Source organism: Streptomyces sp. BoleA5 (assembly GCF_000373665.1).
Classification (GTDB): domain Bacteria; phylum Actinomycetota; class Actinomycetes; order Streptomycetales; family Streptomycetaceae; genus Actinacidiphila.
Window position 1 is genome coordinate 1 of the sequence record NZ_KB892119.1, and the last position, 57,671, is coordinate 57,671.

At 71.3% G+C, this 57,671-nt stretch carries 45 protein-coding genes (1 of these 45 running past the window's edge); 33 read left to right on the forward strand and 12 right to left on the reverse strand.

The window, feature by feature from the left end; genetic code table 11:
* From B085_RS0128320 to B085_RS44055, 4 genes are all read left to right on the forward strand, one after another.
* A partial coding sequence (locus tag B085_RS0128320; protein ID WP_018561986.1) for a CoA transferase occupies positions 1-632 on the forward strand: 632 nt, incomplete at its 5' end.
* Positions 633-634: 2 nt separating this feature from the next.
* Entirely contained in the window at positions 635-790 is a 156-nt protein-coding gene (locus B085_RS49615; RefSeq protein ID WP_018561987.1) for a hypothetical protein, read from the forward strand.
* 134 nt (positions 791-924) lie between these two features.
* The gene (locus tag B085_RS0128330) at positions 925-1,476 is read left to right on the forward strand and encodes a beta-class carbonic anhydrase (protein ID WP_018561988.1); all 552 of its coding nucleotides are present in this window, start codon (positions 925-927) and stop codon (positions 1,474-1,476) included.
* Between the two features lie 220 nt (positions 1,477-1,696).
* A complete protein-coding gene (locus B085_RS44055; RefSeq protein WP_018561989.1) occupies positions 1,697-2,497 on the forward strand; it encodes an acyl-CoA dehydrogenase family protein in 801 nt (266 codons plus the stop codon).
* On the opposite strand, the gene B085_RS0128340 is transcribed toward B085_RS44055, so the two are convergent.
* The gene (locus tag B085_RS0128340; RefSeq protein ID WP_018561990.1) at positions 2,455-3,144 is read right to left on the reverse strand and encodes a GntR family transcriptional regulator; all 690 of its coding nucleotides are present in this window, start codon (positions 3,142-3,144) and stop codon (positions 2,455-2,457) included. The genes B085_RS44055 and B085_RS0128340 overlap by 43 nt on opposite strands.
* Positions 3,145-3,461: 317 nt before the next feature.
* On the opposite strand from B085_RS0128340, the gene B085_RS0128345 reads away from it, so the two are divergent.
* The 10 genes from B085_RS0128345 (at position 3,462) to B085_RS0128390 (ending at position 15,472) form a co-directional block, all read left to right on the forward strand.
* On the forward strand, positions 3,462-3,917 hold the full coding sequence (locus B085_RS0128345) for an NAD(P)H-dependent oxidoreductase subunit E (protein ID WP_234018676.1): 456 nt from the start codon (positions 3,462-3,464) through the stop codon (positions 3,915-3,917).
* Entirely contained in the window at positions 3,914-5,530 is a 1,617-nt protein-coding gene (locus tag B085_RS0128350; protein WP_018561992.1) for a formate dehydrogenase beta subunit, read from the forward strand. The genes B085_RS0128345 and B085_RS0128350 overlap by 4 nt, the downstream gene beginning before the upstream one ends.
* Positions 5,527-8,355 (forward strand): formate dehydrogenase subunit alpha, encoded by a 2,829-nt coding sequence (gene fdhF / locus B085_RS0128355; protein ID WP_018561993.1) that lies wholly within the window; start codon positions 5,527-5,529, stop codon positions 8,353-8,355. Before B085_RS0128350 ends, fdhF begins: the two co-directional genes overlap by 4 nt.
* Position 8,356: 1 nt before the next feature.
* Positions 8,357-8,569: a formate dehydrogenase subunit delta gene (locus B085_RS0128360; protein WP_018561994.1), complete on the forward strand. Its 213-nt coding sequence runs from the start codon at positions 8,357-8,359 to the stop codon at positions 8,567-8,569.
* Between the two features lie 357 nt (positions 8,570-8,926).
* Positions 8,927-9,130, forward strand: coding sequence for a cold-shock protein (locus B085_RS0128365; RefSeq protein ID WP_007502648.1), 204 nt, complete (start codon positions 8,927-8,929; stop codon positions 9,128-9,130).
* Between the two features lie 87 nt (positions 9,131-9,217).
* Positions 9,218-10,882 (forward strand): DEAD/DEAH box helicase, encoded by a 1,665-nt coding sequence (locus B085_RS44060; protein ID WP_051102192.1) that lies wholly within the window; start codon positions 9,218-9,220, stop codon positions 10,880-10,882.
* Between the two features lie 75 nt (positions 10,883-10,957).
* Positions 10,958-11,599 (forward strand): PadR family transcriptional regulator, encoded by a 642-nt coding sequence (locus tag B085_RS0128375; protein WP_018561996.1) that lies wholly within the window; start codon positions 10,958-10,960, stop codon positions 11,597-11,599.
* An 82-nt stretch (positions 11,600-11,681) separates the two neighbouring features.
* On the forward strand, positions 11,682-12,638 hold the full coding sequence (locus tag B085_RS0128380; protein ID WP_018561997.1) for a daunorubicin resistance protein DrrA family ABC transporter ATP-binding protein: 957 nt from the start codon (positions 11,682-11,684) through the stop codon (positions 12,636-12,638).
* A gap of 71 nt (positions 12,639-12,709) precedes the next feature.
* Positions 12,710-13,438, forward strand: coding sequence for an ABC transporter permease (locus B085_RS0128385; protein WP_037732654.1), 729 nt, complete (start codon positions 12,710-12,712; stop codon positions 13,436-13,438).
* A gap of 615 nt (positions 13,439-14,053) precedes the next feature.
* A complete protein-coding gene (locus B085_RS0128390) occupies positions 14,054-15,472 on the forward strand; it encodes an OFA family MFS transporter (RefSeq protein ID WP_026251533.1) in 1,419 nt (472 codons plus the stop codon).
* A 272-nt stretch (positions 15,473-15,744) separates the two neighbouring features.
* Here the strand turns inward: B085_RS0128390 and B085_RS0128395 are convergent, their stop codons facing one another.
* The 3 genes from B085_RS0128395 to B085_RS0128405 all read right to left on the reverse strand — a co-directional run bounded on the left by B085_RS0128395 (position 15,745) and on the right by B085_RS0128405 (position 19,679).
* Positions 15,745-16,440: a GntR family transcriptional regulator gene (locus B085_RS0128395; protein WP_018562000.1), complete on the reverse strand. Its 696-nt coding sequence runs from the start codon at positions 16,438-16,440 to the stop codon at positions 15,745-15,747.
* Positions 16,441-16,652: 212 nt separating this feature from the next.
* Positions 16,653-18,125: a Re/Si-specific NAD(P)(+) transhydrogenase subunit beta gene (gene pntB, locus B085_RS0128400; RefSeq protein ID WP_018562001.1), complete on the reverse strand. Its 1,473-nt coding sequence runs from the start codon at positions 18,123-18,125 to the stop codon at positions 16,653-16,655.
* A gap of 6 nt (positions 18,126-18,131) precedes the next feature.
* The gene (locus B085_RS0128405) at positions 18,132-19,679 is read right to left on the reverse strand and encodes a Re/Si-specific NAD(P)(+) transhydrogenase subunit alpha (protein ID WP_018562002.1); all 1,548 of its coding nucleotides are present in this window, start codon (positions 19,677-19,679) and stop codon (positions 18,132-18,134) included.
* Positions 19,680-20,006: 327 nt separating this feature from the next.
* Between B085_RS0128405 and B085_RS0128410 the strand changes: the two genes are divergently transcribed.
* Both B085_RS0128410 and B085_RS0128415 read left to right on the forward strand, forming a co-directional pair.
* The gene (locus B085_RS0128410) at positions 20,007-20,981 is read left to right on the forward strand and encodes a 2-dehydropantoate 2-reductase (protein ID WP_018562003.1); all 975 of its coding nucleotides are present in this window, start codon (positions 20,007-20,009) and stop codon (positions 20,979-20,981) included.
* A gap of 365 nt (positions 20,982-21,346) precedes the next feature.
* Positions 21,347-22,279 (forward strand): LysR family transcriptional regulator, encoded by a 933-nt coding sequence (locus B085_RS0128415; RefSeq protein ID WP_018562004.1) that lies wholly within the window; start codon positions 21,347-21,349, stop codon positions 22,277-22,279.
* Here B085_RS0128415 and B085_RS0128420 read toward each other — a convergent pair.
* Entirely contained in the window at positions 22,272-23,912 is a 1,641-nt protein-coding gene (locus B085_RS0128420) for a FadD7 family fatty acid--CoA ligase (protein ID WP_018562005.1), read from the reverse strand. The two genes, B085_RS0128415 and B085_RS0128420, sit on opposite strands and share 8 nt — an antisense overlap.
* A 258-nt stretch (positions 23,913-24,170) precedes the next feature.
* Between B085_RS0128420 and oxc the strand changes: the two genes are divergently transcribed.
* Positions 24,171-25,922: an oxalyl-CoA decarboxylase gene (gene oxc / locus B085_RS0128425; protein WP_018562006.1), complete on the forward strand. Its 1,752-nt coding sequence runs from the start codon at positions 24,171-24,173 to the stop codon at positions 25,920-25,922.
* 90 nt (positions 25,923-26,012) lie between these two features.
* Positions 26,013-27,269 (forward strand): formyl-CoA transferase, encoded by a 1,257-nt coding sequence (gene frc, locus B085_RS0128430; protein ID WP_018562007.1) that lies wholly within the window; start codon positions 26,013-26,015, stop codon positions 27,267-27,269.
* Between the two features lie 172 nt (positions 27,270-27,441).
* Here frc and B085_RS0128435 read toward each other — a convergent pair whose 3' ends face one another.
* The gene (locus B085_RS0128435) at positions 27,442-27,888 is read right to left on the reverse strand and encodes a PAS domain S-box protein (protein ID WP_018562008.1); all 447 of its coding nucleotides are present in this window, start codon (positions 27,886-27,888) and stop codon (positions 27,442-27,444) included.
* A gap of 772 nt (positions 27,889-28,660) precedes the next feature.
* Here B085_RS0128435 and B085_RS0128440 point away from each other — a divergent pair.
* The gene (locus B085_RS0128440) at positions 28,661-30,904 is read left to right on the forward strand and encodes a M4 family metallopeptidase (RefSeq protein WP_018562009.1); all 2,244 of its coding nucleotides are present in this window, start codon (positions 28,661-28,663) and stop codon (positions 30,902-30,904) included.
* A 136-nt stretch (positions 30,905-31,040) separates the two neighbouring features.
* Positions 31,041-33,476 carry a helicase-associated domain-containing protein gene (locus B085_RS45930; protein ID WP_018562010.1) on the forward strand — a complete coding sequence of 812 codons (2,436 nt, stop codon included), beginning with the start codon at positions 31,041-31,043 and terminating at the stop codon, positions 33,474-33,476.
* Between the two features lie 33 nt (positions 33,477-33,509).
* On the opposite strand, the gene B085_RS0128450 is transcribed toward B085_RS45930, so the two are convergent.
* Positions 33,510-33,947, reverse strand: a complete 438-nt coding sequence (locus B085_RS0128450; RefSeq protein ID WP_018562011.1) for a DUF2809 domain-containing protein — start codon at positions 33,945-33,947, stop codon at positions 33,510-33,512.
* Positions 33,948-34,863: 916 nt separating this feature from the next.
* On the reverse strand, positions 34,864-36,249 hold the full coding sequence (locus B085_RS0128460; protein WP_018562013.1) for a dihydrolipoyl dehydrogenase family protein: 1,386 nt from the start codon (positions 36,247-36,249) through the stop codon (positions 34,864-34,866).
* 66 nt (positions 36,250-36,315) lie between these two features.
* On the opposite strand from B085_RS0128460, the gene B085_RS0128465 reads away from it, so the two are divergent.
* The 6 genes from B085_RS0128465 to B085_RS0128490 all read left to right on the forward strand — a co-directional run bounded on the left by B085_RS0128465 (position 36,316) and on the right by B085_RS0128490 (position 42,319).
* A complete protein-coding gene (locus tag B085_RS0128465) occupies positions 36,316-37,239 on the forward strand; it encodes an AraC family transcriptional regulator (RefSeq protein WP_018562014.1) in 924 nt (307 codons plus the stop codon).
* A gap of 171 nt (positions 37,240-37,410) precedes the next feature.
* A complete protein-coding gene (gene pnuC, locus B085_RS0128470; protein WP_018562015.1) occupies positions 37,411-38,070 on the forward strand; it encodes a nicotinamide riboside transporter PnuC in 660 nt (219 codons plus the stop codon).
* Complete coding sequence (locus tag B085_RS0128475) at positions 38,067-39,170, forward strand: AAA family ATPase (protein WP_018562016.1); 1,104 nt, start codon at positions 38,067-38,069, stop codon at positions 39,168-39,170. The genes pnuC and B085_RS0128475 overlap by 4 nt, the downstream gene beginning before the upstream one ends.
* Before the next feature lie 630 nt (positions 39,171-39,800).
* Positions 39,801-40,709 carry a helix-turn-helix domain-containing protein gene (locus B085_RS0128480; protein WP_158689845.1) on the forward strand — a complete coding sequence of 303 codons (909 nt, stop codon included), beginning with the start codon at positions 39,801-39,803 and terminating at the stop codon, positions 40,707-40,709.
* Positions 40,710-40,921: 212 nt separating this feature from the next.
* Positions 40,922-41,347: a hypothetical protein gene (locus B085_RS0128485; protein ID WP_018562018.1), complete on the forward strand. Its 426-nt coding sequence runs from the start codon at positions 40,922-40,924 to the stop codon at positions 41,345-41,347.
* Positions 41,348-41,419: 72 nt separating this feature from the next.
* Positions 41,420-42,319 carry a hypothetical protein gene (locus B085_RS0128490; RefSeq protein WP_018562019.1) on the forward strand — a complete coding sequence of 300 codons (900 nt, stop codon included), beginning with the start codon at positions 41,420-41,422 and terminating at the stop codon, positions 42,317-42,319.
* A 241-nt stretch (positions 42,320-42,560) separates the two neighbouring features.
* Here the strand turns inward: B085_RS0128490 and B085_RS0128495 are convergent, their stop codons facing one another.
* Positions 42,561-42,740 carry a hypothetical protein gene (locus B085_RS0128495; protein ID WP_018562020.1) on the reverse strand — a complete coding sequence of 60 codons (180 nt, stop codon included), beginning with the start codon at positions 42,738-42,740 and terminating at the stop codon, positions 42,561-42,563.
* Positions 42,741-43,334: 594 nt separating this feature from the next.
* Here B085_RS0128495 and B085_RS0128500 point away from each other — a divergent pair.
* The 5 genes from B085_RS0128500 to B085_RS0128520 all read left to right on the forward strand — a co-directional run bounded on the left by B085_RS0128500 (position 43,335) and on the right by B085_RS0128520 (position 50,669).
* Positions 43,335-43,838 carry a hypothetical protein gene (locus B085_RS0128500; protein WP_051102193.1) on the forward strand — a complete coding sequence of 168 codons (504 nt, stop codon included), beginning with the start codon at positions 43,335-43,337 and terminating at the stop codon, positions 43,836-43,838.
* The gene (locus B085_RS0128505; RefSeq protein ID WP_018562022.1) at positions 43,808-45,226 is read left to right on the forward strand and encodes a hypothetical protein; all 1,419 of its coding nucleotides are present in this window, start codon (positions 43,808-43,810) and stop codon (positions 45,224-45,226) included. Before B085_RS0128500 ends, B085_RS0128505 begins: the two co-directional genes overlap by 31 nt.
* A complete protein-coding gene (locus B085_RS0128510) occupies positions 45,223-46,686 on the forward strand; it encodes a VWA domain-containing protein (protein ID WP_018562023.1) in 1,464 nt (487 codons plus the stop codon). Before B085_RS0128505 ends, B085_RS0128510 begins: the two co-directional genes overlap by 4 nt.
* Positions 46,687-46,767: 81 nt before the next feature.
* Positions 46,768-47,886 carry an ATP-binding protein gene (locus B085_RS0128515; protein WP_018562024.1) on the forward strand — a complete coding sequence of 373 codons (1,119 nt, stop codon included), beginning with the start codon at positions 46,768-46,770 and terminating at the stop codon, positions 47,884-47,886.
* Positions 47,883-50,669 (forward strand): DUF5682 family protein, encoded by a 2,787-nt coding sequence (locus B085_RS0128520; protein WP_018562025.1) that lies wholly within the window; start codon positions 47,883-47,885, stop codon positions 50,667-50,669. The genes B085_RS0128515 and B085_RS0128520 overlap by 4 nt, the downstream gene beginning before the upstream one ends.
* A gap of 961 nt (positions 50,670-51,630) precedes the next feature.
* Here B085_RS0128520 and B085_RS45935 read toward each other — a convergent pair.
* Positions 51,631-53,295, reverse strand: a complete 1,665-nt coding sequence (locus B085_RS45935; RefSeq protein ID WP_234018678.1) for an FG-GAP repeat domain-containing protein — start codon at positions 53,293-53,295, stop codon at positions 51,631-51,633.
* 706 nt (positions 53,296-54,001) lie between these two features.
* On the opposite strand from B085_RS45935, the gene B085_RS51070 reads away from it, so the two are divergent.
* A complete protein-coding gene (locus B085_RS51070) occupies positions 54,002-54,886 on the forward strand; it encodes a barstar family protein (RefSeq protein ID WP_026251536.1) in 885 nt (294 codons plus the stop codon).
* A gap of 126 nt (positions 54,887-55,012) precedes the next feature.
* On the opposite strand, the gene B085_RS49620 is transcribed toward B085_RS51070, so the two are convergent.
* Together B085_RS49620 and B085_RS50170 are read right to left on the reverse strand one after the other, a co-directional pair.
* Positions 55,013-55,153 carry a hypothetical protein gene (locus B085_RS49620; RefSeq protein WP_158689847.1) on the reverse strand — a complete coding sequence of 47 codons (141 nt, stop codon included), beginning with the start codon at positions 55,151-55,153 and terminating at the stop codon, positions 55,013-55,015.
* Positions 55,150-55,725: a hypothetical protein gene (locus B085_RS50170; protein WP_199789243.1), complete on the reverse strand. Its 576-nt coding sequence runs from the start codon at positions 55,723-55,725 to the stop codon at positions 55,150-55,152. Before B085_RS50170 ends, B085_RS49620 begins: the two co-directional genes overlap by 4 nt.
* 720 nt (positions 55,726-56,445) lie before the next feature.
* On the opposite strand from B085_RS50170, the gene B085_RS44075 reads away from it, so the two are divergent.
* Positions 56,446-57,671 carry the start of an RHS repeat-associated core domain-containing protein gene (locus B085_RS44075; RefSeq protein ID WP_272925145.1) on the forward strand. Its footprint extends 6,007 nt past the window's final position, so only the first 1,226 of its 7,233 coding nucleotides appear in the window; its start codon is at positions 56,446-56,448; the stop codon falls past the right edge of the window.

The following is a 57,671-nucleotide window of genomic DNA, read 5'->3' on the forward strand; positions in this document are numbered from 1 at the left end:
ACGCCGTCCTCAACCTGTGCCGCGTCAAACTCCGCGACCAGCAACGCCTGACCCACGGACCACTGGCCGAATACCCCAACGAGACCTTCACCGACGAAGTCCCCCGCTCCGGCAACGCCTCCGGCGGCGGCCAACCCGGCTGGGCGGTCAAATGCGCCCCCGGCGGCCCCAACGACTACGTCTACGTCATCGTGCAACCCGTCGGCTGGCAACCCCTGGCCCAACTCATCGGCCACCCCGAACTCGCCGACGACCCCGAATGGGCCACCCCCGAAGCCAGGCTGCCCAAACTCGCCAAAATGTTCCAGCTCATCGAGGAATGGACCACCACCCTGCCCAAATGGCAGGTCCTCGAAGAACTCAACCGCCACAACATCCCATGCGGACCCATCCTGTCCACCAAAGAGATCATCAACGACGAAAGCCTCAAGGCCAACGAGATCGTCGTCGAGGTCGACCACCCCGAACGCGGCACCTACACCACCGTCGGAAACCCCCTCAAACTCTCCGACTCACCCACCACCATCCACCGCTCACCCCTCCTCGGCGAACACAACCACGACATCTACACCACCGAACTCGGCATCCACGAGGACGAGTTGCCGGGGCTCAAGGCACAAGGAGTGATCTGACCATGACCGCGGACCACGCGCGCCGTCCCGCCGCCGGCGACACCACCCGGCGGTGCGAGCCGCCGCCGTACCGGCGGCGCCCGGAGCACGGCACGCCGGCGCGGCGGACCCCGCCGCCGTACCGGGGGCGCTGCGCGCTGCGGTCCGGCCTGCGTTGATTCACGGAGTCTATCGACCGCCGGGAGGAAGCCGGAGCCGCGCGGGAGCCGCCGTGGTCCACCCCGAACCGGCCGCTCACGTGCATGATCGCAGCACGTGGGGGGCCGCACCAGAAAAGGAGCGCACCGGAGTCATGTCGACGTCAACGTACGGTTCCGCACAGCCCGGCGGCAGCGCCCCGGGCGGGGAGACGGTCACCGACCGCCTCGTGGAGTCCAACCGCAAGTACGCCGCGGGGTTCGCCGACCCCGGCATGGGCGCCCGGCCCGTGCTCCAGGTCGCCGTGGTGGCCTGCATGGACGCCCGGATCGACCTGCACGCCGCCCTCGGCCTGCAGCTGGGCGACTGCCACACCATCCGCAACGCCGGCGGCGTGGTCACCGACGACACCATCCGGTCGCTGACCATCAGCCAGCGGGCCCTGAAGACCCGCAGCGTGATACTGATCCACCACACCGGCTGCGGCCTGCAGATCCTCACCGAGGACTTCCGGCACGAGCTGGAGATGGAGGTCGGCCAGCGCCCCGCGTGGGCGGTGGAGGCGTTCCAGGACGTCGACCAGGACGTCCGGCAGTCGATGCAGCGGGTGCGCACGTCCCCGTTCCTGCCCCACACCGACGACGTCCGGGGCTTTGTCTTCGACGTCACCACGGGGCTGCTGCGGGAGATCGACCCGCGTCCCTGAGCCCCTGGGGCACGACGCCCCGTCCAGACCTGCGCGCGGACCGGCGGACGGCAACCTGCCGGGAGACGCGGGACGGCTGCTCCCGGCGGCTGGTCCGCGCGCACGCCGGCGGGGCGGCCGGCCCGCACGCACACCCGCGTGCCCGGCCGCCCCGTCCGTCGGCGTCCCCACATCCGCTGCCTGACGGCAGATCAGCAACCGTTCCCGAGGGGGTCACCTCGTGTCGTACCGCAACGCCTTCTCCCGTGTCCTGAGCGATGTCATCGCGCCCCGTGCCGAGCGGACCGGCAGGGAGGGGAGCTTCCCGCGCGGCGCGGTGACCGCCCTGGGCGAGGCGGGTCTGCTCGGGCTGACCGTCTCCGCCGACCTGGGCGGCGGTGGACGGGGTCCGGCCGAGGCCGCCGAGGTCGTCGCGCGGATCGCCGGCAGCTGCCCGGTGACCGCCGCCGTGCTCCAGTCCCACTACGCGGCGGTCGCCGTGATCGAGGCGTGCGGAAGTGCCTGGGTGCGCGGTGAGATAGCCGCCGGACGCCACCTGAGCAGCCTCGCCCTGGCGGACGGTGCGTACGGCGCCGCGGGTGCGACCGCCACCCGCTCCGGTGAGGTGGTCGCCCTGAGCGCCCGCAAGCGCGAGGTGGTCGCGGCGGGGGAGGCCGACAGCTACGTCTGGTCGTCCTCGCCCCTCGCCGCCGCGGACGGACTGACCCTGTGGCTGGTGCCCGCGCACGCGCCCGACCTGTTCGTCCCGGCCCGGCCGGACGGGGCGGGGCCGCACGGCAGCGCCACCTCGACGGTGGTCGCCGACCCGGTCCTCGTCCCCGCCGACGCGATGCTCGGGGAGGACGGCGCGGGGCACGAGGTGGTGCGGCGCACGGTGCTGCCGTGGCTGCTCGCACTGCGGGACGCCGTGGGAGCCGCGGCCGTCCACCCGTCGGTGGCGGCCGCGGAATCGGCCCCCTCGGCGCGGGCCGGGGCGGCTCAGCTCAGTGCCGTCGCCCCCGCAGCGACCGCCTTGCGATAGTCGCCGGTGCGTTCGGTGTGCTTGCGCATGATCTCGCCGGCGCGTTCCGCGTCGCCCTTGGCGATGGCCTTGATGAGCTGGGCGTGCTCGTTCCAGGCGTCCTTGCCGCGGGGCTTGGCGATGGGGGTGTAGTACCACCGCACCTTCCGGCTCACCTGCGAGATCAGCTCGGCCAGCACGGCGTTGGCGGCGATGGACGTGATGAGGGAGTGCAGCGCCGTGTTGGCCGTGACCAGGCGCTCCACGTCGCCCGCGGCGAGCGCCTCGATCCCCGCCTGCTGCAGCTCCCAGAGGTGTTCGACGTCCTCGGGCTTGGCGTTCCCGGCGGCGAGCCGGGCCGAGTAGGTCTCCAGCACCGAGCGGACGCCGAGCAGTTGGGCGGCCTCCTCCTCGGTGGGGGAGTGGACGAAGGCGCCCTGGGCGGGGCGCAGGTCGACCCAGCCGTCGGTCTGCAGGCGCTGCAGGGCTTCTCGTACCGGCTGGCGGGAGACCCCGAGGTGTTCGGCGAGTTCGGCCTCGACCAGGTGCTGGCCGGGTGTCAGGGACCCGCTGATGATGAGTTCGATGAGGGCGTCGTACACGGCCTGGCGCAGTGGTGCGGGGCGGGCGACCCGGTGGGTCGCCGCGGCCGTCAGGGCCTCGCGCATGGTTCCCCCGTTCTGCCACCGAGCCTGTGGGCCGACGGCTCTGGACTGGTGGCCGCCGTGAGGGTCGCCGGCGGCGGGACGAGTCAGTATACAGGTTTTGGTATGCAACATGCCTTCTGTCGCGGCAAGGCACTCCGTGGTGCCGGGACTTGGGAAAGTCCAGGCTGCAGGATTCTGTATGCAGAAGTTTGTATGCGGTATCGTCGCGGTGTACTGCCGGCACCGTCGGGAAGGCGAAGCGGCTCTGTGACGATCCCGCGCCGGCACTCCCTGACCTGGCGAAGGCGGAGTGGTCAATGACGATCGGCGGGAGTGACATGACGGTCGAAGACACGGTCCGGACGGTGGTGGCCGATCACCGGGATCAGCGCGGCGCGCTGCTGCCGGTACTGCACGCCCTGCAGGCCGAGCTGGGGTGCGTACCCAAAGAGGCGATACCGGTGCTCGCCGACGAGTTCAACCTCTCCAGGGCCGACGTCCACGGAGTGGTGACCTTCTACCACGACTTCCGCCGCGAGCCGGCGGGACGGACCACGGTGCGCATCTGCCGCGCCGAGGCGTGCCAGGCCCTCGGGTCCGACGCGCTGGTGGGCTACGCGCGGGAGGCGGGACTGGCGCCGGGGGAGACGACCCCCGACGGCTCGGTCACCGTCGAGCAGGTCTTCTGCCTCGGCAACTGCGCCCTGGGGCCCGCGGTCGAGGTCGGCGGCCGGTTGTACGGACGAGTGGACATGGCCCGGTTGGGCTCCATCCTCAAGGGGACGGTGGCATGACGAAGGACTCTTCCGACTCCGCGGTGACGGTCTACGTCCCGCGCGACTCGGCGGCCAGATCGGTCGGCGCGGACGAGGTTGCGGACGCGCTGCGGCGCGCCGCGGCGGAACGGGAGGCGCCCGTCGAGGTGGTGCGCAACGGCTCCCGCGGCATGCTGTGGCTGGAGCCGCTGGTCGAGGTGGTCACCCCGGCCGGCCGCGTCGGGTACGGGCCGGTGGCCCCCTCGGACGTCGAGGGACTGCTGGCCGCGGGCATGCTCGAGGGCGCCGACCACCCGCTGCGCCTCGGCGTCGTCGACGAACTGCCCTGGCTGGCCCGCCAGACCCGGGTCACCTTCTCCCGGATCGGGATCACCGACCCTCTCTCGCCGGAGGACTACCTGCGCCACGGCGGCCTGGCCGGACTGCGCACGGCCCTCGGCATGGCCCCCGCCGACGTCGTCACCGAGGTGACCGACTCCGGTCTGCGCGGACGCGGCGGCGCCGGCTTCCCGGCGGGCATCAAGTGGAAGACCGTCCTGGACTGCGCCGACGAACTCAAGTTCGTCTGCTGCAACGCCGACGAGGGCGACAGCGGCACCTTCGCCGACCGCATGGTCATGGAGGGCGACCCCTTCATGCTCATCGAGGGCATGACGATCGCCGCGCACTCCGTCGGCGCGCGCGAGGGCTACATCTACATCCGCTCCGAATACCCCGACGCGGTGGCCACGATGCGCGCCGCGATCGGCATCGCCCGCGAGCAGGGGTGGCTCGGCAAGGGCATCCTCGGCTCCCCCCTCGACTTCGAACTGCACGTCCGCGTCGGCGCCGGAGCGTACATCTGCGGCGAGGAGACCTCCATGCTGGAGAGCCTGGAGGGCAAGCGCGGCACCGTCCGCGCCAAGCCGCCGATCCCCGCGATCGAGGGCCTGTTCGGCAAGCCGACGGTCGTCAACAACGTCCTCACGCTCGCCACGGTGCCGGTCATCCTCGCCGAGGGCGCGAAGGCGTACCAGGAACTCGGCGTGGAACGCTCGCGCGGCACCCAGGTGTTCCAGCTCGGCGGCAACATCGCCCGCGGCGGGATCGTGGAGACCGCCTTCGGCGTCACGCTGCGCGAACTGGTCGAGGACTACGGCGGCGGCACCTTCTCCGGGCGCCCGGTCCGCACGGTGCAGGTCGGCGGGCCGCTCGGCGCCTACCTGCCGACGTCGATGTTCGACCTGCCGATGGATTACGAGGCGTTCGCCGAGGCGGGCGCCATGCTCGGCCACGGCGGCGTCGTCGTGTTCGACGAGTCCGTCGACATGGCCGCCCAGGCCCGGTTCGCGATGGAGTTCTGCGCCGAGGAGTCCTGCGGCAAGTGCACGCCCTGCCGGGTGGGCTCGGTCCGCGGCGTCGAGGTGATCGACAAGATCGTGGCCGGTCAGCAGCGGGACGAGAACCTGGCCCTGCTCGAGGATTTGTGCGAGCTGATGACCGACGGCTCCCTGTGCGCGATGGGCGGCCTCACGCCGATGCCCGTGCGCAGCGCCATCGCGCACTTCCCCGACGACTTCCTCGCCCGCGACCCCGGCCGGGCGATCCCACGCACGCACGCCCATGGAGGCAGGACGGAGGGCACGGCATGACACTCCTGAAGGAACCCGACTTCGGCACACCGGAGCGACCCGGACCGGCGACGGTCTCGGTGGAAGTGGACGGGATGCCGGTGACGGTGCCCGAGGGCACATCGGTGATGCGCGCCGCCGCGCTCGCCGGCATCGACATCCCCAAGCTCTGCGCCACCGACAGCCTGGAGCCGTTCGGCTCCTGCCGGCTGTGCGTCGTGGAGATCGACGGCCGGCGGGGCACCCCCGCGTCGTGCACCACGCCGGTGGCGGCCGGGATGAGCGTGCGGACCCAGACCCCCAAGGTGGAGAAGCTCCGCCAGGGCGTCATGGAGCTGTACATATCCGACCACCCGCTGGACTGCCTCACCTGCCCCGCCAACGGCGACTGCGAGCTGCAGGACATGGCCGGGGTGGTCGGGCTGCGGCAGGTCCGCTACGGCTACGAGGGCGAGAACCACCTCGACGCCGAGAAGGACACCTCCAACCCGTACTTCGACTTCGACGCCTCCAAGTGCATCGCCTGCTCCCGCTGCGTACGGGCCTGCGGCGAGGTGCAGGGCACCTTCGCCCTGACCATCGAGGGCCGCGGTTTTGACTCCAAGGTGTCGGCCGGCGCCGGCGAGACCTTCATGGAGTCCGAGTGCGTCTCCTGCGGTGCCTGCGTGCAGGCCTGCCCGACCTCCACGCTCCAGGAGAAGTCGGTGGTCGAGCTCGGTATGCCGACCCGCTCGGTGATCACGACCTGCGCGTACTGCGGGGTCGGCTGCTCGTTCAAGGCGGAGCTGCGCGGCGACGAGCTGGTGCGGATGGTGCCCCACAAGGACGGCGGCGCCAACGAGGGGCACTCCTGCGTCAAGGGCCGCTTCGCCTTCGGCTACGCCAGCCACCCCGACCGGATGCTCAAGCCCATGGTGCGGGAGAAGATCACCGACCCGTGGCGCGAGGTCGAGTGGGACGAGGCGATCGGCACGGTCGCCCGCCGGATGCTCGAACTCCAGGAGCGGTACGGATCGGGTGCGATCGGCGCCATCACCTCCTCGCGGTGTACCAACGAAGAGGTGTACGTCGTCCAGAAGATGGTGCGCGCCGCCTTCGGCAACAACAACGTCGACACCTGCGCCCGGGTCTGCCACTCCCCGACGGGGTACGGGCTCAAGCAGACCTTCGGCGAGTCGGCCGGCACCCAGGACTTCCGGTCCGTCGCCGAGGCCGACGTCATCATGGTGATCGGCGCCAACCCCACTGACGGGCACCCGGTGTTCGCCTCGCGGATGAAGCGCCGGCTGCGCGAGGGCGCCAAGCTCATCGTCGTCGACCCGCGCCGCATCGACCTGGTGCGCTCCCCGCACGTCCAGGCCGAGCACCACCTCCAGCTGCGGCCCAGCACCAACGTGGCCGTGGTGAACGCCATGGCGCACGTGGTGGTCACCGAGGGTCTGGTCGACCGGGCCTTCGTGGACGAGCGGTGCGAGGACTTCGAGGGGTGGGAGGAGTTCATCGCCCGCCCGGAGAACAGCCCGGAGGCCACGGAGGAGCTCACCGGCGTGCCGGCCGAGGAGCTGCGCGCGGCGGCACGGCTGTACGCGCAGGCGCCCAACGGGGCGATCTACTACGGGCTGGGCGTCACCGAGCACAGCCAGGGCTCCACCATGGTGATGGGCATGGCCAACCTCGCGATGGCCTGCGGCAACATCGGCCGCGACGGCGTCGGCGTCAACCCGCTGCGCGGCCAGAACAACGTGCAGGGCTCCTGCGACATGGGCTCGTTCCCGCACGAGCTGCCCGGCTACCGGCACGTCTCGGACGACGCGGTGCGCACCGTCTTCGAGAACCTCTGGGGCGGCACGATCCTCGCCGAGCCCGGGCTGCGCATCCCGAACATGTTCGACGCGGCCATCGACGGGACCTTCCGCGGCCTGTTCGTGCACGGCGAGGACATCGCCCAGTCCGACCCCAACCTCAAGCACGTCACCGCGGCGCTGGAGGCCATGGAACTGGTCGTCGTGCAGGACCTGTTCCTCAACGAGACGGCGAAGTTCGCGCACGTCTTCCTGCCCGGCGCGTCCTTCCTGGAGAAGGACGGTACCTTCACCAACGCCGAGCGCCGCATCAACCGGGTGCGCGCGGTGATGAAGCCGAAGACGGGCAAGCACGAGTGGCAGATCGTCTCCGAGATCGCCACCGCCATGGGCCACCCCATGGCGTACGACCACCCGAGCCAGATCATGGACGAGATCGCCCAGGTCACGCCGACCTTCACGGGTGTCTCCTTCCAGCTGCTGGACAAGCTGGGCAGCGTCCAGTGGCCGTGCAACGAGCAGGCCCCCGAGGGCACGCCCATCATGCACGTGGACGAGTTCGTGCGGGGCAAGGGCAGGTTCGTGGTCACCACCTTCGTGCCGACCGCCGAGCGCAGCACCAGGCGCTTCCCGCTGATCCTGACCACCGGCCGGATCCTCAGCCAGTACAACGTCGGGGCGCAGACCCGCCGCACCGGCAACGTCGCCTGGCACCCGGAGGACGTGCTGGAGCTCCATCCCCACGACGCCGAGGTCCGGGGCATCGTGGACGGCGACATGGTGACCCTGGCGAGCCGGGTGGGGGAGACGAGGCTGAAGGCGGAGATCTCCGACCGGATGCCGCCCGGGGTCGTCTACACCACCTTCCACCACCCGGTGACCGGGGCCAACGTGGTGACCACCGAGAACTCCGACTGGGCGACGAACTGCCCGGAGTACAAGGTGACCGCGGTCCAGGTGGGGCTCGCCCGCCCGCCTCGCGACGACGGCGCGGAACAGGACCGGGGCCGGGAGCGGGACGAGCTGCTGACGGTGGTGGACTGAGATGGCCGGCGCCGTGCCGGCGGAGCGCCGGATGGCCAACGACATCGCGGCCAACCTCGTCCACCTGCCGGGCGACAGCGCGGCCGAGGCCGTCGCGGGGCACATCGGCAGGTTCTGGGACCCGCGGATGCGCACCCGGCTGTTCGAATTCGTCGACGCCGGGGCGGACGGTCTGGACCCCCTGGTGGTCGAGGCGGTGAAGCTGCTGCGCTGACGACGCGGAGGCCCCGGGTCGGGGCCCGGAATGCCGCGGGAGCACGGAAACGCGCTCCCGCGGCGACGACGGGGCGTGCCGGGCCTCGGGCGGGTACACGGACGGGTGAGCCCTGCCCGGTGAACCCGGGGTGACCGGCTGCGCCGGCCCCTGCCCGGCTCCCGTCCCGGGCCCGCGCGGTCCCCTGCCCCGCGCAGGCCTCATCCGTCGTGCCGACCCGATCTGTGTTAAGGTGAAGTAGTTGCAGTTGTGGTACCCATAGGAATTATGTGCGCCTGACGGATTCTTCTCCCGCAGGCGCATTATTTGTTCTCCGGCATCTCCGGGTGGGCCCTCTGCCTAAAGAAGGAGAATGTCATGGCACAGGGAACCGTCAAGTGGTTCAACTCTGAAAAGGGCTTCGGCTTCATCGAGCAGGACGGCGGCGGCCCCGACGTCTTCGCCCACTACTCGAACATCGCCACCCAGGGCTTTCGCGAGCTCCAGGAGGGCCAGCGGGTGAGCTTCGACGTCACGCAGGGCCAGAAGGGCCCGCAGGCGGAGAACATCGTCCCCGCCTGATCGCCGGACGCGTACCCGCTCACCGGGGTCCGCACCGTCATGGTGCGGACCCCGGTTTGCGCTGTTCTCAGGAAGGCACATCACCGCATGTCCCGCAGGCCCCAGAAATCGAATCGGCGCGTGTCGTCGTCCGCACCCTCCGCACCGTCGCCGAGAGAATTCCGGTTGCCGGAAAGCACGACACCCGCACTCCCCGCGGTCGAGGACTTCGCCGCTCTCGACATGCCCGCGGGACTGCTGAAGACCCTCACCGCGCAGGGCGTGACCACCCCCTTCCCCATCCAGGCCGCCACGCTGCCCAACTCGATCGCGGGCCGTGACCTGCTGGGGCGGGGCCGCACGGGCTCCGGCAAGACCCTCGCCTTCGGCCTGGCGCTGCTGGCCCGCACGGCCGGACTGCGCGCGGAGCCCAAGGCGCCCCTCGCCCTCGTGCTGGTGCCCACCCGTGAACTTGCCCAGCAGGTGACGGACGCGCTGACCCCGTACGCGACGGCGGTGAACCTGCGGATGGCCACCGTGGTCGGCGGGCTGTCCATGACCAAGCAGGCCGCCACGCTGCGGCGCGGCGTCGAGGTGCTGGTGGCCACCCCCGGCAGGCTCAACGACCTGGTCGAACACGGCGACTGCGTGCTCGGCAGCGTCGGCATCACGGTGCTGGACGAGGCCGACCAGATGACCGACATGGGCTTCCTGCCGCAGATCACCAGGCTGATCGAGCGCGTGCGGCCCGACGGACAGCGGATGCTCTTCTCGGCGACCCTGGACGGCAACATCGACCGCTTGGTGCAGCGGTTCCTGACCGACCCCGTGGTGCACTCCGTGGACCCGTCCGCGGGTGCGGTGACCACCATGGAGCACCATGTGTTCCACGTCCTGGACGAGACCGACAAGAAGGCCGTCACCACGCGCATCGCGGCACGTGACGGCCGGGTCATCCTCTTCCTCGACACCAAGCGGTCCGCCGACCGGCTCGCCAAGCGGCTGCTGGCCGTCGGCGTCCCCGCGGCGGCACTGCACGGCGGCCGTTCCCAGCCGCAGCGCAACCGCACGCTGGAGCAGTTCAAGAACGGCCAGGTGACGGCGCTGGTCGCCACGAACGTGGCGGCCCGCGGCATACACGTCGACGACCTCGACCTCGTCGTGAACGTCGACCCGCCCACCGACCACAAGGACTACCTCCACCGCGGCGGCCGCACGGCCCGCGCCGGCGGCTCCGGCCGGGTGGTCACGCTGGTCCTGCCCGACCAGAAGCGGGACATGACCCGGCTGATGTCGGACGCGGGGATCCGTCCCCGGACCGCCCGCATCACCTCGAGCGCGGAGGAGCTGACCACCCTCACGGGTGCCCGTGAGCCGTCCGGCGTCGCCATCACCATCGAGGTGCCCCAGCCGGCGTCCGCGCCGAGGGCGTCCCGCGAGAAGAACGGCGGCGAGAACGGTGGGCGGCCCGCTCGCCGGCGCCGCGGCGGCGGCGGAACCGGGGCGGCGACGGGTGCGGCTCCCGGGACGGGTGGCCGGAGCTCGGACCGCCGGGCCGCGGCCGGAACGGCGGCGTCCGGTGGCGGCCGCCGCGCGGGTTCGCGCGGGACGGCGGGCGCCGCGGGGGCCGCGGGCGGCCGGGGAACCGACCGGCGCGGTGCGTCCGGCGCGGCCGGCGGCACCGGATCCGGTACGGGGACCCGCGGCGCGGGACGACGGGCACCGGCCGGCGGCGAGGGCCGCCGGGGCGCCCGCGGCAACCCCGCGGGCTGACCGGACCAGGGACGGACGGGAGACGGGTGCGGGGCGCGTACGGCGCCCCGCACCCGTCCGCCTAACCTGGACGGCATGTCAGCGATCCGTCTCCTCGTCCTGGGCGCGGTCCGCCAGCACGGGCGGGCCCACGGCTACCAGGTGCGCAACGACCTGGAGTACTGGGGCGCGCACGAGTGGTCCAACGCCAAGCCCGGATCCGTCTACCACGCCCTGAAGCAGATGGCGAAGCAGGGACTGCTGCACGCCCACGAGATCGCCCCCTCGACGGCCGGCGGACCGCCCCGCACCGAGTACGAGATCACGGACGAGGGGACCGGGGAGTTCCTGCGCCTGCTGCACGAGGCGCTGGTCGCGTACGACCAGAAGACGGACATCCAGTCCGCGGCCATCGGCTTCATCGTCGATCTGCGCCGGGACGAGGCGCTGGGTCTGCTGCGGCAGCGGATTCGCGGGATCGAGGAGTGGCGGGCGGCCGTCACCGAGCACTACATCCCCGAGGACGGCCCCGCTCGGCTCGGGCACATCGGCGAGATCATGAACCTCTGGGTGCACACCGCCGACTCGGACGCGGCGTGGACTCGCGGGCTCATCGAGCGGATCGAGGGCGGCGCGTACACCTTCGCCGGGGAGGGCGAGCCGTTCGTGGGCGTGCTGGCGCAGGGCGAGGAGAACCCGTACGCGACGGGGGAGCCGCATCCCGGGGACGAGCATTAATCAAATTTGACGAGTGCGCTGCGAGGCCACTACTTTGCGCCAGTAATCAAGTTTGACTACTTGATCAGTGGAGGAGTGGCCTGTGACCGGCACAGCGATCACCGTCGAAGGGGCACACAAGAAGTTCCGCGGCAGACCGGCGCTGGACGGGCTGGACCTGGAGGTCGCGCGCGGCACCGTGCACGGGGTGCTCGGCCCGAACGGCGCGGGCAAGACGACCCTCGTCCGGATTCTGTCCACCCTGCTCCGGCCGGACCGCGGCCGTGTCGAGGTGGCCGGGCACGACGTGGTGACCCAGGCCCCGGCGGTACGGTTCCGGATCGGCCTGCTCGGGCAGCACGCGGCGCTCGACGAGCAGCTCGGCGGCCGCCAGAACCTGGAGATGTTCGGCCGCCTCCACCATCTCGGCGCCCGCCGGGCGCGCGAGCGCGCCGACGAGCTCCTGCTGCGCTTCGGCCTCGCGGACACCGGGCGCAAGGCGGTCGGGCAGTACAGCGGCGGCATGCGGCGCCGGCTCGACCTTGCCGCGTCCCTCGTCACCGATCCCGAGGTGCTGTTCCTCGACGAGCCGACGACCGGCCTCGACCCCCGCGGCCGGGCCGAGGTGTGGGCCTCCGTCCGCTCCCTGGCCGACGGCGGTACGACGGTCCTGCTCACCACGCAGTACCTGGAGGAGGCCGACCAGCTCGCCGACCGTATCTCGGTCGTCGACCACGGCCGGGTGATCGCCGACGGCACGGCGGACGAACTCAAGGCCCGCACGGGCGGCGACCGCATCGACGTGGTGCTGCGCGACGCCGGCCAACTGGCCGCGGCCGGGGCCCTGCTGCCCGCGTCCGGGGGCGAGGTCTCGGTGGACGCCGACCGGCGGCTGGTCAGCGCGCCGGTCGCCGACCGCATGGCGGCGCTCACGGGGGTGGTCCGCGCCCTGGAGTCGGCCGGCATCGAGGCGGAGGACATCGCCCTGCGCCGCCCGACCCTCGACGAGGTGTTCCTGCACCTGACCGCGGACGACCACCGCACGAAGGAGACCGCGTGAGCGCCGCGTACACCACCGGCGGTCCGGCCCGGCGCGCGCGGGGATCGTACGTCCTCGCCGACTGCTGGACCATGACCCGGCGCGAACTGGCCCACTGGGCCCGGCAGCCGGTCCAGGTGCTGGTCGGCCTCGTCTTCCCGGTGATGCTGCTGCTGATGTTCGGCTACCTCGTCGGCGGCGGTCGTGAGGTGAGGGGCGACTACCTCGGCTATCTCGTGCCCGGCATGCTCGCCCTCACCATGGCCTTCGGCCTGGAGGGCACGATGCTCGCCGTCACCCGGGACCTCGACAAGGGCGTGATCGACCGCTTCCGCTCGATGCCGATGGCCAACGGCGCCGTCCTGGTGGGACGTTCGGCCGCCGACATGCTCCAGTCGGCCGCCGGCCTGGCCGTCCTGCTCGGTGTGGGCCACGCGCTCGGCTGGCGCACCCACGGCGGGGCCGCCGCCTTCCTCGGCGCCGTGGGCCTCCTGCTGCTGTTCCGCTTCGCGATGCTGTGGATCGGCATCCAGCTGGCCCTGGTGGCGGGGAAGCCGGAACTGGTGCAGGCCGTGCAGATCCTGGTCTGGCCGGTCGGCTTCCTCTCCAACGCCTTCGCCGCCCCCGAGGCCATGCCCGGCTGGCTGGGCACGGCCGTCCAGTGGAACCCGATGTCACAGACGGCGACGGCGGTACGCGACCTGTTCGGCGGCCCCGGTGGCGAACCCGGTCACGCCTGGGCGGCCGTGGCCTGGCCGTTGGCCCTGCTGGCGGTCTTCCTGCCGCTGGCGGTGCGGAGGTTCGGGCGCCTGAGCGCGTAGCGGTTCCGGTCCCGGGGCGGCAGGCCCGGCCCGGGACCGCCGCCCCGGCACCGGACTTTGCCTGCTCGTGGCCTTCCTTGCCGGCCCTTTACCCGCGCCTCGCGCGTCCGGCCGCACGGAGGTATCGGGTGCCGCAGGCAACCATTCGGCGGGCAGCCGGACTTACCTCACCGACCAGCGACAACGCGCCCTGGAGCGGCTGGAGTCGGCCGTCCGGGCGGGTGCGGAGCGGGCGCCACCGGTTGGTAATGCACTGGTCAATCTTCCCGACATCCCCTGGACACCCCGAATTGACGGTCCATACCGTATGCAATCTCCAGTATGGAGAATCGCGCTGACCAGCTGAATGTTCGTCTCGACACCCCCTGAGCACGGCCGCTTCGGCGTGCCCGGGGTCGTACCACGACGTACCACGCCGTACCACCGTGTCACCCGACTGCGCGCTGTCACGATCCGGGTCTGCCGCCCCGGACCGACCTCAGCTGCCCGGACGGCGTACCACCGGGCCCGGCCATGCCGGGCCGAGCCGCAGGGATGGTCCGCTCCACCCCTCCGCATGAAGAGAAGGGCCCAGGGGGCGCACGCCAGGTTCTTTTCAGGCAAGGGAAGGCACCGATGTCAGCAACACAGCACGTGGTTCCCGGGCAGTACCGGGAGGTCAGCGACGCGAACGGTCGCGTCTACCGGGTCGGGGAGACCGACCGCTCCCTCCTGGGGAGGCCCCGGGCCTGGATGGTCTGGCTCCCCTGGATCGCGATGATGGGCGTCAGCGTCTACGAGTACGGCTACAGCTCCGCCGAGGCGGTGCTCGAGCACGCCCACGGATGGACCCTGACCGAGACGTTCTGGATCGCCAGCATCTGGGCGGTCTTCCAGGCGGGCGTCGCGTTCCCCGCGGGACGGCTGCGGGAGACCGGGGTCCTGCCGGCCAGGACGGCCATGCTCGCCGGAGCGGTCTTCTCCGGACTGGGTTTCCTGGCGCTCTCGCACCTGAGCAACCCCTACGTGGTGATCGCCGGTTACTCGGTGCTGGGCGGTACGGGCGCCGGCCTGGTGTACGCGACCTGCATCAACATGGTCGGCAAGTGGTACCCCGACAACAAGGGCGCCCGCACCGGGTTCGTGAACGGCGGCTTCGCCTACGGAACCCTGCCGCTGATCTTCGTCTTCAACTACTGGTTCCACCCGTCCAACTACAAGATGGTCCTCGACCTGATCGCGCTGGGCATGGTGCTGGTCGTCGCCTTCTGCGGCATGTTCTTCCGCGACCCGCCGAAGAGCTGGTGGCCGCACGACGTCGACCCGCTGAACCGGGGCGTCAGCGAGGACGCGCGCCGGGTGGCCAAGCGACTGGCCAAGAACCCGCCCGCCAAGGGCCAGTTCACCCCGATGGAGGCGATCAGGACCGGGCAGCTGCCGCTGATGTGGTTCGCCCTGGTCTGCATCGGCGGCGTGTCGCTCTTCGGCATCAACTTCCAGGTCCCGTTCGCCAAGAGCCTGGGCTTCGGCCCGCTGGTCGCGGCCTCCTCGGCGGGTGTGCTCGCCGTGGTCAACGGCGTCGGCCGGGCCGTCGTGGGCTGGCTGTCGGACTACCTGGGCCGGCGTCAGACTCTGGGCCTGGTACTGGTGGTGGCGGGACTGGCGCAGTTCGGCGTGCTGTGGTCGGGCCAGGCGCACAACGAACCCCTGTTCCTGTTCTTCGCGTTCCTCAACGGTTTCGGCGGCGGGGCGTTCTACCCGCTGTTCGCCGCGCTCACCCCGGACTACTTCGGTGAGAACAACAACGCGCAGAACTACGGGCTCGTCTACAGCGCCAAGCTGGTCGGCGGTGTCGGCGGCGGCGGTGTGGCCGCCGGAGTGGTCGCCGCCTGGGGCTACGCCGGGGCGTACTACCTGGCCGGCGGCATCGCCTTCCTCTCCGCGCTGATCACGGTGTTCCTGCGGCAGCCCGGCGCCCCGCGCCGGAGCGGCGACGGGAGTCCGGTGGCCGAGGTGGGCAGCCGTACCCCCTCTCCCGCCGAGGCCACCACCTGACGGCTGCGGTACCGGGGCTCCGCGAGGAGCCCCCCAGATCGTGCGCGGGCGAAGTCGCCCGGCCCGGGGCGGCGGCAGTCCCGGGCCAGGTGCCCGCGTCACGGAGGCGGGGCCGGCCGGTGGGGCGCGCCCCCTGGTCCGTCCGGCCCCGCCCGTCCCTCCTTCGCCGTTTCCTCCCGTTGATCCAGTTGATCCCGTTCCTCCCTCCCCCGAAGACGGTCCGGGTGCCCGCCCCAGGCACCCGGGCCGTCGCCCGTTCCCGGCGGCGGGCCTCAGGCCCGCCCGGCGTCGACGGCGGCGGCGATCTGCCGGCAGTAGAAGTCGGTGGTGTTGCGGGTGTGGCGGCGCATCAGTTCCTCGGAGCGCTCCGCGTCGCCCAGTGCGATGGCCTCGATGATCGTGGCGTGCTCGTTCCACGCGTCCCGGCCGCGGGGCCGGGCGATGGGCATGTAGTACCAGCGCACCCGCCGGTCGACCTGGAGGATCAGCTCGGCGAGGACCTGGTTGCGGGACAGTTCGGTGATGAAGCCGTGCAGCGCGGCGTTGGCCTCGACGATGCCGCGGGCGTCGTCCGCCGCGAGGGCGGTGATGCCCGCGTCCTGCAGGTGCCAGAGCCGGGCCACGTCCGCGTCCGTGGCGTGCAGCGCGGCGCCGTGCGCGGAGTGGGTCTCCAGCACGGCGCGCACGCTGAGCAGTTGGGTGGCCTCCTCCTGGGTGGGGGAGTGGACGAAGGCGCCCTGGGCGGGGCGCAGGTCGACCCATCCGTCGGTCTGCAGACGCTGCAGGGCCTCCCGCACCGGCTGGCGGCTGACGCCCAGGTGGTCGGCGAGTTCGGCCTCGACCAGGTGCTGACCCGGTCTGAGGGTGCCGTTGATGATCAGTTCGATCAGGGCCTCGTAGACGGCCTGGCGCAATGGTGCCGGCCGGGTGACCCGGACGGCGGCGGCCGCGGTACGTGTCTCGCGCATGAGCCCCCCTGTCGGCTGAGTTCTTTGCACAGTGCCAAGAATACAGATTTCGGTATGCAATGCAGTCGCGGGGTTGGACACGGCTTTGCGGGACATCGGCCGTCCGCGTGCGGATGCGGGCGGATGCGGGCGGGCGCCGGCGCCGGTCGCACAGCGGACGGGGCGGGGGAAGCAGTGCTTCCCCCGCCCCACCGCCGCGGGCGGAACCACCGTCAGGCAGGCGCCGGTTGCTGGTCGGTGCGCAGGCCGCGCGACGCCGCCGAACCGGGTTCCGGCGTGCTCAGCGAGCGCAGGATGGCCTCCACGCTCTCCTTGGCGTCGCCGAAGAGCATGCGGCTGTTCTCGCGGAAGAACAGCGGGTTCTGCACCCCCGCGTACCCCGAGGACATGGACCTCTTGAAGACGACGACGTTCTCCGCCTCCCACACCCGCAGCACCGGCATGCCGGCGATCGGACTGGCCGGGTCCTCCTCCGCCGCCGGGTTGACGGTGTCGTTGGCGCCGATGACCAGCACCACCGTGGTGTCGCCGAAGTCGTCGTTGATCTCGTCCATCTCGAGCACGACGTCGTACGGCACCCTGGCCTCGGCCAGCAGCACGTTCATGTGCCCGGGCAGCCGGCCGGCCACCGGGTGGACGCCGAAGCGCACCCGCACCCCGCGCCGGCGCAGTGCCTGGGTCAGCTCCGCCACCGGGTGCTGCGCCTGCGCCACCGCCATGCCGTAGCCGGGGGTGATGATCACCGACGTGGCGTTCTCCAGCAGTTCGGCCGTCTCGTCCGCGGAGGTCTCGCGGTGCTCGCCCTGCTCGACGTCGCCGCTCGACGGCGCCGGGGCGCCGAAGCCGCCGGCGATCACCGACAGGAAGGAACGGTTCATCGCCCGGCACATGATGTACGACAGGTAGGCGCCGGAGGAGCCGACCAGCGCGCCGGTGACGATGAGCAGGTTGTTGTTGAGCAGGAAGCCCGCCGCGGCCGCGGCCCAGCCCGAGTAGCTGTTGAGCATCGAGACGACGACCGGCATGTCGCCGCCGCCGATCGAGACGACCAGGTGCCAGCCGAGCGCGAGCGCCAGGACGGTGACGGCGATCATCAGGCCGAGGTCCGGGCTCACCGTGAACCACACCGTCAGGGCGACGAAGGCGACCAGCGCCCCCACGTTGAGGGAGTTCTTCCCCGGCAGCGTCAGCGGACGTGACTTGATCCGCGCCGACAGCTTCAGGAAGGCGACGATGGAGCCGGTGAAGGTGACCGCGCCGATGAAGATGCCGATGAACACTTCGGCGTGGTGGATGCCGAGAAGGTCGGCGGCGACCCGGGTCTGCGCGTCGCCGTGCGCCTCCACCTCGTAGTAGCTGTTCCAGCCGACCAGCACCGCCGCCAGGCCCACGAGGCTGTGCAGCACGGCGATGAGCTCGGGCATCTGGGTCATCTCCACCCGGCGCGCCCGCCACAGGCCGACGGCGCCGCCGACGGCCGTGGCGACGACGATCAGTACGACCGCGCTGCCGGGGATGTCCTGCGCCGCGGCGACGACGGTGGCGACCAGCGCCAGCGCCATGCCGCCGATGCCGTACGCCACTCCGGCGCGGGAGGTGCGGTGTTGCGAGAGTCCGGCCAGGCTGAAGATGAACAGCAGCGCGGCGACGATGTCGGCGGCCTGTGCGGCCGTGGTTGCGTTCATCGATCCTCAGCCCTTCGAGAACATGCCGAGCATGCGGCGGGTGACGGCGAATCCGCCGAAGATGTTCACGGTGGTCAGCATGATCGCCACGACCGACATCACGGTGACGGCCGGTCCGGCGTGGCCTATCTGCAGCAGCGCTCCGACCACCACGATCCCCGAGATGGCGTTGGTGACCGACATCAGGGGGGTGTGCAGGGCGTGGTGGACCTTTCCGATCACGTAGTAACCGATGACGACGGCCAGCGCGAACACGGTGAAGTTGCCCACGAGCTGGGCCGGGGAGAAGGCGATCAACAAGAACATCGCGAGCATGCCCGCGGCGATCAGTCCGTAGCGCGCGGCCGGGGTCAGGCGGGGCTCCTTCGGCGCGGGCGCGGTCGCCGCCGGCGCGGGGGTCTGCCCGGCGGCCGGTGCCGCCGTCACCTGGACGGGCGGTGGCGGCCAGGTCTTCTCGCCCTCCCGCACCACCGTGACGGCCCGCTGCACGACGTCGTCGAAGTCGAGCGTCAGCCGCCCGTCCTTGCCGGGCGTCAGCAGCTTGAGGAGGTTGACGAGGTTCGTCCCGTACAACTGGGAGGCCTGCGCGGGCAGCCGGCCCGCCAGGTCGGTGTAGCCGATGATCGTCACGTCGTTGTCGGTGACGATGGCCTTCCCGCCGACCGTGCCCTCGACGTTGCCGCCCTGCGCGGCGGCCATGTCGACGATGACGCTGCCGGGCTTCATCGACGCCACGTCGGCCGCCGTGATCAGCCGGGGGGCCGGGCGGCCGGGGATCAGCGCGGTGGTGATGATGATGTCGACGTCCGCGGCCTGCTCGCTGTAGATCTCGGCGGCACGCCGGTCGTACTCCTCGGAGGTCGCCTTGGCGTAGCCGTCGGCGCTCGCCTCCTGGACCACCTCGACGGCGAGGAACTCCCCGCCCAGGGAGCGGACCTGGTCGGCGACCTCGGCCCGCGGGTCGGTGGCGCGTACCACCGCGCCGAGGCTGCCGGCCGCGCCGATCGCGGCGAGGCCCGCCACGCCCGCGCCGGCCACCAGGACCTTCGCCGGCGGCACCTTGCCCGCCGCGGTGACCTGCCCGGTGAAGAAGCGCCCGAAGACATGGGCCGCCTCGATGACCGCCCGGTACCCGGCGATGTTCGCCATCGAGCTGAGCACGTCCATCGACTGGGCCCGGGAGATGCGCGGGACGGCGTCCAGCGCCAGCACGGTGATGGGCCGTGCGGCCAGTTCCTCGACGAGTTCGGGGCTGTGGGCCGGGGCGATCAGCCCGATCAGGGTCGCTCCTTCGCGCAGCTTCCCGATCTCCTCGTGCGAGGGTGCGTTGACCTTGAGGACCACGTCCGCCTGCCAGGCGTCGCCGATCCGCGCGCCCGCTTCGGCGTAGGCCTCGTCGGGGAAGCCGGAGGCGGCTCCCGCCTCCGGCTCCACGACGACCTCGTAGCCGAGGCCGAGGAGCCGGCGGACGCTGTCCGGTGTGGCCGCCACCCGTGTCTCCCCGGCGGTGGACTCGGTGACGACACCGATCTGCTGAGGGGGTGAATCCGACATCGCTCTCCTTTTCCGTCGCTTCCGACCGATGTCCCGGCTCGTCTGCCGAGCCGTTGTCGGCACTGCGTGTTCCCCGGCCTCGTGGTGCGGCCGTGCGGGCCCGGGACCGCGTGTGCGGCGAAGCGTTCCCCTGCTTCGTGCTCGGTCAACCTGTCGGGAGCGGGTGTGACCCGGTTCATGACCCAGCGGGGCGCCGGAGACCTCTGACGCGGCGCCGGCCGGGATCATGTCCCGTTCCGGGCCGCGACTTTCCGTGATGGGGACTGTACATCCCCAGAGGGTACTGCATACAGTATTCATTCCCCCTTCGAATGGAGAGGAGTCGCCGTGAAAATCGCAGTCCTCGGAGCCGGTGCGATCGGCGCTTACGTGGGCGCGGCACTGCACCGTGGTGGCGCCGACGTGCACCTGATCGCCCGGGGTGAGCATCTTCAGGCGATACGGGCCGACGGAGTCCGGGTGAACAGCCCGCGCGGTGACTTCGTGGCCAAGCCGCACGCCACCGACGATCCGGAGGAGATCGGCCCCGTCGACTACGTCTTCCTGGGCCTGAAGGCACACTCCTACGCGACCTCCGGTCCGCTGATCTCCCCGCTGCTCGGTGAGAAGACCGCAGTGGTGGCCGGTCAGAACGGCATCCCCTGGTGGTACTTCCACAAGCTGACCGGCCCCTACGAGGGGCGGCGGATCGAGGCCGTCGACCCCGGCGGTGCCACCAGCGAGGTGCTGGCGCCCGAACGCGCCATCGGCTGCGTCGTCTACCCCGCGACGGTCATCGAGGCCCCCGGTGTCATCCGGCACCTGGAGGGCACCCGGTTCTCCATCGGAGAGCCGGGCGGCGGCGTGTCCGACCGGTGCACGGAACTGAGCGAGGCCATGATCGCCGGCGGTCTCAAGTGCCCGGTGGAGCCGAACCTGCGCGACGACATCTGGATCAAGCTGATGGGCAACGTCGCGTTCAACCCGATCAGCGCCCTCACCAGGGCGACCATGGTCGACATCTGCAAGCACCCGCACACCAGACGGCTGGTCACCCTGCTCATGGAGGAGACCCTCGACATCGCGGCCAGGGTCGGCAGCACCCCCGACATCTCGATCGAGAAGCGGCTTCGGGGCGCCGAGGGGGTGGGACACCACAAGACCTCGATGCTCCAGGACCTCGAGGCCGGCAAGCAACTGGAACTCGACGCCATCGTGACGGCCGTCGTGGAGATGGCCGACATCTCCGGCGCCGAAGCCCCCAACCTGCGGGCGGTCCACGCCGCCACCGACCTGCTGGCCCGCGGCGTCACCGCCGCATAGAAGAAAGGCCCCACCGCGCGGAGACCGGTTCCCGCCAGGCCCGGCCCGCGCTCACCCATCCCGACAGACCCGCGGCTCGCCGGCCCACCGCCGGACGGCCGCAGCACCACCTCCGGGGTCCGGTCCCGTCGCGGCGGCGACGTGACCGGGCTCCGGGCAGGGCCCGCGCCGCCTTCGCGGGCACGAACGAGGGCCGCGATCCGGCTCGGTAGGCTTTGCCCGGTCACACCGCAACCAGCTCGTCCGCCGTCGGCCGTCCGGGGACGTTCGCCACCCCGGGAGCGCCGAACCGCCGGCACCGACGGCGTTGCGACTCCAGCAGGACGTGCCGGCGGGGCCGCGGCCCAGGCAGAGAGGAGTCGTTCATGCTGTTCCGTCAGCTGGAGTACTTCGTGGCGGTGGCCAGGGAGCGGCACTTCGCCCGGGCGGCGGAGTCCTGCTACGTCTCGCAGCCCGCGCTCTCGGCGGCGATAGCCAAGCTCGAGCGGGAGCTGAACGTCACGCTGATCAACCGCGGCCACAACTACCAGGGCCTGACCCCCGAGGGCGAACGGCTGGTGGTCTGGGCCAAGCGGATCCTCGCCGAGCAGGAGGCCTTCAAGGCCGAGGTGGCCGCCGTCCAGTCGGGCATCACCGGCACCCTGCGGCTGGGCACCGAACCCACCGCGTCCACCACCCTCGTCCTGCCCGTCGCCGCGTTCTGCGCGGCGCACCCGCTGGCCAAGGTCCAGGTCCGCTCCCGGCTGTCGACCACCGAACTCCACCGCCAACTGCTCGCCTTCGAACTGGACGCCGCGATCGCGCACTTCGCCCCGCACGACCGCGAGAGCCTGCAGATGATGCCGCTGTACGAGGAGCGGTACATGCTCCTCGCCTCCAGCGACCAGCTGCTGCCGCAGACCGACACCATGAAGTGGGCGGACGCGGCCACGATGCCGCTCGCGCTGCTGACCCCCGACATGAGGATCCGGCAGGTCATCGACGACGCGTTCGCCGAGAGCGGGGTCGTGGTGACCCCGCAGGTCGAGACGGACTCGGTGGCCGCCCTGTACGCCAGCGTGGGCGCCGGCGCGTGCGCGAGCATCGTCCCGCACACCTGGCTGCGGGCGATGCCGCCGCTCGGCAGGATGCGGGCCGTCCGCCTGGTCGAACCCGACGCCAGGGCGCGGGTGTCGGTCGCCATCCACGCGGCGACCCCGGGTTCGGTCGCCGCGCGGGCCTTCATGAACGCCGCCGCCGGGCTGTCGCTGGACGAGTTCTTCGACCAGCCGCTGCCGGCGGAGCACCGCGTCAGGTGAGCCCCGGCCACACGGGGTCCCGTGCGTACAGCAGGTCCACCGCGGCCCGGTCCAGCCCGCCCTTCGCCGTGTGCGGGAGCGAGGTGACGATCCGGATCCGCTCGGGGACCTCGAAGGGGGCCAGGCGCCCGCGGCAGTACCGCCGCACCTCCTCGGCCCCGGGCGCCTCCGACCCGGGCCCCTCGGCCGGGGAGAGGACCACGGCGGCGCCGACCCGCTGCCCGTACGTCGCGTCGGGCACGGCGAACACCGCGGCCTCGGCCACCCCGGGACACCCGGCGAGGACGTCCTCGACGTGCTCGGGCGAGACCTTCTCGCCGCCGCGGATGATGATGTTCTTCAGGCGCCCGGTGAGGAACAGGTGGCCGTCCTCGTCGAGCGCGCCCAGGTCGCCGGTGCGGAACCAGCCGTCGACGAAGCCGTACGCGGTCTCGCCCGGGTTGCCGAGGTAGCCGCGGGCCACCGTCGGCCCGTGCACCCACACCTCGCCCTCGCCGCCGGGCGGGCAGGGCTTCCCGTCCGGGTCCAGCACCCGCAGCTCGACACCGGCCGGCCGGCCGACCGAACCGTGCTTGAGCGGCCCGTGCTGCGGCAGCGGCTCGCTCGTCGCCTGGTGCGCGGACTCCGTCATGCCGTACGCCGACAGCAGCGGCGCGCCGAGGGTGCGCTCCAGCGCCCGCTGGGTGGCCGTGTTCAGGGGCGCGCTGGAGCTGCGCAGGAACCTCAGCGCCGGCACCTGCGAGCCCGTGTCCGTGAGGTCCGTCGCCGCCCGCTCCAGGAGGATCTCGTGGATGGTCGGCACCGCGGTGAACCACGTGGCGCCCGCCGCGCGCATGTCGTCCCAGAAGGTGTGCGCCGAGAAGCGCCCGCGCGCGGGCAGCAGTACGCAGCCCCCGCTCGCCAGCGTCGACAGCAGGGCGGCGAACAGCCCGTGCCCGTGGAAGAACGGCATCGCCGCGACCGTGGCGTCCTCCGGACCGAGCTCGTACACGGCGCACACGCCGCGGACGGAGGCGGCCACCGCGCCGTGCGTCAGCGGGACCATCTTCGCCCGGTCGGTCGTCCCCGCGGTGAACAGCACCAGGGCGTCCTGCGCGGCGAGTTCGCCGGCCGCGCCCCCCGCGGCGGCCGGCGCGCCCGCGCCCGTGTCCAGCGCGGCCGTCACCGTCCCGGCGGGGGAGAGGTCCACCCGCAGCGTCCAGGCCGGGACACCGGGCCCCACGGCCGCCGGCGGGGCGCCGCCCGCGGTCGGGCCCAGCAGGACGGCCCGTACCCCCAGCGCCTCCAGCCCGGCCGTCATCCGCGGCTCGGGCAGCGCGGGGTCGACGGGCGCCACCACCAGCCCGGCGCGCGCCCCGCCCAGCAACGCCGCCACGAACTCGACGGTGTTGGCGCTGACGAGCCCGACCGCGTCCCCGGGGCGCAGCTCCGCGGCGGTCAGACGCGCGGCCACCGCGTCGGCCAGCTCGTCCAGGGCGCGGTAGGAGACCCGCGCGCGGTCGGCGCCCGTGATCAGCGCCGGTGCCTGGGGACGTCCCCGGGCGGGCCGGTCCAGGAGATCGGTGAGGCCCGTCAGCGCGGGCGGCCGGTATCGGCCGGGGTCGCGCACGGATGCTGCGGCCGGAACGGCCATGGCCGCACCTCCTCGCGCCGGGAATCTCTGATGAACCGTCCTCAGCGAGACTGCGCGGGGCGCCGAGCAACCGTCCAATACGCACTGGCGAACGGTCGATAGCGGGGGTCTATCAACCCACCTCAACGCCCCTGTGGCGTGCGTCGATAAACGCCGTCTATCGGCTGGTCGCCGATAGGTCTTGGACGCGGGCGAGCGGGCTGCGGATGGTGAGAGCAGCAGCCGCACGCATGACCTGCCCAAGGAGGACCTCGGACCATGACCGCCCCCTCACCACTGGAGACCGCGGCGAACGCCGACGCACCGGCCGAGCTCACCGACGGGTACCACCTGGTCGTCGACGCGCTCAAGATGAACGACGTCGACACCATCTACGGGGTGGTCGGCATCCCGATCACGGATCTGGCACGGCTCGCCCAGGCGCAGGGCATCCGCTACGTCGGCTTCCGCCACGAGAGCAACGCCGGACACGCGGCGGCCGCGGCCGGCTACCTCACCAAGAAGCCGGGCATCTGCCTGACCGTATCGGCCCCCGGCTTCCTCAACGGCCTGGTGGCGCTCGCGAACGCCACCACCAACTGCTTCCCGATGGTGCAGATCTCCGGCTCCAGCGAGCGCCACCTCGTCGACCTCAAGCAGGGCGACTACGAGGAGATGGACCAGCTCGCCGCCGCGCAGCCGTTCTGCAAGGCCGCGTACCGCATCAGCCGGGTCGAGGACATCGGCCGCGGTATCGCCCGCGCCCTGCGCACCGCAGTCTCCGGGCGCCCCGGCGGTGTCTATCTCGACATCCCCGCCGCGGTGCTCGGCTCCATCATGGACGCGCAGGACGGCGCGAAGACGCTGAGCCGTCTCGTCGACCCCGCCCCGCGCCAGCTGCCCGCCCCCGAGTCCGTGGACCGGGCGATCGAGCTGCTGGCCGGCGCGCGGCGGCCGCTGATCGTCCTCGGCAAGGGCGCGGCGTACGCGCAGGCGGACTCGCAGATCCGCGAGTTCGTCGAGTCCACCGGCATCCCGTACGTGCCGATGTCGATGGCGAAGGGCCTGCTGCCCGACAACCACCCGCAGTCCGCGGCCACCGCCCGCTCGCTGGCGCTGAAGAAGGCCGACGTCGTGATGCTGGTCGGCGCGCGCCTGAACTGGCTGCTGGCCCACGGCGAGGCACCGCAGTGGAACCCCGACGCGAAGTTCGTCCAGGTCGACATCGAGGCGAAGGAGATGGACAGCAACCAGCCCATCGCCGCCCCGCTCGTCGGTGACATCGAGTCGGTCGTAGAAGCCCTCATCGAGCGGACCAAGCCGGGCCAGATCGCGGCCCCCGCCGCCTGGCGTGAGGAGCTGGGCGCCCGCTCGGCGCAGAACGTCGCCAAGATGGCCGAGCGCCTGAAGGCCGACCCGCACCCGATGCAGTTCATGGGCGCGCTCAAGGCCGTGCGCGACGTCATCCGCGAGCGTCCCGAGGTCTACCTCGTCAACGAGGGCGCCAACGCCCTGGACATCGCGCGCAACGTCATCGACATGCACGTGCCGCGGCACCGCCTCGACAGCGGCACCTGGGGCGTCATGGGCATCGGCATGGGCTACGCGATCGCCGCCGCCGTCGAGAGCGGGCAGCCGGTCGTGGCCGTGGAGGGCGACAGCGCCTTCGGCTTCAGCGGGATGGAGATCGAGACGATCTGCCGCTACAACCTGCCCGTCGTCACGGTCATCATGAACAACGGCGGTGTCTACCGCGGCGACGACGTCAACCCCTACGACGACGCCCCGTCGCCGACGACGCTGATGTCCGCGGCCCGCCACGACGTGATGTTCGAGGCGTTCGGCGGCAAGGGCTACCGCGCGACCACCCCCGCGGAGGTCACCGCCGCCCTCACCGAGGCCCTCGCCTCGGGCGGCCCCGCCCTCATCGACTGCGTGATCGACCCCTCGGCGGGCACCGAGAGCGGCCACATCTCCCACCTCAACCCCAAGGGCATCACCGTCGGCAACATCGTGCCGGCCAAGAAGTGACGTCCGCGTACGGCGATCTCCCGAACCCCGAGGCACCGTTCCCCAGCACTGCCCACCCGCGCACCGCGAACAGACAAGAAGGAAGCAGCCATGAGTGAAAAGCCGCTCGCCGGGATCAAGGTGATCGACTTCACCGGGGTCCAGGCCGGCCCCGCGTGCACCCAGATGCTCGCCTGGTTCGGCGCCGACGTCATCAAGGTCGAGCGTCCCCAGGGCGGCGACGTGACCCGCAACCAGCTCCGCGACGACCCCGACCTCGACGCGCTGTACTTCACGATGCTCAACAGCAACAAGCGCTCGCTGGCGATCAACACCAAGACCCCCGAGGGCAAGGAGGTCATGGAGAAGCTGATCCGCGAGGCGGACATCCTGGTCGAGAACTTCGCGCCGGGCGCCATGGACCGCATGGGCCTGGGCTGGGAGCACATCCACGAGCTCAACCCGCGCCTGATCTTCGGCTCGGTCAAGGGCTTCAACGACGACTCGTCCTGGAACGACCTCAAGGTGTACGAGAACGTCGCCCAGGCCGCCGGCGGCGCCGCGTCCACCACCGGCTTCTGGGACGGCCCGCCGACCATCAGCGGCTCCGCCCTCGGCGACAGCAACACCGGCATGCACCTGATGATCGGCCTGCTCACGGCGATCATCCACCGCAACGCGACCGGTGTGGGCCAGAAGGTGTCGGTGTCCATGCAGGACGCCGTCCTCAACCTGACCCGCGTCAAGCTCCGCGACCAGCAGCGCCTGGAGAAGGTCGGCTACCTGGAGGAGTACCCGCAGTACCCGAACGGCGAGTTCGGCGACGCGGTGCCCCGCGGCGGCAACGCCGGCGGCGGCGGCCAGCCGGGCTGGATCCTGAAGTGCAAGGGCTGGGAGACCGACCCCAACGCCTACATCTACTTCACGGTCCAGGAGCAGAACTGGAAGCGGACGGCCGAGGCCATCGGCCACCCGGAGTGGGTCGACGACCCGGAGTACACCACCGCCAGGGCACGGCAGCCGCACATCTTCGAGATCTTCGGCGAGATCGAGAAGTGGCTGGCCGACAAGACCAAGTACGAGGCCGTCGACATCCTGCGCAAGTGGGAGGTGCCCTGCGCGCCCGTGCTCAGCATGAAGGAGCTGGCGGAGGACCCCGACATGCGCAAGAGCGGGACCATCGTCGAGGTCGAGCAGAAGGGCCGCGGCACCTACCTGACGGTCGGCAGCCCGATCAAGTTCTCCAACTTCAAGCCGGAGATCAAGGGCGCCCCGCTGCTCGGCGAGCACGGCAGCGAGGTCCTGGCGGACCTGGGTTACGACGCCAACGAGATCGCGGCCCTGCGCGACAAGCAGATCATCGTCTGACCAAGCCGTCGGCCCGGACAGTCCCACGGGTGCCCCGCGCGGTCCGTGCGCGCGGGGCGCCCGTGCCTCCGTACGAGCGGGCCCCGCGCCCGCGTACGGCGAAGCCCCCCGTGTCGTCCCGGCACGGGGGGCTTCCGCGTCGTCGCTCTTCGGCGTTCCTCGTGGTGGGGGGTCAGGCCGTCGTCGACTGCTCCGCCTTGGCGGCCGCCACCTTCTGGTACAGCTCCTTCTCGCGGGCCCGCCGCGCGGTGACGTCCCGGATCACCGCCCCGACGTAACCCGGCCGTCCCTCGGCGTCGTTCAGCAGCACCACGCTGAACTCGATCGACAGCTTCCGGCCGCCGGCGCCTACGGCGGGGACGTTGAGGAGGTCGTCGTCCCCGTACTTGGTGGTGCCGCTGGCCATGGACTTCTCGAAGCCGTCCCAGTGACGCTGTTGGTGCCGCTCGGGGATGATCACATCCAGGCTGCGGCCCATGACCTCGGCGGCCGGGAAACCGAAGATCCGCTCCGAACCGTGGTTCCAGTAGCGGATGAGTCCCTCGCGGTCGATGACGACCACACCGTCGGGTGCCTGCGCCGTCATGGCCAGCACTACCTCGGGGTCCAGGTCTTCCATGTCTCCTCCGGCCGTCGGTCGGTTGTATACAGGCGGACAGCATACAGTCGTCATGTCGGAGACGGCAGGGCCCCGGATGACGTGCCGTCCTTGCTGAAGCCGGCCGGAAGTTCCGATTCCGGCGGTGAGATTGGCCGGAACGCATCGGGCCGTCTCGTGCTGCGATGGCGCTCACTTCCCATGTGGGCGCGCCGGGCAAGCCGGTGGGGGCGGCGTCTTCGCGGGGGCCCCGCCCCCGCCGTCATTCGGCGCCGACCCGCCTGGCGCCGGTTCGAGGTGGCGGGAGCGGCTGCCGTGCCGAGGCCGCCGTCGCCCCGGCCGGTGCGCGGCTGACCAGCGAAGGTGCGCGCCCCGCGCGCCTGTGGCGCCTATGACGTACGCGCCCCGTGGCGCGCGCCGGGCGATGTCCGGAGCGTCTGGCCGGAGAGCGCCGGCCCCCGCGACGCGCCGCCTCCGAGGCCTATCTGACGGCATGTCATTGCTGCATCGGGCAGCCCCTGACCAGGCAGGCCCTCGATGTGTGACACCCCCGAACACGCCTCACCGGATTCCGGACAATGATCTCCGCGCTCCGTGACAGCGGATTCCGGCCACTGCAACCATCTGGGCTGTGTTCGGGCCACTTCAGGGGGCGAGGGCGGTTCCGACGCGGCCACCCCCTCACCCATGCCCGCATCGCCCCCTCTCATGAGGAGTCGCAGGAGTGTCCAGCGCTTTCCGCTCCACCCGAGCCGCGTCGTCCGCGGCCCGTCCGTCAGGGCGCAGACGCGCCGTGGCGACCACCACCGTCACCATGGCCACGCTCGTCGCGTCCGTCCTGGCGCTCCCCACCGCGGGCGCGCAGGAGAGCCCGCAGGGGACCGCAACGGCCGGCGCGTCCGGCGCGCGAAGCGTCGCGCTCAGCCCCGCGCAGCGCGGGCAGTTGCTCAGGGCCGCGGCCGGCACGAGCGCCGGTACGGCCGAGTCGCTGAAGCTGGGCGACCAGGAGAAGCTGATACCGAGGGACGTCGTCAAGGACGCCGACGGCACCGTGCACACGCGGTACGAACGCACCTTCGCCGGTCTCCCCGTCCTCGGCGGCGACCTCGTGGTGCACGAGCGGGCCGGCACCCGGACGGTCACCAAGGCGTCCGCCGCGCGGCTCACGGTCCCGACGACCGAACCCGCGCTCGCGGCGGCGAAAGCACGGAAGTCGGCCCTGGACATCGCCGGCCGGGAGGAGACCCGCAAGGCCGCGGTAGACGGCGCTCCGCGCCTGGTGGTCTGGATGGCGTCCGGCAAGCCGACGCTGGCCTGGGAGTCCGTCGTCACCGGCGTCCAGAAGGACGGCACCCCCAGCCGCCTCCAAGTGGTCACCGACGCGAAGACCGGCAAGCAGCTCTCGAGCGTGGAGCAGATCCACGCGGGTACGGGCACCGGCCAGCACAACGGCAGCGTGCGCATCGGCACGACGCGCAACGGCGACGTCTTCGAGCTGGTCGACGGCGAGCGCGGCGGCAACGCGGCGTACGACTACGACACCCGCGAGGTCATGACGGACGCCGACGACGTCTGGGGCGACGGCACACCGGCCGACCGCCAGACGGCCGCCGTGGACGCGGCCTACGGCGCCCAGCAGACCTGGGACTTCTTCCGGTCCCGCTACGGCCGCTCCGGCATCGCGGGCGACGGCGTCGGAGCGCGCTCGTACGTCCACGTCGGCGACCGGTACGTCAACGCGTACTGGGACGACGAGTGCTTCTGCATGAACTACGGCGACGGCGAGGACAACGCCCGTCCGCTGACGGCCCTGGACGTCGCCGGCCACGAGATGACGCACGGCATCACCTCGGCCACCGCGGGCCTGATCTACAGCGGCGAGTCCGGCGGCCTCAACGAGGCCACCAGCGACATCATGGGCACCGCGGTGGAGTTCTTCACCGACAGCCCCAAGGACGTCCCGGACTACCTCATCGCCGAGAAGGTCGACGTCTACGGCACCGGCGTACCGCTGCGCTACATGGACCAGCCGTCCAAGGACGACGTGGGCTACGGCGCCTCCCAGGACTACTGGACCACCGGCACCAAGTACCTGGACCCGCACCAGAGCTCGGGACCGGCGAACCACTTCTTCTACCTGCTCTCCGAGGGCAGCGGCAAGAAGACGATCAACGGCGTCCGCTACGACAGCCCGACCTTCGACGGCAAGGCCGTCTCCGGCATCGGCCGCGAGTCGGCCACGGACATCTGGTACCGCGCGCTGACCGTCTACATGACCAGCACGACGGACTTCGCTGGCGCGCGCACCGCCACGCTCCAGGCCGCGGCCGACCTCTACGGCATGGGCAGCGGGAAGTACGAGGCGGTCGGCAACGCCTGGGCCGCCGTCAAGGTCGGCTACCGCTTCGTCGACCACATCGCGGTCGACAGCACCGACCCGCGGCGGACGGCGACCGGCCAGCAGGTGACCTGGCAGATCAAGGCGCAGAGCTCCCGCCCGGGCGCCCTCACCTACTCCGCCAAGGGCCTCCCGCGCGGCATGTCGATCAACGCCGCGACCGGCCTGGTCTCCGGGACCCCGGTCAAGGGCGGCGAGTTCCGGCCCGCGATCACCGTCAAGGACGCGGCGGGCAACTGCCGTACCGTCCACTACCAGTGGACCGTACTGGCCTCCGGCGGCGACGTCTTCGTCAACCCGAACCGGTACGACATCCCCAACTGGGCGGTGATCGAGAGCCCGCTCACGGTCAGCGGCCGCAAGGGCGACGCCCCCGCCGACCTCAAGGTGACGGTCGACCTCTACGCCGTCCACGTCGGCTTCTATGTCATCGACCTGGTCAGCGAGGACGGCCGGGTGATCCCGGTGAAGGGCTGGTCGCAGGGCCCCGTCGCGATCCCGGAACTGCACCAGACGTTCACCGTCGACGCCTCCGCGATCCCGGCCAACGGCACCTGGAAGCTGCGGGTCAGGGACAACACCCCCGGCAACTTCATCGTGCTCCCCGGCTACCTCGACACCTGGCGCCTGGGCTTCTGAGCCCGTCCCCGCGGGGCGCGGCCCCACGGCACGGCGGCAGGCTGTGCCGTGGGGCGGCGCCGGTTCGTTCACCCGCCGGGCCTGAGATTGTCCCGGGCCTCACCGGGGTCGACTCGCCTTGTTCTAGGCTCGCAGGGTGAATGCGCGCACCGCCCTGGAGAAATGGCTCGCCGGACTCACCGCCGAGCGCCTGACCGTCCTGCTGGAGGAGCGCGGACTGCCGCGTGCCGCCGGCTACACGCCGCTCACCACGTTCCGGCAACTCTCGGAGTACCTCCTCACCGACGACTCGGTGGACCGGGCCGTCGCCGCGGGGACGGGAGGCGACGCGCAGCTGCTGGCGTGCGTGGCGGCCCGGGCGCTGGAGACGCACGGGCCGGTGCCCGCGGCTGAGCAGCAGGCGTACGCCTGGCGCCCCGCGCCGCCGCCGGTGGACCCCTACACCCGGCTGGTGCCCGAGGCGGAGGTGCTGGACTGGCTCGAACAGGGCGGCACGCCAAAAGAGTCGACCGTTCGGGCACTGGAACGGCTGCGGGACCGGGCGCTGCTGCTCCCCGCTCCGCGCGGCCAGTTGGCGCTGCCGTCGATCCTGCACGCGTCGGCGGCCCGCATGGACGGCTACGGCAGGCCGGCCGACCTGCTGTTCACACAGGCCTACAACGCGCCGGAGATCAAACGGATCGCCGCCGCCCTCGGTATCGAGCACCGCACCCGCGCGGACGCGCAGACGGCGATCCGTGCCGTGCTCCAGGACCCCGGCCGGGTACGGGAACTGGTGGCCACCGCCCCGGCGGCGTCCCACGAGCTGCTCGCCCACATGCTGCAGGGACCGCCGCTGCTGCGTACGCACTGCTTCGTCTCCCGGTCCGGCGGCTACGCCGGGCCGGACAGCAAGTACACGTTCCGCGAGGGCGGGAGCGGGGACGAGGGCACCGACTGGCTCGCGGAACACGGCATGGTGGTGCCGGTCGGTACGGATCTGGTGGAACTGCCGTACGAGGTGGGCCACGCGCTGCGCGGGGAGCAGCCCGCGCCCGCGCCGAGCCTGGACCCGGAACCCCTGACGTGCGTGGCGCCGCTGCCCCGCGACTGGGCGGGCCGGGGCGCGGTGGCGGCAGGGGCCGCCGCATGGCGCGCGGAACTGGTGCTGCGCGAACTGGCCGCGCACCCCGTGGCGGTGCGCAAGGCGGGCGGCATCGCGGTCCGCGACACCAGGAGGCTCGCCAAGGCGGCGGGGACGAGCGAGGAACACACCCGGTTGTGGCTCGACCTGGCGGTGAACGCAGGCCTCGCCGCCCCCCTGGCCGACGAGGCTGAGCCCGCCGCTCGCGGCCGGGGACGCAGGCGACCTGCCGCGCCGCCGCGGCCGGCGCGGCTGCTGCCCAGCGAGCGCTACGACGTGTGGGCCGCGGCCACCCCCGCCGGGAAGCTGCTGCCGCTGGTCGCCGCCTGGGCCGTCGTCCCCGAGGTGTTCACGTACTGGCCGGAGGAGGACGAGACCCCGGTCGCGCTGATCAGCCCCCAGGACCCGTACGCGGTGCCGCTGCGGCACGGCGTGCTGCAGGCGCTGGCCACGGTGCCGGACGGGTACGGGCTGACCGCCGGGGACGACGGCCACGGCGAACTCCTCGAAGGGGCCGTCTGGTTCCGGCCGGTGCTGATGACGCCCTACGACGACGAGGACCTGGAAGGGCGGCTCGAAGCCACGCTGGCCGAGGCGGAGCTGCTCGGCCTGGTGGCCCACGGCGCGCTCACCGAAGCCGGCCGGGCGGTCGCCGGCCTCCTGGACGCCGGGGCCGCACGCCACTATCCGGCCGTGCCCGGCGCGGACGCCGACCCGGCGGCAGGCGGCGCCGACCGGCTGGGGGAGGGCCTGGCCGAACGCCCGGCCCTGGCGAAGGCGGTGGCCGCGCTGCGCGAGGCCCTGCGCTCGACGCTGCCCGCACCCAGCACCACGGCCCGGTTCCAGGCCGACTCGACGGCGACGGTTACCGGCACCCCCGCCCCGGAGTTGGCGGCACTGCTGTCCGCGGTCGGCGACATCGAGTCCGAGGGGCACGCCGTGGTCTGGCGCATCACGCCCGCCTCGCTGCGCCGGGCCTTCGACGCGGGGTGGGACGCCGACGAGATCCTCGATCGCCTGACCGCCGTGGCGCACCAGGGAACCGAGCTGCCGCAGCCGTTGGCGTACACGGTCAAGGACGTCGCCCGAAGCCACGGGCGGCTGCGCGTGGTGCGTTCGGCGTGCTGCATCCGCTCCGAGGACACGGCACTGATCGAGGAGGTCGCCCGGGCGCGCGGTCTGGCCAAACTGGGCCTGCGGAAGATCGCGCCGACGGTGCTGATCTCCACGGCGGCGCCGGACGAGACGCTCGCCGCCCTGCGCGCGGCCGGCTACGCCCCGGCCCTGGAGGCGGAGACCGGTACCACCGTGCTGGAACGCGTACCGGAGGAGCGGTCGCGGCCGATGGTGCCCACGCTCGATCAGGCACATCCGCAGTACGGCGAGCCGGTGCGCGGCATCCCCTCCTCGGCACGGGAGTTGGCGGCCCGGCTTGTGGAGGGGCGCTGAGCGGTCGGCCCCTGGCCCGGTGCGCGGAGCGTGTCAGCCGCGCACGGAAGCCCGTCGTCCGGGGAAGGAGCGCATCGCGGCGTGAAGGAGCCCGCCCACGGCGGCGCCGACGGCGTACCAGAGCAGGTCCGGCGCGTTGAAGGTGGAACCGAGCACGAGGCGGGCGATGCCGCTGCGCTGCGAGAGCTCGGCCGGGATGTCGCTGAGCTGCAGGAACTCGACGGCGCAACTGAACACCAGGGCGCTCACGGCGGCCGTCAGGGGCGTGACCCGCGGGGCCAGCAGGACGACGAGCGCGAGGACCAGCACGGTGTACAGCGCGTCGCCGCCGTACTTGGCCACGCTCCCCTCCGCCACCGCCCGCAGCGCCAGCCCCGCGCCGACGGTCAGAACCGAGGCCATGGCCGCGACCGGACGGGTGGCGGGTACCGGGTCGGCGGTGCGTTCACGGGTTCGGGAGAGGAGGAGCACGTGGGCATTGTGCCGGACGCGCGCTGTGCGCCGTGCGCAGCGGGCGTGCCGCTGCGCAGGCTCGTGCTCCGGGTGCTCACCGGTCCTTCGGCGAGAGGAAGGAACGGACGAGCCGGCGGATCAGCTCCGCCGCGATCAGGGCCGGCAGCGTCGGTACCGCGATGTGGACGTCGATCCGGATACGCGGGGCGAGCACGCATCCCAGGATCAGCGCGACCAGGACGGCGACGATCGCTGTGGGCAGACGGACACCGTGACTTCTCGGACGGGATTCTTCGGTGGGTGAGTGTCGTGTGTGCGTGTCAGGCGGCACGCCGAGGGACCTCCCATGCTCGTCGCCACTCGCTCGGCCCCGGGAAACTCACCGTGGGTTGCAGCCCGACGGCGAGGGGCCTCCATGTGCAGAGTGGAGGCCCCGGCGGGCGCGGTCCACCCGGAATACGGAATCGGTCCGGAGGGCGAGGGGAGCGTGTACGAAATCCGGACAACCATGGCACGCGGATTTCCGTGAGGCCGCCTCGTACCGCCTGGTCACAGGCCCGGACAGCTGAAGAATGAATGTGTTGCGGCCATTCTTGGGGCGGCATCGCATCGCAAAGGTATTGCCTTTACGATGCCGAACTGCTGCCATAGTCCTCGAGACCACGACGAAATCCGGTTCGCCGGATCTTATCCCGTGCAGCGCCCGGGTCGGGTGCCCCTGGGGTATGGGTGGTCTCTTTGGCTGACCCCGGCCGTTGCCACTCGCACCAGGGGACAGGGCCGGGTTCTGTTGCAGCGGAGTCGGCCCGATCGTGCCGACGCCGCGCACGCGTCGCGTCGCGTGCGCGCGCCGGTCTTGGTTGTTTCCGGGGACCTTGCCGCCGCTTGCTCGCGACTCCGTGCCCGGGCGGGTGTCCGCCGCGGGTCGGGACGGTCAGGGGAGAACCTTGTCGAAGACCTCGTTGAGGGCCTCGGTCGAGCTCGGGTGGGTGTAGATCGCGTCGCGGAGCTGCGTGGCCGTGATGTGGTGCCGCATCGCCAGCGCGACGGTGTTGATGATCTCCTGCGCGTCGATGCTGAGCAGGGCGGCCCCGAGGATCAGATCGGTGTCCGGGTCCACGATGAACTTCATGACGCCGCGGGTCTCCTCGACCGTGTAGGCGCGGGGCATGGCCACGATGTCCGCGACCTTCTCCCGTGAGACCTTGACGTCCAGCCCCTGCGCGCGTGCCTGGCTCTCGGTGAGTCCCACCGTGGCGAGCGGCGGCGTGATGAACAGGGTGTGGGGTACCGCCCTGCGATCGCCCGTGGTGCGCTTGCCCTCACCCAGGAGCTGGTCCAGCACGATGCGCGCGTCGTCCAGCGAGATGTAGGTGAACTGCTCGCCGCCGTTGACGTCGCCGAGTGCGTAGATGTGCGGCTGGCTGCTGCGCAGGTACTCGTCGACCACGATCGCGCCCTTCGGCGCGGTGCGGACGCCGGCGGCATCGAGCCGCAGGCCGTCCGTGACGGGACGGCGTCCGGTGGCGGGCAGCAGCGCGGAGGCCTCGACGGTGTGGGTCCGCCCGTCCTTCTCGTAGACGACGGTCGAGACGGCGCCGCCGTCACGCACCTCGGTGACGTTCGCGCCGGTGACGACGCGGATGCCGTCGCCGGTGAGGATCTCCTCGACGGCCCCGGCGATGTCCTCGTCCTCCCGCGGCAGGAGCCGGTCGGCCGCTTCGAGGACCGTCACGTCGCTGCCGAAGCGCCGGTAGATCCCCGCGAACTCCAGGCCGAGGTATCCGCCTCCCAGGACCACGAGACGCTCGGGCAGGTTCCGCGTGCGGGTGAGCTCCGTGCTGGACACCAGGTGGGAACTGGCCGCGAGGCCGGGAACCGGCGGGATCACCGGCTCCGACCCGGTGTTGACCAGGATCGTGGGGGCGGTGACGGTGATGACGTCCGGTCCCTCGCCGACGGCGACGGTGTGCGGATCGACGAACCGGGCCGTGCCGGTGATGACCGTCGCGGTGTCCCTGCCGTTGAGGGCCTCGAAGTTGCCGGCGCGGAAGGCGCTGGTCAGCGCGCGGACGCCGGCGACCGAGCGGGCGAAGAACTCCTGCGCGTCGTCCGCCAGGCGTTTGGCGCCGGCGTAGTGGACGAGCATCTTCGTCGGAACGCAGCCGACGTTCGGGCAGGTCCCGCCGTACATGTTCTCGGACCGCTCGACCAGGACCACGCGTCGGCCGGCCTCGGCGAGCGCGTGAGCGGCGGTCTTGCCTCCCTTGCCGAAGCCGATGACCAGGACGTCCGCGGTGAGTGCTGTGGTGATCTCCATGCGTCGAGTCTGCGGCGGGGCCACCGGTGCCTCGAGCGTCTCACCGTCCTGCCCGAAAGTCTCACCGTGGACTCAGTCAGCCGACTGCTGCGTCTGGCCCGGCTCAGGGCCGACCTCGACAAGCGCTGCCTGCTCGGGGCCGGCACCAGGATGGAGGTGCCGGCTCACGGCGAGCTGGAGGCGCCCTTCCACGTGCTGCTGGAAGGCACCTGCCGGCTGCAGGTGGGCACGGTCCTGCTCGACCTGCGCCCCGGAGACGTGGTGATGATCCCGAGCGGCGCCCCGCACCGGGTGATCACCGACGGCGGGGGCGGCCAGGTGGGGACGGCGGAGACGGCCGGCGAGGTGTTCGCGACCACGCGCAGCGAGCACGGCGCGGAGCCCGTCATCGACCTGTTCTGCGGGCACTACACCTTCGACGCCGGAACGGGCGCACTGCTGTTCGCGAGCCTGCCCGACCCCGTGCACGTCTCCTTCGGTCAGTCGCCGGAGAGCGACGAGGTGCTGCGCATGCTCAGCGCCCTGATGCGCGGTGAGGCGCGACGTGAGGGCGAGGGCACCGCGGCGATCCTCTCCGCCCTGTGCACCGTGCTGCTCGCGATGGTGCTGCGCACCGCGCGGGGCGACGCCACACGGACCACCCTGTGGACCGCGGCGGCCGACGGCCGCATCGCGGCGGCCGTGGAAGGCATGCTCGACGACCCCGGAGCCGACTGGACGATCGAACGCCTCAGCCGCACGGCCGCCATGTCCCGTGCCACCTTCCTGCGCCACTTCACCTGGGAGACGGGGACGACCGTGGGCGCCTTCCTCACCCGGGCCCGGCTGATGGCGGCAGCGGAACTGCTCACGACCACCGATGCGACCGTCGCGTCCGTCGCCGGCCAGGTCGGCTACTACTCCGAGTCCGCGTTCTCGCGGGCCTTCCGGGCCCACCTCGGCACGACGCCGGCCCGCTTCCGGCGCGACAGCTCGCCGCGCGGGGTGTGACGGGTCGGACGTGACCGTGCGGCGGCCCAAGGCCCAAGGCCCAAGGCCCGAGGCCTGAGGCCCGGGGTCCGAGGCCCGGGGTCCGTCCCGTGCCCCCGCGCCGCGGTAATTCCCTTGCCTCGCCGCACCCTCCCCGTTATCGTCAAGGTGACATTTAAAGGAGGTCGCCGCGTGGCTCTCGCGGACTTGCTCGCCCCTCTCCAGCAACCGCTGTTCACCCTCCTGGACACCCCCGTCAGCTGGGTGGAGGTCCTCGGATTCGGCAGCGGAGCGCTCTGCGTATGGCTCGTGGCCCGCCGGCACATCGCCAACTGGCCCGTCGGCATCGCCAACAACCTCTTCTTCATCCTGCTGTTCGGCGGCGCCGGACTCTACGCCGACGCCGCCCTGCAGGTCGTCTACGTGGTGCTCGCGGTGTACGGCTGGTGGTCATGGGCCGCCGGGGGACCGGCCGCCGGACGGCTCGCCGTCAGCCGCACGGACCGGCGCACCTGGGCGGTGCTGGCCCCGGCGACGGCGGTCGCCACCGTGCTCCTGGCCGTCCTGCTGGACCGGGTCACCGACTCCACCGTGCCCTTCTGGGACGCGCTCACCACCGCGCTGTCGCTGGCCGCCACCTACGGCCAGTGCCGGAAGAAGATCGAGTCCTGGTACCTGTGGATCGCCGCCGACCTCGTCTACATCCCGCTCTACGCCTACAAGGGCCTCTACCTCACCTCGCTCCTCTACGCCGGCTTCCTGCTGCTGTGCCTGGCAGGCCTGCGCGGCTGGCGGGCCGAGGCGGCATCCCGTACGGACGGCCCGGCCGCCCGGGTGGAGGTCGTGGCGTGAGCGAGTTCGACCACGGGCTGGTGCTCGGCAAGTTCTACCCGCCGCACGCCGGCCACCACCACCTCGTCCGCAGCGCCGCCGCGCGGTGCCGCAGACTCACCGTGCTGGTCTGCGCCTCCGCCGTGGAGTCCGTCCCGCTCGCCGAACGCGTCGCCTGGATGCGCGAGGTGCACCCGGAGTCGGCCATCGACATCGTCGGCGCCGTGGACGACATACCCGTCGACTACACCGACCCCGCCGTCTGGGACGCCCACATGGCGATCTTCCGGACCGCCGTCCCGGAGCCCGTCGACGCCGTCTTCACCTCCGAGCCGTACGGGGAGGAACTCGCCTGCCGCTTCGGCGCGGTGCCGGTGACGGTGGACCTGCGCCGTACGGCACACCCCGTTTCCGGCACCGCCGTCCGAGAGGACCCCGTCGCCTGCTGGCACCACCTGGCCGCACCGGTACGGGCGGCCCTGGCCCGCCGGGTCGTGGTCGTCGGCGCGGAGTCGACCGGTACCACCACCATGGCCCGCGCCCTCGCGGAGCACTACCGGGCACGCGGCGGGGTGTGGGAGGCGACGCGCTGGGTGCCCGAGTACGGGCGCACCTTCAGCGAGGAGAAGTACGCGCGGTTGCTCGAGACCCGTCCGGACGCCACGTTCGACGAAGTCACCTGGGAATCGGACGAGTTCGAGGTCATCGCGGAGCGCCAACTCGCCGAGGAGGACGCCGCCGCGCGGGCCGGGTCACCGGTCCTGTTCTGCGACACCGACGCCATGGCCACGACCATCTGGCACGAGCGCTACATGGGCGGCCGCAACCCCCGCGTGGAGGCCGTCGCGGCCCGGGGCAGGCAGCACCTGTGGCTGCTGACCGACGACGCCGGGGTGCCCTTCGAGGACGACGGGCTGCGCGACGGTGAGCACCTGCGCTCCTGGATGACCGGCCGCTTCCGCACCGAACTCGACCGCCGCGGCCTGCCGTACGCGGTGCTCACCGGCCCGCACGAGCAGAGGCTGCGGAAGGCCGTGGCGGCCGTGGAGGCACTGCTGGCCCGCGGATGGGGGTTCACCGCCCCGCTGCCGGAGCGGGTGAGGTACAACGCGCCGGAGTGACCCGGGCGACGGCGACCCGCTGGATCGGTGTTCGGAGCGGCGGGACCGGAATCGGCGGCGAGGACCGGCCCGTCCGGTGGCACGCGCCGACGGGCTGACCCGCGGGCGGGACACGGGACTCGACCGTCGAGCGGGTTCACTCGCTGCCCGCGGGTTCCCTCGACGACCCGGTACGGATGGCGGTGAAGGTGCTGTCCGCGAGGCGCCCGTTCATGGCATCATCGGCACTCGCCACGCTGACTTCACGGGGGAGAAGATCATGGCGGAGCAGGCTGGTCCACGTCGCGCGCCCAACCGGGCCGCCGGTGCCGTCGGAGGCGGCGTGGCCGCGCTGAGCATGACCGACCCGCGCAGGCCGCCCGCTCCCGCGTAGTCCGCCCCGGTGCGGCACTTGGGTGACTGAGTGCCCAGCGCCACACAAAAGAGGGCCGGAGTGGCGGCCGCACCCCGCATCCCGGCTCGCTCACGATGAGGCGTTTTCGGTCAAGCCGAGAGTTGCCTGGCTTGGCCATGCCAAAACATGCGCTACGGAATCCGTCAGCCGGATCATCCCTGGGGGGTAAGGGAATGGAAACAAGGGTCAGTACGCGCGTCTTACCGCGCCACGAGCGCTTCGACTTCTGGCAGGAGATGGTCGAGCGAATCGTGGCGCCCTTTGAGATCCACAGTGACCATACGGCGGAGTTCGACGCCACCATTCATGCGGTCGAGGCCGGCCCGCTGCTGGTGGCGTCCTTCGATCAGCCCGGTCTCGAGGCCAGGCGCACCGCACGGCTGATCCGCCGGTCGGACCCCGACGTCTATCACCTGGGGCTGATCACACGGGGGACGGCCTGGCTCGTGCAGGGCGACCGGTCGGCAGTGTTACCGGCGGGGACCCTGGTGCTCGTCGACTCCTCACGTCCGTACACCAATGTGCTGAGGGCAGAGTCCGGCAACGTGCGGGGCCTGACCGTGAGCATCCCCCGGGGGCTGCTGCCCGTGTCCGCGAGAGCCGCGGAGTCACTACTGGCCACGCCGATGTCCGGGCGGACTGGGACCGGTGCGCTGACAGCGGCCCACCTGAGCGGTCTCCTGGCCCACGCGGGCCAGTACAGCCCCCTGGACACCGCCCGCCTGGCAACCGTCAGCCTGGACTTGATCTCCGCCCTCCTCTCCCAGCGCCTGGACTTCCGGCAACCCTCCCAAGCTTCGGACACCCGGGTGCTCTTCGAGCGCGCCCTCGCCTACATCCAGCACCACCTCGGCGATCCCGCTCTCACCCCCGGGCGCATCGCCGCGGCACACAACGTGTCTCCTCGCACGTTGGAACGCCTCTTCCGAACCCACGAAACCACCCCTGCCGCGTGGATCCGGACCCGCCGCCTGGACCGCTGCCGACGCGACCTCTCCGACCCCCTGCTGCGTGAACGCCCCATCCACGCCACGGCCGCCCGCTGGGGTTTCGCCAGCCCGGCAAATTTCACCCGCACCTTCCGCGCCGCCTATGGCATCAGTCCCCGCGAGTGGCAGCAGCTCACTGCGGTTCCGGAGGCATGACGCGAACCGTCAATGCCCTGTCGCCACAGGACAATGCCTTCGTGTCCCGCACCCGGCAAGCTCGAACCCGCCACCGAACCACGGGGACACACCGGCGACGCGCCGGACGCCAACAGCGTCAGCTGTGGAGGACTGTCCCGAGGGGGCACCGCGAAGCACACCCGGGTGGGCGGACGACGTCCACCCGAGACAACACGTGAACTGGGGGATCCATGAACCGAGCCATCGTCTCCGGCGCCCTTGCGCTGGTCTCCGCCGCGGCCTGCCTGGTGCTCGCTCCTGCCGCGTCCGCAGCGCCGCAGGCCTGCGTGACGTCGACGCTCAACACCGGGTACGAGGCCCAGGGCACCATCACCGCCGTCAAGTCGTCCACGAGCTCGTGCAGCGACCTCAACCTCACCTACACCGACGACAAGTCGGCGGACAACTACGACTACTACGCCGGCCGCCTGCGCCGCTCCTCCGACGGCAGCTGGTTCACCTGCTCCAGGGGATACAGGACCGACGTCAAGGTCTACGACGGGAACCACAGCGTCAGCGACCCCTTCTTCTTCCTGTGCACCGACGTCGCCGACGGCACCCGCTTCGGGGTCGCGAGCTGGCTGGACAGCGGCGACACGGTCAAGATCACTCACTGACCCCTAGTCCGCGCCTCGCCGGGGTGCCGCCTCTCGGCGGCCCCCGGCCACCGGAGGAGAGGAGCGACCCGGATGATCCGTCCAGCGAGCCCGTACCGATTCGTGGCCCGCGTCGTCGCGGCGGCCGCCGTCGCCCTGTCCGCTGCCGCCTGCTCGACCGGGCCCGGCCCGTCGGGCAGCGCGCCGGTCGCCCACGCCGTCCCCGCCCGCCTCACCCACAGCCTGCCGGACGATCCCGTACGCATGCTCTTCCCCGCGACCGGCGCCGAAACCCGCTGGACCCAGGGCATGGACGTCCTTCGGCAGCAGGCATCGCGTTACGCGGCGGCCTCTTGCGCGCGCGACGCCGGAATCAGCCTGCCCGAACAGATGCCGGTCGCCTTCATCCCCTTCGGAGACATCCCCGACCTGGACTTCATCGACCGGCACGGATTCGGCCAGAGCGCCGAGGTGCCGGCCCCCGCCGCCGGCCCGCTCACGGCCCGCTCCGGCAATCCCGCCGTCACCCGATCCGCCGACCCGGCCGCGATACGCCGCTGCAGCGGCGCAGGCTCCGCAGCCGCCCGCCGGACTCGCGAAGCCTTCGCCCCGCTTCAGGAGGAGTGGTTCCGCGAACTCGCCTCGCTGCGCCGCGACCCTGCCACCATCCGGGCCCTGGGCGCCCTGCCCGGCTGCCTCGCCGGACACGGTTTCCACGTCCACGACGAGGACGCGTTCTTCGGGCTCGTAGACTCCCGCCTGCTCACCGCCGACACCACCGACCTGCCGCGCGTGAACCGCGAACTCGGCCACGCCTACGCCTCCTGCATGCGCCCGGTCGAGGCCGTTCGCGAACCGGCTCGTCTGCGCCTGCGCACACGCTTCGTGGACGAGCACGCCGACCAGATCCGCGAGCTGCGAAAGACGCTCGTCCCCTCACTCCGCGGCACCGAGGAAGAGTACGGCCTGCGCCTCTCCTTTCCCGCGCCCTGACCAGCCGGCAGTAGTAAGCGGAAGTGTCGTCGTGGTGGTGTGGGGAGACGAACACCGTTGGTCTTTCCGGCCCTGCAGCCAGGTGGGATGCGGTCGGGGGAGTAGGCCAGGATGCGGGTGAACAGGCCGCCGTTCGCCACATCGAGGCCGAGCGCGCGAGAGGCGCCGTCTCCGATTGCGGCGATCGCGACGCCGGACGGGGCCGCGAGCCCTTGCGCCAGGACGGTCACGTACAAGGTGTTCACAGGACGGCGGAGTTGACGGCTGTCAGCACCCGGCCTCGCCGACCTGAGGGCGTCAGTCTCCTGGTCCGCCGGATGAGACCGAACGGCCGGATCAGGAAGAAGCTCGCCTCGTTCGAACTGAAGACGGGCTGGACGTGCTCCGTCATCGCGACGAACATCCGGTACATGTGGGGCATCGCCGGTTCCCACCAGCGGCGGCGGCTCGACGCTCGCCCCCGCGACCACGCCGTGGCGGAGCCTCGGACACGACCTCGACTGCTGGGTTCGCCTGCTCGCCCTGCACGACCAAGACGACCTGGAGCGTGCCGCACCGGACACGATGCGCTACCGGCGCTACCACCTGCCCGCCTGACTCGCGGCCCGCGCCCGGTGCCGCCGGCTGCGGATCGTACGCACCTCGCCCCGGGCCGAAGCGTTCGTCCTCGTCTGGCGCCGCCTGACCGAGCTTGTGACTGCCACCTGACGGCCGGCACCCGTCCCAACCATCAGGAAGGAGAGCAACCCCGGGCCAGTGGAACCCGGCGTCCCCGCAACGTCAAGCTCACGCCGGCTCCCCATAGCCCGTCGACAGGTGTCGTACAAAGGGCCGATCTCTGTACCGCGTCAGGCGATCCGGGCGGTCGGCACCCCGCCGAGAATCTCCCGTCGGTCACCCGCCCGGGCGAGCGGCTGTGGACACTCCGAAGGGCGTTGTCAGTGATCGCAAGTAAGTTCATTGCCATCCCGCCGATGTGGCGCGGAATACCCCCTGCTGCACAGGAGATGGCGTGTTGTCAGATTGGGAGAAATCGAGCACGGCCCGGGTGACGGCACCCGCGCGGCCGCGCAAGCTCGCCAAGGTTCCGTTCGTCGAGCTGGCCGACGGACGCCTGCAGGGCGTGGTGTCCAGCGGCTCGGACATCGAGCGGGTCTACGTCTCGTCGGTCGCCGCCGGCACCTACGCCTACACCTGCAGCACCAACAACAACCGGCCCTGCGGCGGCGCCCGGGGCGGCTTCTGCAACCACATACGGGCCCTGATCGTCGAGGCCGTGCTGCAGTACGGCGCCGAGCGCGTCGCCCGCTACGTCAAGGCGGAGAGCGCGAGCGGCGAGCCGGACGCGCAGAGCATCACGGCCGCCATGACGAGTGCGCGCCCGTCGCCGGGGGACAAGCAGGCCGCGGCGCCGGTCTTCAGCCGGTTCCTGCGCCACCTCGCCTACCTGGAACTCGCCCCCACCACGGCCCCGCTGCCGGAGATGCAGTGGTTCCCGCCGACCAGGGCGGTGGCGTGATGCGTATCGACGTCCTCACGGAGACCGTCCCCGGGCTGGACGAGGCCCTGGCGGCCGTCGACGCCTTCGACGCGACCCTCGTCGGCGGACTGCTGCGCCCGCAGCCCGCCCAGACCGCCGGGCTGACCGAACTCGTCAACGCCGTCGCGGGCACCCCGCTGGCCGCGCGGGTCGCCGAGGCGGCGGAGAAGGCGGCGGCCGGCGCCGCGAGCGAGGACCACCTGGTCGTCCTCGCCGCCGCCCGCACCGCGCTGCTCGGCGCCGCCCACGACGCGCTGACGGCCCGGATCCAGGAGGCGACCGGCCGGCCCGGCAGCGACGAGAGCGTCCCCGAGCCCGAGAATGCGCAGGCTGCGAACGTTCTGGCCGCCGCCCGCTCCTGGCTGTCCGACCTGGCGCGCTCCGGCTGGCAGGGCATCGACCACGACCTGGTGTCGGGCGCGGCGCAGATCGTTTCCGCGATGCTGCCCGACCCGGCGCTGCGCCGCCCGGCCACGCTCCTCGACGGCTTCGCCGCCGAACTCGCCGCCTCGTGCCCCGGCGCCACGATGGAGCGGTTCCCCGTACGCCGCTGGGCCGACCTGTGGTCGCGCGGGATGCTGCTGACGCTGCCTGGCGCGGGCGGCATGCCCGCCGCCGGGACGGCGACCGGCCGCCTCCTGCCCCTCGGCGTCGACCTGCAGGAGCACGCCACCGCCGTACAGGCCCAGGTCCACGCCGTGTTCGAACCCGCGGACGGCACGACGGCCCGCCTGGTGCGTGCCAGTGTGTCGGTGCCCAAGCCGGACACCGTCGTCGGCGCCGGACTGTGGCAGCTGCTCCGCCCGCACATGTCGCTGCTGGCGGCCGTCAGCGAGGGCCGCTCCATGGACCTCACCGGCATGCCGGTCACCGCCGAGGGCGACCTGCTGTGGAATGACGCGCAGGCGCACGCCGGCGAGCCCGCCGACGCCTTCGCCACCGCCCGCGTGGCGCTGCCCACCGCCGCGGACCCGGTCGTCGCACCCCTGGACCGCCACCCGGCGCGCGTTGCCGTACCGGTCTTCCTGGAGGGCTACGCGGCCGCGACCGACGACGGCGAGGTGACCTTCACCGCCGCCGGGCAGACCCTCGCCGTCGACACCGACCGCGTCCCGGCCGCCGGGCCGCTCACCCCCGAGGCGATCGCGGCGTCGGGCGCCTGCATCGCGCTGCTGCGCTGGGACGACGGCACGTACCGGGTCCAGCCGCTGGCCGTCGAGACGACGGTGCGGAAGAAGGCCGTCACCGTCCACGCCGGGGAATGGGCGGGCGGGACGACCGACAAGAACGGGGTCAAGGCCGAGAAGGCCGCCACCGACGCGGTGGCCGTGCTGCGGGAGCGCGCGGGAAGGCTGCTGCGCAAATGACCGACCAGACCACCGACCAGATCACCGACCAGATCACCGGGCACATCGAGGGCACCGATGGGCCTCCCGCCGCCGACCCCCATGACAACCGCCGCCAGGTCCTGTACTGGCGCCTGCTCGCCCGGCTCTTCGACCCCGAGGAGCAGGCCACCCTTGAGTCGGCGAGCCTCGCCGTCGTCGAGGACATCGGGCTGCCGCCCGCGCTGCTGGACCCGCAGGCCTCTGTCGACTCCATCGTGCAGCGCCACCCGGATCTGGCCGCCGAGTTCGACGGCCTGATGGCGCCCGCACCCGAACCCGAGGACGGCGCACGCGACCGCGCCGCCGAAGTCCGCCGCGCCGCGCTGGTGTCGAAGGTCCTGCTCAACGTCTTCGCCTCCGGCTCCGGCACCGTCACCGCCGGACAGCTGGCGCGCTGGCAGTCCGACGCCGGCTGGCTGGAACGCGCGCTGGGCTGCCGCCCCGGCGAGCTGCGCGGCGGCCGCGCCGGAGGACGCATGGCAGGCCCCGGCGTCAGCCCGACCGGCACCGGCGGCGGGGGCACCACGCCCGACCTCAGCCGGCTGATCCCGGCGATCGGCCCCGAACTCGGCGCCATCGAGGCCGACCTCGTCAAGCGGATGCACCTGCGCGAAGTGCTTGCCGACCCCAAGCTCGCCTCGCAGCTCACCCCGAGCATGTCGCTGATCGAGCAGCTCCTGCGGGACAAGAACAACCTCTCGGGTGTCGCCCTGGCCAACGCCAAGTCCCTGATCCGGCGCTTCGTCGACGAGGTCGCCGAAGTGCTCCGCACGCAGGTCGAGAAGGCCACGGTCGGCGCGATCGACCGCTCGATCCCGCCCAAGCGGGTGTTCCGCAACCTCGACCTCGACCGCACCATCTGGAAGAACCTCACCAACTGGAGCCCGGAGGAACAGCGGCTGTACGTCGACCGCCTCTACTACCGGCACACTGCGCGCAAGACGACGCCCCAGCGCCTGATCGTCGTCGTGGACCAGTCGGGCTCGATGGTCGACTCCATGGTGAACTGCACCATCCTCGCCTCGATCTTCGCGGGGCTGCCCAAGGTGGACGTCCACCTGATCGCCTATGACACGCAGGCGCTCGACCTCACGCCCTGGGTCCACGACCCCTTCGAGACGCTGCTGCGCACCAAGCTCGGCGGCGGCACGGACGGCACCGTCGCCATGGCGCTCGCGCAGCCGAAGGTCGCCGAGCCCCGCAACACCGTCGTGGTGTGGATCTCCGACTTCTACGAATGGCGGACCGAGCCGCTGTTCGAGAGCATGGCCGCCCTCCACCGCTCGGGTGTCAAGTTCATCCCGGTCGGGTCGGTGACCAGCTCCGGCCGCGGCAGCGTCAACCCGTGGTTCCGCGAGCGCTTCAAGGATCTCGGCACGCCGGTGATCTCCGGCCACATACGCAAGCTCGTCAACGAGCTGAAGACGTTCCTCGCCTGAGCGCCCCCGGGCAGTCCAAGGCACCGCAAGACAACACCAGGCAACCAGAGCAGCAACCCCACCACGCCCGAAAGGCCCCTCATGTCCGACCTGTTGCGCGCCCCCGCCGAGACCAAGTACGCCGAGGAACTCGACTGGCTGGAGTCGGTCGACGACAACCCCAAGCCCTTCTCGTGGCGCCTGTCGCCCAAGATGGTGCGGCTGTTCATTCTGGGCTCCGAGCCCTCCGACGGTCTGGACCGCGAGATCTCGCAGAAGTGGTTCGGCGACCGTAGCTTCGTCGAGCGTTCCATCGTCACCCTGGCCTCCGACCGCGGCCTGCTCCTGATCGGCGACCCCGGCACGGGCAAGAGCTGGCTGGCCGAGCTGCTGTCCGCCGCGATCTCCCGCAACTCCACGCTCGTCGTCCAGGGCACGGCCGGCACCACCGAGGACCACATCAAGTACTCGTGGAACGTGTCCATGGTCATCGCCAAGGGCCAGTCGCGGGAGTCGATGATCCCCTCGCCGATCATGACCGCGATGGAGACCGGCGCCATCGGCCGCTTCGAGGAGCTCACCCGCTCCACCAGCGACGTCCAGGACGCGCTGATCTCCATCCTCTCCGAGAAGTACATCTCCGTCCCCGAGCTCGACGGCGACAGCGACAACATCGTCTTCGCCAAGCCCGGCTTCTCCATCATCGCCACCGCCAACAGCCGCGACCGCGGGGTCAACGACCTGTCCTCCGCGCTCAAGCGCCGCTTCAACTTCGTCCGCATCCCCGTCGTGACGAACAAGAAGAGCGAGGCGGAGATCGTCCGCTTCCGCACCGAGGAACTGCTGCGCCGCCACCAGATAGAGCTGGACGTGCCGCCCACCCTGCTCGACGTGCTGCTGCAGAGCTTCGCCGACCTGCGCGCCTCAGCGGCCGCCGCCGGCAGCGACGACGAGAAGCTGGAGTCCGCGCTGTCCACCGCCGAGCAGATCGGCGTGCTGGAGGACTCCATCCTGCACAGCAACTTCTTCGGCGAACGCGCCCTGACAGCCCGCACCCTCGCGTCCTCGCTCGTCGGCTCGCTGGCCCGGCGCGAGCCCGAGGACCTGGCCATCCTCAACAAGTACCTGCACGGCGTCGTCGAGCCGCGCAGCAAGGACGAGGGCGGCGCCTGGCCGGAGTTCCTGGAGGGCGGCCGCGACGCGATCGCCACGCTGTCATGACCGGCACCCACGAGAGCACCTTCGAGGCGCTGCGCGGCCAGCTCCGCGAAGCGGCCACGACGTTCGCCGACGGGCCCGACGCCCTGGAGGGCATCCTGCTCGGCATGGTCGACGACGTCGACCGCGCGGTGCGCGAGCCGCTGGAGGTCTTCCCGGTCTGCCACCACTCGCCCGCCTCGGCGGTAGCCATGGCGCGCCGCCTGCGCGAGAAGCAGCCCAAAGTCGTGTACCTGGAGCTGTGCGAGGACATGACGCCGCTCCTCACCGAGCTGCGCAACTGCCGGCTGCCGGTGGCGGTGCAGGCGTACGCGGGCGAGGTCGACGGCTTCCCCGCCGACTGGGCCCCGCTGTCGGTGGTCGCCCCGATCACCGAGGCCTCCGCGGAGTACCAGGCCATCGCCTACGCGCTGGACACCCCGGGCGTGGAACTCGTCCTCGTCGACCGGTCCTCCGACCACGTCTTCCAGTGGGACGCCCGCGCCGAGCGGTCCGACGCGCCGGACGACCCGGACGCGCCGCCCGCCGAGGAGGAGGCCGCGCTGCACGGAGACGCGGTCGGTGTGGAGATCGGCGACCTGCGGCCGCGCTTCGCCGAACTGGAGGAGCACCTGCTCCGCCACGGCCGGGTGCGGCACTGGTCCGAGTGGTGGCACCAGTACGTCGAGCTGCCGCTCGGCGACGCCGACCACGACACGTACCGCCAGGTCATGTTCCTCATCGGCAGCCTCTTCCGGCGCCTCGCCCCCGGCGACCCGCACCGGGTGCGCGTGGACGAGGACCGCGAGCGCCACATGTGGACCCGGATGCGCGACCACCTGGCGGCCACCGGCACCGACCCGGCGGACTGCGTCTACGTCTGTGGCGCCTTCCACGCCGCCAGCAGGGTCGCGGAGTTCGGCGTGGACGGCGCCGACACGTTCGAGATCAGCCCGCGCAGCGCCACCAAGTGGCTGCACGGCCTGATCCCGTCCAGCCACGCGGCGATCGAGGCGCAGTTCGGCCTCGCCGCGGGTTCGGTGTCGATCGCGGCGACGCAGTGGACGAAGAACCTCAAGCGCACGCGGGTCAAGCCGTACCGCCTGACGGGCCAGGCGGGTGCGAAGAAGACGGCGGTGGCCAAGACTTCGCCACCCCCACCGCAAGCACCAGTGGGCGACCAGCTGACCGGCTTCCTGCAGCGCCCGCCGGTCCTGGACCAGCTGGACGAGGCCGAACTGCTCGGCTGGTCGGTGGACATCGTGCGCGCCGCCCGCCGCAACGGCTACCTGGCCTCGACCGCCGACGCGATCGCCGTGTTCGAGACGTCGATCCTGCTGGCGGGGATGCGCGACCGGGCCAAGCCCACTCCGTACGACTTCCAGGACGCGGCCGTCACGTGCATCGAGAAGGAAGCGGTCCCCGGCCGGCGCGACGTGCGTCGGCTCGTCGAGATCATGATGGGCGGCGACCGCATCGGCCAGGTCGGCTACGACGCCCTGCCGCCCCTCGCGCGCGACGTGTACGACCGGCTCGAACCGCTGAACCTCAAGCTGCAGCAGCGCGGGGTGCAGCGGGCGCTGCTCGACATAGCCGCCCGGCCGGAACTCGGCCCGTGCTCCGACGTGCTGTGGATGCTGCGCCGGTTGATGCCGGAGGGCACCGCCCGACCGATCATGGGCGAGCGGAAGCTGGGCGAGCGCCCGATCCAGGAATCGTGGGACCTGGCCCTCGGTACGCACCAGCGCGCGCTGATCGAGCTCGGGTACGAGGGCGTCAGCGTCGAGCAGGTCCTGGAGCAGCGCCTGCGCCAACGGGCGTACGACCCGAAGGCCACGGCGGCGACTGTCCTGGAGGCCGTGGAGGACGCGACGCTGTACCTGAACAGCCGCCGCCTCGCCGACGAACTGGGCACCCGCGCGCTGGAGGTGCTGTCGGCTGAACGCACGGTGGACGGGGCGCCGGAGGTGCTGCGCCGCGTACGCCGGCTCCTCGCCTACTACCGCACGAGCGAACCGACGTTGCCGTCGTGGATCGAGTCGTTCACCAAGACGGGATACGCGCACTACTGCACGCTGCTGCCGACGGCGTTCACCGACGAGGACGCCACGGTCCGCCAGGTGGCGGCGATGCTGGGCTTCCTGTTCAGCATGGAGTCCCTGGCGCTGTCGCTGGGCTGCGACCGCACGCAGCTGGAACTGGCGGTGGCGCAGTCCCACCCGCAGGACCCGTCGAAGACGGCACTGCTGTGGGCGGCCCAGGTCCACCTGGGCACCCAGACCCGCGCGGCGCTTCGGACGCGGTGCGACGAACTCCTGGCCAACCCGATGGTGGTCCCGGCCTACCCGCGCTACCTGAGCGGCCTACTGCACGCCCTGGAACCGGTCCCGGGCCTGGCGGACGTCGTGGTAGAAGCCGTCTCGAAGGCATTCGGCCGCCTGCCGGACCAGGTCCTCCTGCCGTGGCTCCCGACGCTGATCACGAGCCTGCGCGCCGGGGGCACGGAGTTGACCCCCCTTCTGATCCGCGAGGCGAGCCGTATGTTCCCGGGCCGCCTGGCAGCCCTGGACGCGTGGATCCCGCCGTGGAAGGCCGAGCCGGCGCCGCCGGTCCTGACGCCCCGCAAGCAACCCGCCCGCGGCGCCACCCTCTTCACCGCCCACCCGGCAACAACCGACGCACTGGCTCGCCTCCTGGGCTGCGAGGACCCGTGGACGACAGCGGACCCGGAGCCGGCGGGAGCGGCCCTGCTCGCTCGCCACCCGGAGACAGCGACGGCACTGGAGGCGCTGCTGGCCAGGGCGTGAGACGGGTATGGCGGTGGGCTTCTGGACTGGGGCCCACCGCCGTAAGCGGCGTTGCTCTCCTCGGGCCTTCGAGTTCACACCCGCCCGGAGCCCAAGGCGGCTTCCGCGTCCCTGGCCATCCCAGGCGTCTTGCGTCCGCCAGATGATGTGGACGCCGAAGTGTCCGCGCGCGGTGTCGCCCGACCACTCCTCGGTCGGCGGCTCCGAGAGCACTCGGTGGCCCGTCATTGGAAAGCGTGATCACTGCCTCGTAGCCGCGGTGTGGGACGTGAGGTCGGCGACAATTAGGGGCAATTCCATGCCCGTATAGCCGCTGAGGAGACCCTGCTCGCCGCCGACTGCAATGTGGGCGGGCGGTCGCCTTGTCTGTTGAGCGTGGAACAGACCGGCAGAGCTCCGACACGGGGCGTGATGGCACGGTACTGGGTTCGGTGTGGGCTGCGCCATGGTGGCGCTGTCGCGGGTTCGGCTCGTCGTTCGGTACTCGCCTACAGGACATTCGCCCCATCCGCATCGATCTTGCAGTGATGCTCGACATTCTCGCCGACCGACGCGGAGGTCGAGGAGGGGCATGGCTGGCACACTGACGCGCAGGTCGTTAATAGCGGCGGGCATGACTACTGCGAGCAGTGCCACTCCGGCGCATCGGGGTGGACCTCAACTCCTGTCGTGTCGGGGTCTCACCACGCGGTGCGGCCGTGCCTCTGGGTGTCAGGGGTTCTAAAGTCTCGCCCCGCTGGTACGTCGACTTCGATGGCTGGCTGAGCGCGGTGCCGGGACTGGTATGCGCACTGTTGAGCGGCGTAGCGAATTTGTGTTGCGGATGCTTACCGTGGATTCGACCCCGGACCGGACGCTGCCGTGCGTCCACGGGGAGCACTAACTGAGGCGTGAAGTAGGCGGAATGCGGAAGGACTCACCGATCGCATGGTCGGTGAGTCCTTCGGCTGGGCGTGCTCGGTCAGAGGATGGTGTTGTAGATGTTCCAGCCGCCACCGATCTTGGAGCGCTTGGCGAACGGCGCGGTGGCGCTGCCCGTGCCCTTGTAGAGCCACAGCACGCCGGACGTGTCACGGGCAACGGCGTCGGTCTTGCCGTCGTTGGTCAGATCGCCGGCGAGGGAAAGCTGATTGTAGATCTTCCAGCCTGTGCCGACCTTGACCCGGGTTGCGTACGGGGCGGTGGCGCTGCCGGTGCCCTTGTAGAGCCACAGCACGCCGGACGCGTCGCGGGCGACCAGGTCGGGTTTGCCGTCGTCGTTGAGGTCGGCGCCCGCGGCGAGCTGGTTGTAGATTCCCCAGCCGCTACCGATTTTGACTCGGCTGGAGAACCGGGCGCTGCTGGTGCTGCCGGTGCCCTTGTAGACCCACAGCACGCCGGACGCGTCGCGGGCCACGAGGTCCATCCGGCTGTCGCGGTTCACATCGCCCGCGCCGGCGAGCTGGTTGTAGATGTTCCAGCCGCTGCCGACCTTCACGCGGGTCGCGTAGCCGTGCGCGAACTGCCGGTCGTAATACCAGAGGTATCCGGCGCTGTCCCTGGCAACGATGTCACCGCGGCCGCGTTCTGCGCCGGCCGGGACAACGCCCGTCGAGTAGATGAGTTTCTCGACTACGGGAGAGAGCCGGGTGATCTTGTTGTACCTCTGCCATCCGGTGGTGAACGGCGCGCGAGGGGAGAAGGGCGTGGCGGCGGTGCCCGTGTTGTTGTACCAGAACAGCTGCCCGGAAGTGTCGCGAGCGAGGAGGTCATGCCGGGGCAACACGGGCGCACCTACGGTGGAGAAGGTACCGGTCTGACGCACGTACGTGTCGTCGAAACTGTACCTGGTGTAGATGTTGTAACTCGTCAAGGCACGCATGCGCCATGCGTGTACGCCCGGGGCCGCGGTCAGTTCGTAAGTGATGGTGTGGTCGCCGGGCTCCAATCGGCAGTCCAGATTGAGGACGCCGGCGTCGACCTTGGGCGAGTTCAGGGTGCACGAGGAGCCGGGACCGGTGGTGACGTTCCCGATCTGGATGTCCTCACGGGGCCTTGAGACCTGTCCGTCTGCAGGAAGGAAGTTGAGGTACAGCCGTCCGGCGTCGTTCGCGTGGATACGCAGCGCCTGCCGGACCGTCTTACCGGCAGGTACGTCCGGGAGGTCGTAGGCAACCGTGTTGAGTAGGGCGTGCTCCCGCGACATGACCACGGATCGTGACATCCCGGAGGTCGCTGTGGCAGGCCTGGCGCCGGAGCTGCGGGCGGCCTCGATGCCCTCGGCCAGGTCCCCGCCCGGGGGTATGTATGCGTACCCCCGGTACAAGGTGGTCATTTCTGGCGCGTCCGTAGATACGACGAACTCCGGGCCGCGCGACTGGTTGGGCCACAGTAGGCAGGTGAAGACGGCTTTGTAGCCCGGCACCTCCTCACACTCGGTGGGGCTCAATTTGAAAGACGCCGGCCACCCTGCGCCATCACCCGTGCCGTCGAGCGGTTGGGTAGCGAAAGCCACCACCACTTGGCTTCTGACCGCCGTCGCGCCCGTGAAGTTCACCTCGGTGAAGGAAACCGAGTTGGGCGGCAGCACCTCGTCACGCACGGTAACGTGCAGACCGTCCTCGGCCGTGGCCGGGCTGGAATTCATGAGTGCCACGGCCGTGAGCAGACCAGTGGCCGCACTCATGGCGGCTGTACGCCGCCACAATCTTCGGTGCATCGAAATCCTGTTCTCGGGCCGTCGCGGTTCCCACGCACTGCGTGCAGAAGCCGCGCCGGTACTCGTCACTCTGTTACGCGGGAAGAAAGACATCCGGAGAGTGCCGGAGGTTGTGCTTCCGAGAAGGTCGCTCAGCCGAGGTCGCTACGCCGCAGCTGGACACTCAGCTGGTGTCGGCGCCTCCCCAGGCGCCTCTCGCGTGCCGCAGCACCCGCTCACGAGCAGGGGTCACCTTGTCGACGATCATGCTACAAGTAGGGACCCGCGACGTTCCTGGGGCGGCTGCCTCGGAGTGAGCGCACACGGCAGCTGATCGCGAAGCGTGGTCCGGCACCGTAGTCGCGATGACGGCCAGCCGTAAGGTGATGGGCTCGGGGAACGCCGACAGAAGCGCAAGCCGCCGACCAGCTGCGAGCGTAAGGCCATGCCACGCAGCCTCATCGGTACGTGAACGGCCGCAGGCGTCGGAACCTACCGTGGCGCCTGTTGGCACTCCGGGCCCCAGCCGGACGTAGGACCAGCCCCAGCAAGATCGCAGAGGGTGACCGCAGATGCCCCGAACTGGCCGGTGATCGCCTTGCGCTCGCACCCCTCCGACCGACGACAGCACTCGTTCGCACCGTAGGGTCGGAACATGTCGACCGAAGACCTCCCGGCCCCAACGGCCAAGTGCTGGCAGGACTGCACGGATGTGTACGACTTCCTGGACCAGATTCGTCTCCGGCCTGGCATGTGGCTGTCCGGCGGCTCACTCCACGATCTGCAGACGATGCTGATCGGCTACCAGGTAGCCGTTGGCGTGCACTCGATCGACGACCCGTGCGACTTTTGGCATGGTGGGGCCTTCAGCCGGTGGCTGGGGACACGCCTCGGCGGCAGCAGCCCGCTCGGCTGGGCAGCCGACATCGAACGCAACACCCCCGGCGGCTCAACTCCCGTGGAGGAGTTCTTCCGTCTCCTCGACGCCTACCGAAGCGACGTGTCACATGCTTCAGCACAGGCCGGCGGGACGAATCGGCGTCCCGGCGTCGAATACATGATCCACACCTTCGTCACTCTCTTCTGGCGCAAACGTCTCCTCACACAGGCAACCAAACGTCTCGAAGACGGCGGCTTCCGCATGATCCGCCTGGAAGCCGGCCGGTGGAACACGGAGCGAGACATGCACCGTGCCATGGCCGCGGCCCTGGGCTTCCCCGACTACTACGGGTACAACCTGGACGCGCTCAACGACTGCCTTGGCGATGTGGCCTGCTACGGCGGCTACGACGATGCTCCCGAGGGTGCCGGACTGGTCCTCGCCTTCTCCGACTACGACCGGTTCGCGACGACCTGCCCGAGGGCGGCGCAGGTCGTCCTGGACATCATCGCCGACAAGGCCCGCCAGGCAGCCGTACTTCGCCGCCGTCTGATCTGCCTGGTCCACAGCAACGACCCGCAGATCCGGTTGGAGCCCGTCGGCGCCATGCCCGTCCTGTGGAACAACGATGAATGGTCGGACGCAAGCCGTGGTGCGTAATAGGGAGCCATCTCCATGGGGTCAGAGTGCAGACTAGTCCTGGACGGCGTAGCCCAGCGTGCGAGCCTGTGCAGCCACTGTCTGCAGGTTGGCCGTGGAGGACAATGAAGTCACCGTCCGACGGCGTCAGCTCGGTTCGATCACGACAGCCGTCCCGTACGGCCCGTACGGCAGATCGTCGCCGCGGCAGGTACTGGCCAGCGCCCACGCGGCGACGTTGGCGGCCGGGGGCTGGCCGACCGCGACGACCTTCGTCGACAGCGTCACCGGCTCCACCCGTTCTCCGCCGTGGGGCCGTCGCCGTTGGTCGCGCATCGGCCTGGTGCGGCGTTGGGGTCGGGGTGGACGCGATCAGCACCTTCTTCCCGGGCGCCAGCGGCGTCGCGGGAAATCAAGCCGGGTCGGCACTGGCATTGCCGGACCATCCGCGGTGCGGCGACCGGTCCGGTAGGCGGCGATGCCGGGGGAGTCGCGGCGACCGCACCGGCATGGGCTCGTGTGGTGGGGTTCACGATGGGTGCCTCCTGCGGTGGGGAGGTCGGCGGGTATACGCCGAGGACCTGGACTTCGCCGACGCGCAGCTGGACCTGGGATGAGCGGGTGGTGGTGAGGTCGCCGCGTTGTCCGCGGCCGGCCCAGTGCGCGTTCCACGTGGCTGTCGCGGTCACCCGGAACACATCGCCTTTACCGCCGTTGGACGTGGTGGCGTAGCGGTAGCCGCAGATGGGGGAGTCCTTCGCGCCTTCCGACTCCTTGCAGGGGGTGCCGGCGCCGCAGGTGACGGTGTGGCCGTCGCCCATGTCCCACACGATCTGCGACACGTGCGCGGTCGCGGTCACTGTGATGCCGCCTGCGGTCACCGACTCTGCGGCCGGGCCCCAGGTGCGGGGGTCTGGTGCGCTTCCACGGCCACACCGGCATCCCGACCACACCCGTTGTGCCAGGCTCCGGCACGATCCCGATGTCCGGCCCGTCGATCGGCAGCCGCTTCACCGCCTCGGCCGCGAGCTGGGCCGGATCGACCCCGACCTCCTTGCCCGGCGGCGGCGGCGCGGCACGCCACTGCACCGGCGGCCCCCCATCGGGGCAGTACGCGTCGTAGACGGCGCCGTCACGGGGCTTGTGACCCTGCCAGGCCGGGTCCCCGGCTGGCGGAGCGTCGCGCGAGACTCCGGGGTAGTCGCGTTGAGGTGCCAAGGGGTGTCGGGCCTGTGGAGTCCCCGGCCGGATCCGTGGTGGTGAGGGCGAGATGTCTTCACCAGTTGGCCATTTTCACGTCACGTCTTCTTCGTCAAGAGTGCTCTGGATCACCCCACTTTTCGGGAACCTGTTCAGGAACTTGCTGGTCACGCGGCTAATCGGCCGGATAGGTTCCGTTCGTTGATCACTACGGTCGGCGGCCGGGCGCTGCTCTGGGGCACGGCGTGTTCGGCTGTGCGGTGGTCACTGTTCACGCGATGTTTCGGCTGCGCGCGTCGTGTGCGGAGCCGTCTGAGGCGGAGAGGGTCCGCGTGTCTGTGCGGCGTTCGCAATCTGTGTCGCTAGGTGTGGTCGGTGCGTTGCTGGCCGGCCTGCTGTCGACTGTGGCTGTAGTGTCACCAACGGCCGCGTCGGCGGCCGATGATCCGGGATCGGTGGTGCCAGGGCAGTCCACGGGGACAGTCCAGGCACAGGAAGCCGAACCGTCGGGGAAGCCGTTGCCGGCTCCGGTGTGGCCGAAGTCGGCGAGGGCGACGGTGGATCTGCGTCAGGCCGAGCCGGGGGAGCCCGGTGAGGTAACGGCGTCGCCGTCGGCACCGGGCGACGGCGGGGGCACGCAGGTCGGCGTCGTCGAGATCGCCCCCGTTCCCGCCGAGGCGACCGACGACGGAACCTCCGCGCAGCTCAGCGCGGCGCGTGCGCTGTCCGAGGACGACTCCGATCCGACTGCTTCCGCGTCGGCTTCGGCTTCTCCCCGCGCCACCGCCTCCCCGGACGGCGTGCCCACGGGGCCGTCCGGATCGGCCACGCCCGACCCGGAGGACACCGGGACCGGGTCGCCGGGGGACGGGATTTCTCCTGATCAGGTGGATGTGCAGATCCTGGACCGGGACACGATCGCCCCGGTGGGCGGGATCGGTATGGGCTTGCGGGTGGTGCGTGACGACGGAGTCGCCGTGCCGGGCATTGTCGAGGTGACGATCGACTACTCGGGCTTCAAGTATGCCTACGGCGGTGACTTCGCCGACCGTCTGCGCCTGGTGCGGCTCCCGGCGTGTGCGTTGACTACTCCGCAGGCCGAGCAGTGCGCTTCCCGGGAGGTCGTGGAAGCCGATAACGATGTCAAGGACGGCGCGCTGACCGCGACCGTCATCGCCGACGCCGACGCCGACCCCGCATCGGACGCCGAGCAAGACCCGACCGGACAGCCTTCCTTGTCCGCTTCGCCGGGCCAGGGCGGAACATCGGCGCAGTTGGGCGGCTTGGCGCCGATGACTGCCGAAGCGAGCGGGTTTGTGTATGCGGTCGTTACGGGCGCGTCCTCGGACCAGGGCGACTACCGGGCCTCGCCGCTGGGCCCGTCGGGTTCGTGGGAAGTCGGGACCGGTTCGGGCGCGTTCACGTATGCGCTGCCGATCAATGTGCCGGCACCGCCGATGGGCAAGGCCCCCTCACTGGCGCTGACTTATAACTCGCAGTCGGTGGACGGACGAACCTCGGCGACGAACAATCAGGCGTCCTGGGTGGGCATGGGCTGGGATCTGAGCACCGGCTACATCGAGCGTCGCTACCGCAACTGCACCAA

Bases quoted from the DNA above. Each gene is read 5' to 3' on its own strand.
- B085_RS45935 (WP_234018678.1), bottom strand. From the start codon at position 53,295: ATGAATTCCAGCCCGGCCACGGCCGAGGACGGTCTGCACGTTACCGTG.
- frc (WP_018562007.1), top strand. From the start codon at position 26,013: ATGAGTGAAAAGCCGCTCGCCGGGATCAAGGTGATCGACTTCACCGGG.
- B085_RS0128460 (WP_018562013.1), bottom strand. From the start codon at position 36,249: ATGGAGATCACCACAGCACTCACCGCGGACGTCCTGGTCATCGGCTTC.
- B085_RS0128375 (WP_018561996.1), top strand. From the start codon at position 10,958: ATGTCAGCGATCCGTCTCCTCGTCCTGGGCGCGGTCCGCCAGCACGGG.
- B085_RS0128490 (WP_018562019.1), top strand. From the start codon at position 41,420: ATGATCCGTCCAGCGAGCCCGTACCGATTCGTGGCCCGCGTCGTCGCG.
- B085_RS51070 (WP_026251536.1), top strand. From the start codon at position 54,002: ATGTCGACCGAAGACCTCCCGGCCCCAACGGCCAAGTGCTGGCAGGAC.
- B085_RS0128330 (WP_018561988.1), top strand. From the start codon at position 925: ATGTCGACGTCAACGTACGGTTCCGCACAGCCCGGCGGCAGCGCCCCG.
- B085_RS0128345 (WP_234018676.1), top strand. From the start codon at position 3,462: ATGACGGTCGAAGACACGGTCCGGACGGTGGTGGCCGATCACCGGGAT.
- fdhF (WP_018561993.1), top strand. From the start codon at position 5,527: ATGACACTCCTGAAGGAACCCGACTTCGGCACACCGGAGCGACCCGGA.
- B085_RS0128395 (WP_018562000.1), bottom strand. From the start codon at position 16,440: ATGCGCGAGACACGTACCGCGGCCGCCGCCGTCCGGGTCACCCGGCCG.
- B085_RS44060 (WP_051102192.1), top strand. From the start codon at position 9,218: ATGTCCCGCAGGCCCCAGAAATCGAATCGGCGCGTGTCGTCGTCCGCA.
- B085_RS0128390 (WP_026251533.1), top strand. From the start codon at position 14,054: ATGTCAGCAACACAGCACGTGGTTCCCGGGCAGTACCGGGAGGTCAGC.
- B085_RS0128340 (WP_018561990.1), bottom strand. From the start codon at position 3,144: ATGCGCGAGGCCCTGACGGCCGCGGCGACCCACCGGGTCGCCCGCCCC.
- B085_RS0128495 (WP_018562020.1), bottom strand. From the start codon at position 42,740: ATGCCCCACATGTACCGGATGTTCGTCGCGATGACGGAGCACGTCCAG.
- B085_RS0128510 (WP_018562023.1), top strand. From the start codon at position 45,223: ATGACCGACCAGACCACCGACCAGATCACCGACCAGATCACCGGGCAC.
- B085_RS49615 (WP_018561987.1), top strand. From the start codon at position 635: ATGACCGCGGACCACGCGCGCCGTCCCGCCGCCGGCGACACCACCCGG.
- B085_RS0128415 (WP_018562004.1), top strand. From the start codon at position 21,347: ATGCTGTTCCGTCAGCTGGAGTACTTCGTGGCGGTGGCCAGGGAGCGG.
- B085_RS0128485 (WP_018562018.1), top strand. From the start codon at position 40,922: ATGAACCGAGCCATCGTCTCCGGCGCCCTTGCGCTGGTCTCCGCCGCG.
- B085_RS0128360 (WP_018561994.1), top strand. From the start codon at position 8,357: ATGGCCGGCGCCGTGCCGGCGGAGCGCCGGATGGCCAACGACATCGCG.
- B085_RS0128385 (WP_037732654.1), top strand. From the start codon at position 12,710: ATGACCCGGCGCGAACTGGCCCACTGGGCCCGGCAGCCGGTCCAGGTG.
- oxc (WP_018562006.1), top strand. From the start codon at position 24,171: ATGACCGCCCCCTCACCACTGGAGACCGCGGCGAACGCCGACGCACCG.
- B085_RS0128515 (WP_018562024.1), top strand. From the start codon at position 46,768: ATGTCCGACCTGTTGCGCGCCCCCGCCGAGACCAAGTACGCCGAGGAA.
- B085_RS0128520 (WP_018562025.1), top strand. From the start codon at position 47,883: ATGACCGGCACCCACGAGAGCACCTTCGAGGCGCTGCGCGGCCAGCTC.
- B085_RS0128405 (WP_018562002.1), bottom strand. From the start codon at position 19,679: ATGTCGGATTCACCCCCTCAGCAGATCGGTGTCGTCACCGAGTCCACC.
- B085_RS0128365 (WP_007502648.1), top strand. From the start codon at position 8,927: ATGGCACAGGGAACCGTCAAGTGGTTCAACTCTGAAAAGGGCTTCGGC.
- pntB (WP_018562001.1), bottom strand. From the start codon at position 18,125: ATGAACGCAACCACGGCCGCACAGGCCGCCGACATCGTCGCCGCGCTG.
- B085_RS0128480 (WP_158689845.1), top strand. From the start codon at position 39,801: ATGGTCGAGCGAATCGTGGCGCCCTTTGAGATCCACAGTGACCATACG.
- B085_RS0128350 (WP_018561992.1), top strand. From the start codon at position 3,914: ATGACGAAGGACTCTTCCGACTCCGCGGTGACGGTCTACGTCCCGCGC.
- B085_RS0128420 (WP_018562005.1), bottom strand. From the start codon at position 23,912: ATGGCCGTTCCGGCCGCAGCATCCGTGCGCGACCCCGGCCGATACCGG.
- B085_RS0128435 (WP_018562008.1), bottom strand. From the start codon at position 27,888: ATGGAAGACCTGGACCCCGAGGTAGTGCTGGCCATGACGGCGCAGGCA.